This is a genomic window from Phycisphaerales bacterium, assembly GCA_020852515.1.
Taxonomy (GTDB): domain Bacteria; phylum Planctomycetota; class Phycisphaerae; order Phycisphaerales; family UBA5793; genus UBA5793.
On sequence record JADZAS010000023.1, the window covers coordinates 1 to 57671 of the forward strand.

At 64.7% G+C, this 57671-nt stretch carries 49 protein-coding genes, 1 other RNA gene and 1 pseudogene (1 of these 51 running past the window's edge); 29 read left to right on the forward strand and 22 right to left on the reverse strand.

Annotated elements, in window-relative coordinates:
* The 7 genes from IT430_15020 to IT430_15050 all read left to right on the forward strand — a co-directional run.
* Positions 1-884, forward strand: an 884-nt coding sequence (locus IT430_15020; protein ID MCC6909250.1) for an HTH domain-containing protein, incomplete at its 5' end; no start/stop codon positions are given.
* Between the two features lie 32 nt (positions 885-916).
* On the forward strand, positions 917-2833 hold the full coding sequence (locus IT430_15025) for an AAA family ATPase (GenBank protein ID MCC6909251.1): 1917 nt from the start codon (positions 917-919) through the stop codon (positions 2831-2833).
* A gap of 183 nt (positions 2834-3016) precedes the next feature.
* The gene (locus IT430_15030; protein MCC6909252.1) at positions 3017-3511 is read left to right on the forward strand and encodes a hypothetical protein; all 495 of its coding nucleotides are present in this window, start codon (positions 3017-3019) and stop codon (positions 3509-3511) included.
* Positions 3512-3570: 59 nt separating this feature from the next.
* Positions 3571-3876: a DeoR family transcriptional regulator gene (locus IT430_15035; protein ID MCC6909253.1), complete on the forward strand. Its 306-nt coding sequence runs from the start codon at positions 3571-3573 to the stop codon at positions 3874-3876.
* Positions 3877-4447: 571 nt separating this feature from the next.
* On the forward strand, positions 4448-6109 hold the full coding sequence (gene murJ / locus IT430_15040) for a murein biosynthesis integral membrane protein MurJ (GenBank protein ID MCC6909254.1): 1662 nt from the start codon (positions 4448-4450) through the stop codon (positions 6107-6109).
* Between the two features lie 33 nt (positions 6110-6142).
* Positions 6143-7015 (forward strand): SDR family NAD(P)-dependent oxidoreductase, encoded by an 873-nt coding sequence (locus IT430_15045; protein ID MCC6909255.1) that lies wholly within the window; start codon positions 6143-6145, stop codon positions 7013-7015.
* 163 nt (positions 7016-7178) lie between these two features.
* The gene (locus IT430_15050) at positions 7179-10019 is read left to right on the forward strand and encodes a pyruvate, phosphate dikinase (GenBank protein MCC6909256.1); all 2841 of its coding nucleotides are present in this window, start codon (positions 7179-7181) and stop codon (positions 10017-10019) included.
* A 9-nt stretch (positions 10020-10028) separates the two neighbouring features.
* On the opposite strand, the gene IT430_15055 is transcribed toward IT430_15050, so the two are convergent.
* Complete coding sequence (locus tag IT430_15055) at positions 10029-10877, reverse strand: hypothetical protein (GenBank protein MCC6909257.1); 849 nt, start codon at positions 10875-10877, stop codon at positions 10029-10031.
* Between the two features lie 130 nt (positions 10878-11007).
* Here IT430_15055 and IT430_15060 point away from each other — a divergent pair, with 130 nt between their 5' ends.
* The 5 genes from IT430_15060 to IT430_15080 all read left to right on the forward strand — a co-directional run bounded on the left by IT430_15060 (position 11008) and on the right by IT430_15080 (position 16894).
* Entirely contained in the window at positions 11008-11517 is a 510-nt protein-coding gene (locus IT430_15060) for a hypothetical protein (GenBank protein MCC6909258.1), read from the forward strand.
* Positions 11514-11714, forward strand: coding sequence for a sulfur carrier protein ThiS (gene thiS / locus IT430_15065; GenBank protein MCC6909259.1), 201 nt, complete (start codon positions 11514-11516; stop codon positions 11712-11714). The genes IT430_15060 and thiS overlap by 4 nt, the downstream gene beginning before the upstream one ends.
* Positions 11715-11754: 40 nt before the next feature.
* On the forward strand, positions 11755-12576 hold the full coding sequence (locus IT430_15070; GenBank protein ID MCC6909260.1) for a thiazole synthase: 822 nt from the start codon (positions 11755-11757) through the stop codon (positions 12574-12576).
* Between the two features lie 185 nt (positions 12577-12761).
* Complete coding sequence (locus IT430_15075; GenBank protein MCC6909261.1) at positions 12762-15392, forward strand: hypothetical protein; 2631 nt, start codon at positions 12762-12764, stop codon at positions 15390-15392.
* 50 nt (positions 15393-15442) lie between these two features.
* The gene (locus IT430_15080; GenBank protein ID MCC6909262.1) at positions 15443-16894 is read left to right on the forward strand and encodes a hypothetical protein; all 1452 of its coding nucleotides are present in this window, start codon (positions 15443-15445) and stop codon (positions 16892-16894) included.
* On the opposite strand, the gene IT430_15085 is transcribed toward IT430_15080, so the two are convergent.
* The 5 genes from IT430_15085 to IT430_15105 form a co-directional block, all read right to left on the reverse strand.
* Entirely contained in the window at positions 16895-17809 is a 915-nt protein-coding gene (locus tag IT430_15085) for a hypothetical protein (GenBank protein MCC6909263.1), read from the reverse strand.
* The gene (locus IT430_15090; GenBank protein ID MCC6909264.1) at positions 17800-18618 is read right to left on the reverse strand and encodes a hypothetical protein; all 819 of its coding nucleotides are present in this window, start codon (positions 18616-18618) and stop codon (positions 17800-17802) included. Before IT430_15090 ends, IT430_15085 begins: the two co-directional genes overlap by 10 nt.
* Positions 18619-18636: 18 nt before the next feature.
* Positions 18637-19446: a prepilin-type N-terminal cleavage/methylation domain-containing protein gene (locus IT430_15095; protein MCC6909265.1), complete on the reverse strand. Its 810-nt coding sequence runs from the start codon at positions 19444-19446 to the stop codon at positions 18637-18639.
* 13 nt (positions 19447-19459) lie between these two features.
* Positions 19460-20266 (reverse strand): prepilin-type N-terminal cleavage/methylation domain-containing protein, encoded by an 807-nt coding sequence (locus tag IT430_15100; protein ID MCC6909266.1) that lies wholly within the window; start codon positions 20264-20266, stop codon positions 19460-19462.
* Positions 20267-21120: 854 nt separating this feature from the next.
* A complete protein-coding gene (locus IT430_15105) occupies positions 21121-21408 on the reverse strand; it encodes a GIY-YIG nuclease family protein (protein MCC6909267.1) in 288 nt (95 codons plus the stop codon).
* 131 nt (positions 21409-21539) lie between these two features.
* Here IT430_15105 and IT430_15110 point away from each other — a divergent pair, with 131 nt between their 5' ends.
* On the forward strand, positions 21540-21779 hold the full coding sequence (locus IT430_15110) for a hypothetical protein (protein MCC6909268.1): 240 nt from the start codon (positions 21540-21542) through the stop codon (positions 21777-21779).
* 820 nt (positions 21780-22599) lie between these two features.
* Positions 22600-23661 (forward strand): annotated as a pseudogene (locus tag IT430_15115) (tyrosine-type recombinase/integrase).
* Positions 23662-23875: 214 nt separating this feature from the next.
* Here the strand turns inward: IT430_15115 and ssrA are convergent.
* Positions 23876-24228: a transfer-messenger RNA gene (gene ssrA, locus IT430_15120) on the reverse strand.
* A gap of 95 nt (positions 24229-24323) precedes the next feature.
* Between ssrA and IT430_15125 the strand changes: the two genes are divergently transcribed.
* A complete protein-coding gene (locus tag IT430_15125) occupies positions 24324-25109 on the forward strand; it encodes a 2-C-methyl-D-erythritol 4-phosphate cytidylyltransferase (protein ID MCC6909269.1) in 786 nt (261 codons plus the stop codon).
* A 1-nt stretch (position 25110) separates the two neighbouring features.
* On the opposite strand, the gene recN is transcribed toward IT430_15125, so the two are convergent.
* Positions 25111-26883 (reverse strand): DNA repair protein RecN, encoded by a 1773-nt coding sequence (gene recN / locus IT430_15130; protein ID MCC6909270.1) that lies wholly within the window; start codon positions 26881-26883, stop codon positions 25111-25113.
* A gap of 120 nt (positions 26884-27003) precedes the next feature.
* Here recN and IT430_15135 point away from each other — a divergent pair, with 120 nt between their 5' ends.
* The 4 genes from IT430_15135 to floA all read left to right on the forward strand — a co-directional run bounded on the left by IT430_15135 (position 27004) and on the right by floA (position 30882).
* The gene (locus IT430_15135; protein ID MCC6909271.1) at positions 27004-28758 is read left to right on the forward strand and encodes a hypothetical protein; all 1755 of its coding nucleotides are present in this window, start codon (positions 27004-27006) and stop codon (positions 28756-28758) included.
* Positions 28745-29344: a hypothetical protein gene (locus IT430_15140; GenBank protein ID MCC6909272.1), complete on the forward strand. Its 600-nt coding sequence runs from the start codon at positions 28745-28747 to the stop codon at positions 29342-29344. Before IT430_15135 ends, IT430_15140 begins: the two co-directional genes overlap by 14 nt.
* 64 nt (positions 29345-29408) lie before the next feature.
* Positions 29409-29867, forward strand: coding sequence for a flotillin-like FloA family protein (locus IT430_15145; protein ID MCC6909273.1), 459 nt, complete (start codon positions 29409-29411; stop codon positions 29865-29867).
* Between the two features lie 4 nt (positions 29868-29871).
* Positions 29872-30882 carry a flotillin-like protein FloA gene (gene floA, locus IT430_15150; protein MCC6909274.1) on the forward strand — a complete coding sequence of 337 codons (1011 nt, stop codon included), beginning with the start codon at positions 29872-29874 and terminating at the stop codon, positions 30880-30882.
* A gap of 5 nt (positions 30883-30887) precedes the next feature.
* On the opposite strand, the gene IT430_15155 is transcribed toward floA, so the two are convergent.
* A complete protein-coding gene (locus IT430_15155) occupies positions 30888-32585 on the reverse strand; it encodes a 4Fe-4S binding protein (GenBank protein ID MCC6909275.1) in 1698 nt (565 codons plus the stop codon).
* A 111-nt stretch (positions 32586-32696) separates the two neighbouring features.
* Between IT430_15155 and IT430_15160 the strand changes: the two genes are divergently transcribed.
* Both IT430_15160 and IT430_15165 read left to right on the forward strand, forming a co-directional pair.
* Entirely contained in the window at positions 32697-33410 is a 714-nt protein-coding gene (locus IT430_15160) for a hypothetical protein (protein MCC6909276.1), read from the forward strand.
* A 42-nt stretch (positions 33411-33452) separates the two neighbouring features.
* The gene (locus tag IT430_15165; protein ID MCC6909277.1) at positions 33453-34007 is read left to right on the forward strand and encodes an NADH-quinone oxidoreductase subunit C; all 555 of its coding nucleotides are present in this window, start codon (positions 33453-33455) and stop codon (positions 34005-34007) included.
* Here the strand turns inward: IT430_15165 and IT430_15170 are convergent, their stop codons facing one another.
* The 6 genes from IT430_15170 to IT430_15195 form a co-directional block, all read right to left on the reverse strand.
* Positions 34008-37394, reverse strand: a complete 3387-nt coding sequence (locus tag IT430_15170) for a hypothetical protein (GenBank protein ID MCC6909278.1) — start codon at positions 37392-37394, stop codon at positions 34008-34010.
* Positions 37395-37397: 3 nt separating this feature from the next.
* Complete coding sequence (locus tag IT430_15175; GenBank protein MCC6909279.1) at positions 37398-37937, reverse strand: HAD hydrolase family protein; 540 nt, start codon at positions 37935-37937, stop codon at positions 37398-37400.
* Positions 37938-37943: 6 nt separating this feature from the next.
* A complete protein-coding gene (locus IT430_15180; GenBank protein ID MCC6909280.1) occupies positions 37944-38969 on the reverse strand; it encodes a KpsF/GutQ family sugar-phosphate isomerase in 1026 nt (341 codons plus the stop codon).
* Positions 38970-39060: 91 nt separating this feature from the next.
* The gene (locus tag IT430_15185) at positions 39061-40191 is read right to left on the reverse strand and encodes a cobalamin-dependent protein (protein ID MCC6909281.1); all 1131 of its coding nucleotides are present in this window, start codon (positions 40189-40191) and stop codon (positions 39061-39063) included.
* Between the two features lie 96 nt (positions 40192-40287).
* Positions 40288-41073: an alpha/beta fold hydrolase gene (locus IT430_15190; protein MCC6909282.1), complete on the reverse strand. Its 786-nt coding sequence runs from the start codon at positions 41071-41073 to the stop codon at positions 40288-40290.
* 2 nt (positions 41074-41075) lie between these two features.
* On the reverse strand, positions 41076-42521 hold the full coding sequence (locus tag IT430_15195) for a hypothetical protein (protein ID MCC6909283.1): 1446 nt from the start codon (positions 42519-42521) through the stop codon (positions 41076-41078).
* 110 nt (positions 42522-42631) lie between these two features.
* Between IT430_15195 and IT430_15200 the strand changes: the two genes are divergently transcribed.
* The 3 genes from IT430_15200 (at position 42632) to rsmG (ending at position 45077) form a co-directional block, all read left to right on the forward strand.
* Entirely contained in the window at positions 42632-43318 is a 687-nt protein-coding gene (locus IT430_15200; GenBank protein ID MCC6909284.1) for a CPBP family intramembrane metalloprotease, read from the forward strand.
* 95 nt (positions 43319-43413) lie between these two features.
* Positions 43414-44382: a hypothetical protein gene (locus IT430_15205; GenBank protein MCC6909285.1), complete on the forward strand. Its 969-nt coding sequence runs from the start codon at positions 43414-43416 to the stop codon at positions 44380-44382.
* Positions 44379-45077, forward strand: coding sequence for a 16S rRNA (guanine(527)-N(7))-methyltransferase RsmG (rsmG, locus tag IT430_15210; protein MCC6909286.1), 699 nt, complete (start codon positions 44379-44381; stop codon positions 45075-45077). Before IT430_15205 ends, rsmG begins: the two co-directional genes overlap by 4 nt.
* A 36-nt stretch (positions 45078-45113) precedes the next feature.
* Here the strand turns inward: rsmG and IT430_15215 are convergent, their stop codons facing one another.
* The 4 genes from IT430_15215 to mgtE all read right to left on the reverse strand — a co-directional run bounded on the left by IT430_15215 (position 45114) and on the right by mgtE (position 50057).
* Positions 45114-45692, reverse strand: coding sequence for a response regulator (locus IT430_15215; protein ID MCC6909287.1), 579 nt, complete (start codon positions 45690-45692; stop codon positions 45114-45116).
* Between the two features lie 143 nt (positions 45693-45835).
* Positions 45836-46870: a lysophospholipid acyltransferase family protein gene (locus IT430_15220; protein ID MCC6909288.1), complete on the reverse strand. Its 1035-nt coding sequence runs from the start codon at positions 46868-46870 to the stop codon at positions 45836-45838.
* A gap of 97 nt (positions 46871-46967) precedes the next feature.
* Positions 46968-48314 (reverse strand): hypothetical protein, encoded by a 1347-nt coding sequence (locus IT430_15225; protein ID MCC6909289.1) that lies wholly within the window; start codon positions 48312-48314, stop codon positions 46968-46970.
* A 231-nt stretch (positions 48315-48545) separates the two neighbouring features.
* Complete coding sequence (gene mgtE / locus IT430_15230; protein ID MCC6909290.1) at positions 48546-50057, reverse strand: magnesium transporter; 1512 nt, start codon at positions 50055-50057, stop codon at positions 48546-48548.
* A gap of 126 nt (positions 50058-50183) precedes the next feature.
* Here mgtE and IT430_15235 point away from each other — a divergent pair, with 126 nt between their 5' ends.
* Positions 50184-51923, forward strand: coding sequence for an iron ABC transporter permease (locus IT430_15235; GenBank protein MCC6909291.1), 1740 nt, complete (start codon positions 50184-50186; stop codon positions 51921-51923).
* Positions 51924-51926: 3 nt separating this feature from the next.
* On the opposite strand, the gene IT430_15240 is transcribed toward IT430_15235, so the two are convergent.
* Positions 51927-52736 carry a response regulator transcription factor gene (locus IT430_15240; GenBank protein ID MCC6909292.1) on the reverse strand — a complete coding sequence of 270 codons (810 nt, stop codon included), beginning with the start codon at positions 52734-52736 and terminating at the stop codon, positions 51927-51929.
* Positions 52737-52925: 189 nt separating this feature from the next.
* On the opposite strand from IT430_15240, the gene IT430_15245 reads away from it, so the two are divergent.
* Genes IT430_15245 through IT430_15255 form a run of 3 tightly spaced genes read left to right on the forward strand, consistent with a single transcriptional unit; the run spans position 52926 to position 55905 of the window.
* Complete coding sequence (locus IT430_15245; protein ID MCC6909293.1) at positions 52926-54134, forward strand: tyrosine--tRNA ligase; 1209 nt, start codon at positions 52926-52928, stop codon at positions 54132-54134.
* Positions 54135-54157: 23 nt separating this feature from the next.
* Complete coding sequence (locus IT430_15250; protein ID MCC6909294.1) at positions 54158-54688, forward strand: methylated-DNA--[protein]-cysteine S-methyltransferase; 531 nt, start codon at positions 54158-54160, stop codon at positions 54686-54688.
* A 29-nt stretch (positions 54689-54717) separates the two neighbouring features.
* On the forward strand, positions 54718-55905 hold the full coding sequence (locus IT430_15255) for an RtcB family protein (protein ID MCC6909295.1): 1188 nt from the start codon (positions 54718-54720) through the stop codon (positions 55903-55905).
* Positions 55906-55908: 3 nt separating this feature from the next.
* Here IT430_15255 and IT430_15260 read toward each other — a convergent pair whose 3' ends face one another.
* Positions 55909-56514 (reverse strand): hypothetical protein, encoded by a 606-nt coding sequence (locus IT430_15260; protein ID MCC6909296.1) that lies wholly within the window; start codon positions 56512-56514, stop codon positions 55909-55911.
* A gap of 176 nt (positions 56515-56690) precedes the next feature.
* Here IT430_15260 and metF point away from each other — a divergent pair, with 176 nt between their 5' ends.
* Positions 56691-57581, forward strand: a complete 891-nt coding sequence (gene metF / locus IT430_15265) for a methylenetetrahydrofolate reductase [NAD(P)H] (protein MCC6909297.1) — start codon at positions 56691-56693, stop codon at positions 57579-57581.
* A gap of 74 nt (positions 57582-57655) precedes the next feature.
* On the opposite strand, the gene IT430_15270 is transcribed toward metF, so the two are convergent.
* Positions 57656-57671, reverse strand: the final stretch of a protein-coding gene (locus IT430_15270) for a DUF1579 domain-containing protein (protein MCC6909298.1). It continues 584 nt past the right edge of the window; only the last 16 of its 600 coding nucleotides appear in the window; its start codon lies beyond the right edge, outside the window; its stop codon occupies positions 57656-57658.

The window sequence follows — 57671 nt, forward strand, 5'->3', positions numbered from 1 at the left end:
ACGGCGAAAACCTGCTCGCGGACATCCGCAGGCAGCCTGCGACCGCGGACACGCCCGTGATTGTCATGACCGCCCATGGGACTGACGGCCCCGATCTGGGGGTGAAGCAGATGAAGCTCGGTGCGACCGACTTCGTCAACAAGCCCTTCGATGGCGGCAAGCTGGATACCGCTATTCGGGAAGCCGTGGCGAAACGGCAGATTCCCAATGGGCGCTCGATACCGTCGCTCGTCGAGCCGAAGCCGGCAGGACCGCCGCGCCCGTTCTCGGGCGGACTGCTTATCCTGCACGAGCAGCGCGCGGAATTATGTGGAATCCCAATTGTTGAGAATGGCTCGCGCGGGCATGCCTGGCGCATCCTGGAGATCCTTGCCGAGAAGAACGGGGCGGGAAAGTACCGATCCCTGAGCGGGCAGCAGCTGGCGACGAAACTCGGTCGCCGTGTCGGGCAGAATGCAGTGTCGCAGTGCATTCGAGCTCTGCGAAAGCGGATCGCGACGACGCTGATCGAGCAGTTGAACATCGAGTGCGGTGATCAGAATGTCATCCAGAGCGGCGGGCGCGGCTATCGGCTGAACGAGAGGATCGAGGTTCGATTCAATGCAGGCGATCGTCCAGCAACCGATCCTGGCGGCAGTGACGAATTCGGAGCCGCTGACGGCGCCATGGGCGGGAGTAGCCTTGAGTTCAATGAGCGTCAGCAGTGGATACTCGATGAGCTTCGGGCGGGAGCGGAACTCCGCCGTCGCGACATCGAGACGCGGTTCAACTGCTCGACGAAATCGGCGAAGCGAGACCTCGCCGATTTGCGGGAGCAAGGACTCATCGCGTTCGAAGCGAAACCGGTGCCGGGGTACTACCGGCTCTGCTCGGGCTCAGTTTGACCACGAACCACCGATGGAGGAGAATTAGTCGCATGAAACTGAGATCAGTTCGGGTACGGATGTTCCGGAACATCCTCGACTCCACTGAAGTGAAGATCGAGGATAGGGTCACATGTCTCGTCGGAAAGAACGAATCCGGCAAGAGTGCCTTTCTCCATGCCTTGTGGCGATTGAGGCCCGCTCGGTCGACGCCAAGGTTTTCCATCCCACAGCAGTACCCGGCGTGGCTTGAAAAACGTCATCGCAATGAGGGAATTGACCAAGACGATGTGTGCCCCATCGAGGTGACCCTCGAATGGCAGCCGGCGGATGTGAAACGGGTGGAGGACAAGTTCGGCGCTGGAGTCGTAGCGGTTGGTGCGATCCTGCGACTGTGGAAGACGTATGACAACAGGTACCGCTGGCAGAGCGGATGCAACGAACTCCAGGCGATTCGCAACTTCGTCGGAAGGCAGCAGATTCCAGACGGCGCTGTGGCCGCCTATGCCGAGCTGCAGACGTTCGAGGAATTGATGCGGGGACTCTCTGAGGACGTCGAGAGCCATGCGGAGGACGAGGAAGATCTGAAGTTGTTTACTAATGCACAGTCGGCTGTGAAGACGTTGCTTGGTGAAGACAAGAGCTTCGACGACGCAGTCTGGTCTATCGCTCAAGCGCGATTTCCGGAGTTCTTCTACTTTGCCGACTACAGCAAGCTGCCCTACACGGTAAAGATCCGGCACGTTCTTGAGTCACAGGATCTCAATGACGCCGAAACGACCGCGCGGGCCCTGCTTAGGCTCGGTGGGACGGAGAACGACTACATGCTCAATCCGGACTACGAGCATCGGAAGCGCGAGCTTGAGAATGTCGCCAATGTTCTCACGGATGACGTGAACAAGTACTGGTCGCAGAACCCAGAGCTCCGCGTTCAGCCGGACATCACGCAGATTACCGAGCATCGTAAGGATGGCCAGCATGCTGTGCTGGATGAGTTGAAACTCCGCATCTGGGACAACCGTCACTCGCTGTCGCTGCCGTTCGATGAGCACTCGGCGGGATTTCAGTGGTTTTTCTCGTTCCTCGCGGCGTTTTCCGAATACGAACACCGCGACCCGCCGGTGGTCATTCTGCTCGACGAGCCAGCGGTGGGGCTTCACGCCAAGGCCCAGGCTGACTTTCTGCGGTTCATCGAGGAGCGATTGACGAAGCGGTGCCAAGTCATCTACACCACGCATTCGCCGTTCATGGTGCAGCCGGGTAACTTGGAGCGGGTCAGGCTCGTAGAGGACGGCGGTAAGGAAATCGGTGCCGTCGTATCCAGCGAAGTGTTGACGCGCGATCGAGACACGCTTTTCCCTCTGCAAGGCGCACTTGGCTACGACCTCGTGCAACACTTGTTCGTCGCCGAGAACAACATCGTCGTGGAGGGCACGTCAGATTATGCCTATCTCAAGCTGATGTCGGACTATCTTGGCGGAAAGGGCCGGTCCAGTCTAGATCCGAAGTGGAGCATCGTGCCAGTGGGTGGAGCTGACCTGATCCCGACGTTCGTCGCGCTGCTGGGCAATCATCTCAAAGTGACGGTCTTAGTGGATTCGCGCAAGGAGGGCCATCAGAAACTTGAGCGCATGGCGAGGGACGGCTACTTGGAGAAGCAGCGCATCATCTTTATCGGCGACGTCCTCAGCCGAAAGACCGGTGACATTGAAGACCTTTTCGAAGAGGAAGAATACCTCGCGCTTTACAACAAGGCGTACGGAAAGTCGCTCAGGACGAAGGACCTGACCGGGGTTGACCCCATTGTCGGGCGCATCGCTCGGCTCGAAGGCAAAGAGCGGTTCGACCACGGGCGACCTGCGGACGTCCTGCTACGCGAGCGCGAGGCCATCCTGTCCACGCTGAGCGAGGACACGCTGAAGCGATTTGAACACCTGTTTGAGCGGATCAACGAGACACTTGGTAAGTGACGTCATGTCGAATGACAACCGGCTGCAGCGGACGTTCCGCCACGTGGCTCGCTGCTGAACGAGAGAGCGTCGAGAGCCGTGGCCTCGGCGCAGGCTCTCGGCGGACGACACCCGTACGAATCGCTGCTATGCTGCCCGATGGTGGCTCGTTAGGCCGCATACTGAGTCGAGGAGGATCAGCAAATGGACGAAACGCCGCCAGCCTCGCATGAGGCGGGAGCAGGGAGTCCTTCCTCGCACCGGGACATCCTCATGACGCTCGATCAGCTTGAATCGTCGGGGAAGCTGGATGTCTTGGCATTTCTCGGAGACCAACTGCACGCGGAACAGTCTCACTACTGGAATCGATGGGCCGCTCTCGCGGCCCTTCACGCTGCACTCTTGGTCGTAGCCGTCGAGACGTCGGGCTGGGCTCGGACCCTGACGGCGGTTTTCGGTATCGGCCTCGCCGTTGTCTGGATCGCGATCCAAGCGAGAAGCCGCGAGTACGTCAACCGTTGGAAGCCGTTCTTTCACTCTTATCGAAGGGCGCAGGGGCTTGCCTGGATCGGAGAACAAGCATCGGCGGCTGATAGTTCGAAGTGGGCCTCCACAGAGTGGGCGGGACTTGTTCCGTGGGGACTGCTTCTCCCATGGGTAATCCTCGCAGTTCTTGGCATCATCAGTATTGCGGCCTAACAATGGCATGCTGCCGATGCTGATCCGCACCGCCTGTCTTGCTGAGCGTCGCTCCCAGAATGATCTCCCGTGCGACCGGATGGGATCCTCAGCGAGCGGCGACCCTGGGGGACAGCAGCGGGGTCACTTCGGTTGTCCCCGGGGACAACGATGGTGTCCCCGGGGTCAACGAGCGACAACAGTGGATACTCGATGAGCTTCGGGCGGGAACGGACCTTCGCCGCGGCGACATCGAAAGTCGGTACAAGTGCTCCGCGAAGACGGCGAAACGCGACCTCGCCGAACTGCGGGAGCGCGGTCTGATCGAGTTCGTGGCAAAGCCGGCGCCCGGGCACTATCGTCTCTTATGCCCGGTCTCAGGCTGATTTGCGGGCGATGTCGGCCAGTTGGAGCAGATGCGGCGGCATTGACGATCCGAATGCGTCCACATACCGTTCGACCATCGAGGCGACCGGTTCAAACGAGTGCCAGTCGCCCCGATGAACCCAGAACAACGCCCGCCTCGGTCGACGAATCGATGGCGTAGACGATCCCCCCAACTCACCGCGATGATGTCGTTGACGGCCAGGGCCGCGCTCCTCCCCCCTCCGAGAAGCGCTCCCACGGACGCGATCAATGCGAGTCTGCTGCCCATTTCGTTTCTCAGGACGCCTGCCCCGACAGTCGCACTCCCTCGGGCTCGGCGCGGTTCCACTCGTGGCCGCATCTCGGGGGCGTTAGAGTACCCGATTCTTGCCTCGGCTGCCATCCGGCGGATGCGGGCCCTTGTTGAAGTTCAGCGGTGAACGCTGTCCGGTCCGGCGGGGCGGAAGCGGCGGGCGATTTCTGGATCGCCGCGCCGCGGCCGGTCGATGAAGGCCGCAGGCTGGAGGCCGACCCTTCCGAAGCGCGAACGCCCGGGACCGGCCGGCAAAGCCCGTTGGTACACTCCGCGCGGTGGCGACCCAAGATCAAGACAACGCGACCGCCCCGGCCCCTGTCCCCAAGTCCGGGGCGGCGCGGGGGCTCGTCGCGGCCACCTGGGTCGTTTCCGGCCTCACATTCCTGTCCCGCATCGCCGGGCTGGTTCGCGACGCGGCAAACTCGCGGACGTTCGGCTCCGGGCCGGACTTCGGTGCCTTCACCTTCGCGTTCCTCATTCCCAATCTGTTCCGGCGGCTGTTCGGCGAGGGCGCGCTGAGCGCTTCATTCCTGCCGCGCTACACGAACCTGCTCGATGAAGATCCCGGCAAGGCGCGGGCGTACGCCCGGCTCGTGATCGGATCGACGGCGCTGGCGCTGACGGCGATCACGGTGATCGTCGAGGTTGGTCTTGCGCTGCTCTGGCTGCAATGGCGCGATCAGCCGGACCTCTCGACGCGCGTGCTCGCGGTCGAACTGACGATGCTCACGTTCCCGTACATGCCCATGGTGTGCGTCACGGCGCTGCTGGGCGCCGTGCTGCAGGTGCACCACCGCTTCGGTCCGACCGCGGCGTCGCCGATCCTGCTCAACCTGGGCATCATCATTCCGACGATCGGCACGTGGTGGTACTCGACCACGCATCCGGAGTTCGACCGCACGCGCGGGCTCTACTTCGTCTGCGTGGCCATTCTGATCTCGGGCGTCGTGCAGATCATCTGGTCGCTGTGGGCCCTGCGCGATGCGCGGACCCAGGCGCCCCGCCCCAGCCGCGCTCAGATGGACGAGAGGCGAGCCGATCTTCGGGATACCTGGCGCTTCGCGCTGCCGATGATCCTGGGCCTGGGCGTGCTGCAGCTGAACACCTTCTTCGACGGGCTCATTGCCTCGTACCCGTTCCTCGTCGGACCGACGCTGCTCGGCTTGGATTACCCGCTCGACGGCCATTCCGCAGCCATTGTCGGGTACGCGCAGCGTCTCTACCAGTTCCCGCTGGGCGTGTTCGGCATCGCCGTCGCGACCGCGATCTATCCGGCGCTGGCGCGCACCGCACGAGCGGATGGCGAATTCGCCGAGGTCGTGCGACACGGGTTGCGGCTGACGATCTTCATCGGCCTGCCGGCCACGATCGGGTTGATGTTCGTCGCCACGCCGATGACGGCGGTCATCTATCACGGCGGGCAGTTTCCGGCGCAGGACGTGTTGCGCGTGGCGCGCGTCCTGCTGGCCTACAGCCCGGCGGTGTGCGCCTACTCGATCATTCACGTGCTGACGCGAGCGTACTTTGCCCGCGGCGATTCGATGACGCCCGTGCGCATCTCGCTGTGCATGGTCGGCTGCAATCTCACGCTCAACCTGCTGCTTATCTGGTGGCTCGGCGAGGCCGGGCTCGCCGCCTCTACCTCGATCTGCGCAATCATGCAGGTGCTGCTGCTGGTGCGCGGTGCGCGGCCGGTCGCCGATGACGCACTCATGGGCCATCTGGCTCGCATTGCGTCGGCGACGCTGGTGATGACCGTAGTGCTTGCCGCGTTGCGCACCGTCTGGCCCAGCGACTCGGGGGATTGGTGGGCGTCGCTGCGCGAACTCGCTGCGTTCACGACTGCGGGCGTTGCGGCGTATCTGCTTGCGGCCCGGCTGCTGAAGCTCGAAGAGTGGCGCTGGCTCGTGCAACGGGAGAGCGGCGTTGAGGGTTGATCCCCGCTGACGAGACTACCGTTACAATCCCCCATGAAATCGCTCAAGGATCGGGTCATCTGCATCGTCGGCGCCAGCAGCGGCATCGGCCGCGCCACCGCCGTCGAGTGCGCCCGCGCCGGCATGCAGGTGGCGGTCGCGGCCAGACGGATGGATCGCCTTGAGCAACTCAAGGACGAACTGGCTGAGCATCGCTGCGAAGCCCTGGCGCTGCGCTGTGACATCTCGTGCGAGACGGAATCAGCCGAATTGATCGATCGATGCCGTGAGCGGTTCGGACGGGTGGACGCGGTTCTGGCCAACGCGGGTTACGGCCACGAAGGCTCCATCGTGGACCTCTCGGATGAGGCGCTGCGACAGATCTTCGAAGTGAACTTCTTCGGTACGGTGCGGATCGCCCGAGCCGCCGTCGAGGCGTTCCGCCGGCAAGGCAACGGCCATCTGCTGATTACGAGCAGTTGCCTGTCGCGCTTTACGCTGCCTTATTCGGCGGCATACAGCGCGACCAAGGCCGCCCAGACGCATATGGCGCGAGCGCTTCGCCTGGAACTTGAGCACGAGGGGATCGACGTTTCGGTGATTCACCCGATCACGACACGAACAGAGTTCTTCGACACCGCCTGCGACGTCGCCGGAGTGGAGCGGCGCGGCCTTCCCAAGCACTCGCCCAGGCTGTTCATCCAGCCGCCTGAGCGCGTTGCACGGGCGATTGTCAAGTGCCTGCGCCGGCCGACGCCCGAGGTGTGGACGAGCCACATCACCCGTCTTGCAGCGGGGGTGATGGTTGCGTTTCCGTCGTTCCATGACTTTTGCGTTCGTCGCGAACTGGCGCATCGCCGCTCGTTCACGACCAGCGAGGCTGTGACCCCGCCGCCGGCCAAATCAGGGCCAAATCCCGCCTCCTGAAGGGCGTATCACGCCTGCTTCTGTTGATGGCGCCGGGCAGTTCGCTACGATAGCAGTTCATTCCGGCTGCACCGATCGCCAGCGCCGTTGCTGGATGAGCCGTGCCTTCTTCTCGCCCCGCAGCCGCTCACCGAGCCCCTTACCTTCAGCAGGTCCATTGCACATGGCCAAGAGCGCAAAACCCATGAAACGATCCACCACGCGTTCCTCCACCCGCAAGGGTTCCCGGAAAGTCAAGCACAACAAGCCCGCCGCGACGAAGATGGTCTACTTCTTCGGGCGCAAGCAAACGGACGGCAACGCGAAGATGAAGCCGCTGCTCGGCGGCAAGGGCGCCAATCTCGCCGAGATGACCTCCATCGGCCTGCCCGTTCCGCCGGGCTTCACGATTACGACGGAGACCTGCGACGCCTACTACAAGGCCGGCCAGACCTTGCCCGGCGGCCTCATGAAGCAGGTGCACGAGGGCATCGCGTTCATCGAGAAGGAAACGGGCAAAGAGTTCGGCGGGGCGCGCAATGCGCTGCTCGTTTCGGTGCGCAGCGGCGCCGCCATGTCGATGCCGGGCATGATGGACACCATTCTGAATCTCGGCCTCAACGACGAAACCGTGAAGGGCCTTGCGGCCGACACGGGCAACGAGCGCTTCGCCTACGACGCCTATCGCCGGCTCATCAACATGTTCGGCGACGTGGTCAAGGGCGTGGATCACGAGCACTTCGAGCACGCGTTCGACGCGATCAAGAAGAAGTATGACGCCAAACTCGACACCGATGTGCCAACGGAGGGCATCAAGGAACTCTGCGAGGCGTACAAGGCGGTGTACGAGCAAGGGGTGGGCAAGCCCTTCCCGCAGGACGCGGTGGAGCAGTTGACCGAGGCCATCGAAGCGGTGTTCGGGTCGTGGAACAAGCACTCCGCCATCACGTACCGCCGAAAGGAAGGCATCAGCGGGCTGCTAGGCACGGCGGTCAACGTGCAGGCGATGGTCTTTGGCAACATGGGCGAAGACAGCGGCACCGGCGTCGCCTTCTCCCGCAACCCCTCCACCGGCGAGAATGACTTCTACGGCGAGTTTCTCGTCAACGCCCAGGGCGAAGACGTCGTCGCCGGCATCCGCACGCCGCGACCCGTCGCGGAGATGAAACTCTGGCGGCCGGAGATCCACAAACAGTTGCTCGGCGTGCGCAAGCGGCTCGAAGCGCACTACCGCGAGATGCAGGACTTTGAGTTCACCGTCGAGCGCGGCAAGTTGTACATGCTGCAGACGCGCACGGGCAAACGCACCGGGTTCGCCGCGGTGCGCATCGCCGTGGAGATGGTCAAGGAGAAGTTGATCAGCAAGGAGGAGGCGATCGCTCGCGTGCCGGCGGGCGATCTCATTCAACTGATGCTTCCGAGTTTCGATCCGGCAGCCAAGAAGAGCAACCAGGCCATCGCCACCGGTCTGCCGGCGTCGCCCGGTGCGGCCGTGGGCAAACTGGCCTTCACGGCCGAAGAGGCGGCGGTGCGAACCGCCAAAGGCGAAAGCGTCATTCTCATCCGCAAGGAAACGAGCCCGGAGGACGTCGAAGGCATGCACGCGGCCGCGGGCATCCTGACGAGCACGGGAGGGATGACGAGCCACGCCGCCGTGGTGGCGCGCGGCTGGGGCAAGTGCTGCGTCGCCGGCGCGGGGGCGATCCACATCGACGCCAAGGGACGCAAGGCTGAAGTGGGCGGCCGCACGCTCGGACCCGACGACGTTATCTCGATCGACGGCTCGACGGGCGAAGTGTTCATCGGCGCCCTTCGACGCGTCGAGCCCACGCTCGAGGGCCCGCAATCGCAACTGCTCGCGTGGGCGGACAAGATCCGCCGCATGGGTGTGCGGACCAACGCCGACACGCCCGATGATGCGCGCAAAGCCCGCGAGTTCGGCGCGCAGGGCATCGGCCTGTGCCGCACCGAGCACATGTTCTTCGAGGGCGAGCGGATCAAGTCCATGCGGCAGATGATTCTCGCGGACAACCTGGCGGATCGCCAGGCCGCCCTGGCCAAGCTGCTCCCCTATCAGCGCGACGACTTCATCGGGATTTTCACCGCGATGGACGGCCTGCCCGTCACCGTCCGCCTGCTCGATCCGCCGCTGCACGAGTTCCTGCCGCACGAGGAGGCGCAGCAGCGCGAACTCGCCCGCGAGGCGCACGTCACCCTCGAACACATCCAGCGGCGCGTCGAACTTCTGCACGAAGCCAATCCGATGCTCGGGCATCGCGGCTGCCGCCTTGCCGTGACCTACCCCGAAATTCTCGTGATGCAGGTGCGGGCCATCACCGAGGCGGCGATCGACTGCATCCGTCGCGGCGTCGATGCGCGGCCGGAGATCATGATCCCGCTCGCGGGCACGCAGAAGGAACTCGAACTGCTCCGCCGCCTCACGCTCGAGACCATCGACCTCGTCTTCGCCGAGCAGCAGTACAAGAAGAAGCTGCGCATTCCCGTGGGCACGATGATCGAAGTGCCGCGCGCCGCGATCACCGCCGACGAGATCGCCACCCAGGCGGATTTCTTCAGTTTCGGCACCAACGACCTCACCCAGATGACCTTCGGCTTCAGCCGCGATGACATCAATACGTTCCTGCCCGATTACCTGAACAAGGACATCCTGCCGGTCGATCCGTTCCAGACGATCGACGCGGGCGGCGTGGGCGTGCTGGTCGAGATGGCGTGCACGAAAGGACGCGCGGTCCGGCCTGATCTGAAACTCGGCATCTGTGGCGAACACGGCGGCGATCCGCAGTCGGTCTACTTCTGCCACCGCGTCGGCCTGGACTACGTCAGTTGCTCGCCGTTCCGCGTGCCGATCGCGCGTCTGGCGGCGGCGCAGGCCGTGGTCAGGGAGCAGACGGCGGCGTCCAACAGCAAGGTCGCGAGCATTCGCGACGGCGCTAAGGGCAAGTCGAAGTCAAAGTCGAAGAAGCAGGCCAAGGCGCGCGATGGCCGCGTCGCCCGGCGCAAATAAGCGCGCCCGTCAACCATCAGTATCTTCAGCCGGCTCTGCATCAGGTGCGGAGCCGGCCCGCTTTTCCCGCTGCAGTCTGGCCTCACGAGCCTTGGTCGCCTGCTCGTAGAGACCCCACTGCATGACGAGCTGCGGCCCGACGTCGAGCGCGAGTTGGGCCCAGATCTCCTCCAGCTGCCCGGCGTTTTCCTCGGCGATGCGCCGCTCCGTCCACTCCACGCCGTTGGTCACGCTCTTGAACATCGAGTTCATGATGCGCCACTCGTAGTCGGTCTGCGGCATCTGCGAACTCAACCCCGGAATGTACTCGGGCAGGTGAAAGTACCACTTGCCGTCTTCCGCTTGACGGATGAGAATGCCCACACCGAAGGCCGGCTGCCCGTCGATGGTGAGCGCGTACGTCTCATCATCGACGTAGATGGTGCTCACCCGCGCCATCTCCCGATCCATGGTGCCGAATGGATCGGCGATGATGAGCGTCATTCGATCCCGCCACTGCTCGCCACTTCGGGAGGTTCGGCCGGAGGCGGCAAGCTTTTCGCTGCCCGCCTCGGCCGCCCTGGCGAGCAAGCCTTCGACTTCATTGGGGTACTTTTCCTGAAGCGTCTCGGAGAGTTTGTACAGACGATCGAAAAGCGGGCCGAGCCGATCGAGCAGTTCCTGCATCTTCGGGTCCTGCGCGCGAATGAGCGACGGGATCTGGCGCACGTTGCCGTCCTTGAGCATGTCCGCCAGCGACTGCACCGTTGCATCCGCTGAGGCCTGGCTGTAGGATCGCCTGCGGCAGCCGGGCAGTGCCAGGCACGCCAGCAGGCCGGCGACGACTACCAGGTAGACCAAGCTGCTTCGGGTGCGCATGTGCAATCTCACTTCCCGCCTGATCTACCGCCGCGCCGGGCTGTAGATGCACGGCCGCAGCGGAATGCCTCTGCGCGGGTCAGCCCGTCATTGAAGGATACCATCGCGACGGCCTCGCGGGCCCGTTTCCATGCCAGACGAAATCCGTCTCACCATCCAGGTCGTCGTTTCGCTGCTGATCATCTTCGGCGTGTTGTGGTGGATGTGGCGCATCCCCGGCGAAGCGATCCGTGGCTCGGTCGCGGCCGCGATGCTGGCGTTCGTCTCGGTGTGGTTTGGGGTGGCCGCGATTGTCGCCGCCGCCTGGCTCTGGTGGACAAGCGTGCCGCAGTTCTGGGCCATCACGACGGTGCTCATCTGGGCTGCGGCCATCTCGACGGGTTTATTGGCTCTGTGGACCTACCGCCACACGCCGCCCGATCAGATGCTCGCGGAAGTCCACTTGCAGCGGACGCAGGCTCGCGTGGGCGTGGCGCTGGGGCTCGTGGCGGTGACGATGTGGTACATCTACATGATCACCCGGTTTTCGGGTCTTCCGACTCAGGAGCCGGGTGAGCCGGCAGCTGGGCTCGGCGCCCATGTCGCACCGCTGCGCACTGCCGAAAACGAGGCGCTGCGTACCTACAATCCGCGGTCATGATGATTGTCGTCAATGGCGAAGAGATTGACATCGCCGGCTGCCCGACGCTGGCCGATCTGGTCGAGCACTTTGGCCTGGGCGACCGGGCGGTGGCCGTCGAACTCAACCGCGAACTGATCCCCCGCGACCGGCACGCCGAAACGCGGCTGCGCAAGGGTGACCGCATCGAACTGGTCACGCTCGTCGGCGGCGGATGACCAGGTTGCGAGGCGCCGCCCCGCCCACCGGAAAGAAACGATGTCCGAATCGCTCATCCTTGGTTCAATTGAGATCGCTTCGCGCCTGATCGTCGGCACCGGCAAATACGCCAACTACGACCTCATGCAGGCGGCGCTGGACGCCTCGGGCGCGGAGGTCATCACTGTGGCCGTGCGGCGCGAGCGGCTGCTGGATGACCGCGGGCGCTCGCTGCTCGATTTCATAGACCTCGACCGGTATGCGATCCTGCCCAACACGGCCGGGTGCTTCGACGCGGCCGATGCCGTCCGCGTCGCCCGCCTCGGCCGCGAACTGCTCAGCCAGATGAACAACCCCGGCCGGGATTGGGTCAAGCTCGAAGTGCTCGGCGACAAACAAACGCTTCTGCCCGACCCGATGGGCACGCTCGAAGCCTGCCGCGAACTCGTCAAGGACGGCTTCAAGGTGCTCTGCTACACGTCGGATGATCCGATCGCTGCGGTGCGCCTCAAGGCTGCAGGAGCCACGAGCGTGATGCCGGCGGGCTCTCCGATCGGCTCGGGGCGCGGCATTGCCAATCCCGCCGCGATCCGCATCATCCTCGAGCGACTCAAAGACGGCGACCCGGCTTACCCCGTCATCGTCGATGCCGGCGTCGGCACCGCCAGCGACGTGACGCTGGCGATGGAACTCGGCTCAGATGGCGTGCTGCTCAACACCGGCATCGCCCACGCGCGCGATCCGGTCACCATGGCGTCAGCGATGAAGCACGCCTGCCTCGCCGGCCGCGCCGCCTACCTCGCCGGCCGCATTCCCAAGAGGCTCTACGCGACCGCGAGCAGCCCGTGGGAGGGCGTCATTTCGTACATCCCGGGCGAATAACTCCGGACTTTCATATCCGGTTCACCGGCGGGAATTGTGGCCGCTGGCCGGGATATCCCGGCTTCTGCTGGCCGTTTTTTGACACTGGGGCCAGCGCAGAGGCCCAATGAGCACTGGCACAACCGTTGCATAGTGCCTTCGCAAGCGACCACTTTGAACAACCCAAGGTCGCGCGAAGGAACGCCATGAGCACCCCCACCCCCCGCCGAGCCAGCCGGTACTGCCGAACCACTTCCCCCGCCGACGCCCGACCGGTCTTCAACCCGCTCGAGCCCCGGCGGCTTCTCACGGTGATCGTTCCGCACCTGATTTTCGATCCGACCGGGGCGGCGCCGGCTCACGTGGGTTCGCTCAGCGCGCAGGGCCAGACGGCCGAGTTTTTGTTCACCGCAGGCAACTCCGGTTCTGCCGAGTTCGATCACGGCGGCTCGGGCTCGGATGCCGACCTGACGATGCGCCTCTATCGAGGCAATGAGCTCCTCGCCACTGAAGACGACGGCGATGGGAGCACCGGCCTGGCGGCAAGCGTCTCCGAGGGAGCCGAGTACCGCCTCGTCATCACGTCAAACGTCGCGTCGCCCGTCGGCTACAGCGCCTCACTCCATCTGCCGACGCCGCAGATCATCGACGCCAGCCCCAACAGCGGCGGCGACTTCGAAAGCGGCCTGCTGCGCTTCGACACCGCGACCCAATCCTGGTACTTCGCGTACACCGCGCCTTCCAGCGGCCTCATCGAGGTCGAGGCCGAGAGCGACGACGTCCGCCGCAACGGCGAGGACTTTGACACGGACCTCTTCGTCTTCGACGCCTCCGGCAACGAGATCCATCGCGATGTGAACCCGCAAGACGAGGGGCGATGGAACGCGTCGGTCGTCGGCGGCCAGACTTACACGTTCCTCGTCCGCCAGGACATCTCCGGCTTTGACGTCGGCACCTTTACGTTCAAACTCGAAGGACCTGAAGGCAACGGAGGAGGCGGAGGCGGAGGAGGCGGTGGAGGCGGTGGAGGTGGCGGCAACAACGGCAACAACCTCCCGCCGAGCCTCTCGGCGACACCCGGCATCGTCCGGCACGGCGACACGCTCACACTGCTCATCGAAAACGACGGGCACGGCGGCGGTCGGCACAGCGGCAACGAGTTCGAAGTCCGCCGCGCCTGGTTCTACCGAGATACCAACCACAGCGGATCACTCGACAGCGATGATGCCCTGCTTGGCACAGACTTCAACGACGACTTCGGGTTCCGCTGGGTCGGCGGTGTCAGTCACACATGGGGAACCGGAGACCAGGGCTTCTTTGCTGTCATCGAAGATGAGAACTTCTCCACGCGGACCCTGTCCGCCACGGTGACCATCGACAACAGCGCGGCCGCGAACCAGATCTCCATCTATGAAGAGGACGGCGACGAGATCACCCTGAGCCTCAAGGGCTCCAGCGGCACCATCAGGTATGAGACCGACGATCACGGCGGCATCGCCCGGATCATTCTCGACGGCGAGGACTTCTCCAGTGGTAAGCTGTCATCGCGCCTGCGGCGCGGCAGCAACAGCGATGGCCGCCTCTCCGTCGGCGAACTGGTCGGGGAAGACGGCCTTCCCATCGAATCGCTCAGGCTGCGCACCATCGATCTGCGCAACGTCGATTTCACCGGGCAGGGCCTGATGATCAACGGGGCCGACACGGTCATGCTCGGCAGCCTCAGTGGCGACGCCTCGATCAGCGGTTCCGTCCGCCGTCTGACGCTCGGAAGCGTCGATACTGACGGCTCATTCGACCTCGGCGACGTTACGTCGATCACCGCAGATTCGCTCAACGTCCGTGGAGGCCTGCGTATCAGGTCGGTAGGTTCGATCAATATCAAGGGTGACGGTCACTTCAGCTTCGATGCCGGTGACGACAACTCCCCCACCACCATCAACCGCATCCGCGTGCGCGGTGACGCCTCGGGTCAATGGACCTTCCGCGGCGAGACCGAAGTTCGCAACGTCATCATCGACGGCCGTGGAGAACTCGAACTCAACGATGATCGCACCGGCCGCTCGTCGGTGCGCAAGATCACCGTGCGAGGTGACGATGATTTCTCCAGCATGCACATCGAGATGGAGCACCTCCAGCGCCTCGACATCCACGGCGGGCTGCGACTGATCGATGACAGCGACATCCGCGGCCTGCTGAACATGCGAATCCGCGGGTCGTTCGAATCCGGATCGCTCAACCTGGTCGGCGAGGACAACGTCAAGATCCGCGTTGACGGCGACGTCGCGGCCGGCGCCATTCTCAACGTCGACGGCGGCTCCCTGGATGTCCGCGGCGACGTGCACGGAACCGTCAACATCGACAGCGCCCGCAAGGCCGACGTACGCGGCGATCTGGCCGGCGGAACGCTCAACTTCACCAACTCCGAGTCCACCCGGCTCCACGTCCGCGGCGACGCCCGCGAAGGGGCGACCATCTCTGCCGAGTCCTCCATGAGGGAAATCATGGTCGGCTCGCTCCTCGACTCCGCCATCTACATGGGTCTTCGCAACTGGGGCGGCGGCCTGCCGGGATCATTCGCACAGTTCGATGCGCCTGAGAGCGTGCTGGAGCGCCTGACCGTCAAGGGAATCACCAGTGGCTCGACTATCGCCGCGCCGCGTATCGAGCGGCTTGATCTGGGCCGCGTGTCCGACGCAGGTTTGACGCAGATCGGGGCTGGCTCAGTCGAAGAGGCTCGATTCAGCGCCGCAGATGGACTGCGCTACTTCCTCCGGGACGGCAGCCTGTTCGAAAGCGGGCCGGACCTGCCCTACCTGGATCTGCTGGAATTGATCTGACGCACGTGACGCCGCAGGGCAGCGGCCATTGGATGATCTAGCATCTTCCGATGGCTGCTGCCAAACTGCCCACGATCATCCAGGGCGGAATGGGGATCGGAGTATCCCACTGGCCGCTGGCCCGCGCGGTTTCGCTGCGCGGCCAACTCGGCGTCGTTTCGGGTACAGCGCTCGACGCCGTCTTTGCCCGCCGCCTGCAGAACGGCGATGTCGGCGGCCACCTCCGCCGCGCTTTGACCCAGTTTCCGATCCCCGGCGTCGCCGAGCGCGTGCTCGAACGCTACTTCATTGACGGCGGCCGCCGGCCCGGCGAGCCTTATCGAGCGACGCCGCTGCCGGCGTTGCAGCCGACGGCGCACCAACTCGAACTGCTCATCGCCGCCAACTTCGTCGAGGTCTTCCTCGCCAAGGAGGGCCACGCAGGCCTTGTCGGAATCAACTACCTCAGGAAGATCGAGCCGCCCACGCTGCCGTCCCTGTTCGGGGCGATGCTGGCGGGCGTCGATGTCGTGCTCATGGGCGCCGGCATCCCCACGACCATCCCAGGCATTCTTGATCGCCTGGCGCAAGGCCGCAGCGTTGAACTGCCCCTCGAAGTGCAGGAGGGTGAAAGCGCGCCGATGCACTTCGACCCGCGCGCCTTCTGCGAACTGCGCGGCGGCGCCATGCCACCACTTGAACGACCCGACTTCTACGCCATCGTTTCTTACGACTCGCTCGCCACGATGCTCTCGCGCAAAGCCACAGGGCGCATCAACGGGTTTGTTATCGAAGATTTCACCGCGGGCGGCCACAACGCCCGGCCGCGCGGCCGCATGCAACTCAACGAACGTGGCGAGCCGATCTTCGGTCCGCGCGACGTGGCCGACCTGGCCGTATTTCGTGAACTCGGCGTGCCCTTCTGGCTCGCGGGCACTCGGGGCCACCCGGATCGCGTGCGCGAAGCGATTGAGGCGGGTGCGCAGGGGGTGCAGGTCGGCACTGCGTTCGCCTTCTGTGCCGAGTCCGCCATGACGCCGGATGTCAAGCGCCGCGTGTACGAAGCAGTGCTGGCCGACCGTGCTGACGTGTTGACCGACCCGCTCGCATCGCCGGCGGGCCTGCCCTTCAAGATCGTCCAGCTCGACGACACGCTCTCGGACTCGTGCCTGTACGAGGCCCGCCCGCGCTATTGCGACCTTGGCTATTTCCGACATGCATATCGGCGCGAGGATGGAAGCATCGGCTGGCGCTGCCCCGCCGAACCGGTGGACGACTACGTCCATCGCGGCGGAAAGGCCGAGGACACCGTCGGCCGCAAGTGTCTGTGCAACGGCCTGATCGCCGCCATCGGCCTGCCGCAGATTCGCAATGGAGGCGATGAGGAGCCGATGCTGATCACCGCCGGCCAGGGCCTGCGCGACATCGCCCGATACATCCGACCCGACGGGCAGTGCTACACGGCAGACGAGGTCGTTGACGACCTGCTCGCCGGCGCCATTGCGGCTCGTGCAAGCGCCTGATCAATCCCAGTATGGCGTGGTTGTCTTCTCATCCGTCGCGCCGAAGAGGCCGAGCCACATGTCGCCGCCTTTTTCGAGGTCATCGACGCGGAAGAGGTTGTCGCCGTTCACTTCAAAGAGCTTTTCGCTCTCCGCGTTGAAGGTCAGCTTCTGAGAGTGGCCGTCGTTGAACATCACGTTGCCGGTCCAATCCGATGCATCGCCATGACGCTTGTTTGTCTGCGAGTCGGCATTGAACGCGCCGTCCTTGGGCCCGCGATCCGCGAGCACGACAAACTTGCCGTTCAGCGAGTCGCACCATTCAGCTGTTCGCCGCGCGCCGAGAAGTGCGAGCATGGCATAGCTCACATTGGCTCCTGGCTTGGTGATATCGGCGCTGAAGTTCGGATCCCAGAGCCAGTAATCGTTCCAGTCCTTGTCATCCATCGTGCCATACCGGTAGTCCTTCTTGACGACGACGTTCGGATTCGCCTCGTCGGGACAAACGGTGATCTCTGGCGAGTAGTAGGTATTGAAAATCATGTACGAGATCACATTGGCCGTGGAGTTACCCGACTGCGAGTTCGCGGCTGCCGTCTTTGCAGAGATCTTGTTGGGGATGGGAAACTGGCCGCCAAAGTCGTTCGCGAAAAGCACAAGACCCTTGTGCATTTGGGAGAGGCGCGTTGAGCACAGCCGCGATCGATCACGGACTGGCTGACTCGAGTAGCTCGGGTATACGAGCACCAGTAGAAGCACACCGCAGGCGATCAGGGTGAGAAGCTCAATCACAGAGAACGCACGGCGACTCGGTGTCAAGGCACGATTCATCGCATCACGCTCCTTCCGGGAGAGTTGTGGAATGCATGATTCTACAGGTGGCGCGACGATGCAGGCAATGATCGAATTCCCGGCGGCTGGCTGAATCAATCCCAATACGGCGTGGTTGTGTTCTCATCCGTCGCGCCGAAGAGGCCGAGCCACATGTCGGCGCCTTTTTCGAGGTCATCGACGCGGAAGAGGTTGTCGCCGTTTACGTTGAACGCGTTGGGGTCCCTGGACGTAAACGTAAACTTCTGCACGTGGCCGTCGTTGAAGGCGACATTGCCGACCCAATCCTTCGTGTTGCCGTGGCTCTTCATGGTGACCGATTTGGCGTTCCAGGCGCCGTTCTTTGGCCCGCGATCGCTCACTACGGCAAAGTTCGGGTCGAGCGAGTCGCGCCACTGGTTCTTCTTGCGGTCGCCGATCATGGCGAGTGTGGCGTAACTCACGTTCGCGCCGGGCTGCGAAATATCGGCGCTGAAGTTGGGGTCCCAAAGCCAGGCGTTATTCCAGTTCGGATCGTCCATCGTGCCGTAGCGGTAATCACTCTTGACGACAAGATTCGGACTCGCGTCTTCCGGGCAGGTGATGACTTCAGGCGAGTAGTAGGTGTTGAATGTCATGTAGGAGAAGAGGCTCGCGGACGAGTTACCGGTCTGCGTGGTGACCGCCGCGGTCTCGGGCGAGATGTCCATGGGGATCGGATAGGTTCCGCCGAAGTCGTTGGCGAAGAGGATGAGGCCTTTGTGGATCTGCATCGCTCGTGTGGAGCACGTCAAAGTCTTGCCGCGCCCGCCGCGCGGACGATTGCACGCGCGCAACACGATCCCCATCCCCAGAACAACCGCCAGCACCATGATCACGACGATCGCGTCGAGAAGCGAGAAGCCGCGGCGCATTGACCAGTTCCGCGTTCGCATCCTGCACACTCCTCATCATCAATCCCAGTACGGCGTGGTCGTCGTTTCATCGGTCGCGCCGAAGAGGCCGAGCCACATGTCGCCTCCCATGCTCCCGTCGTCGGCAAAAAAGAGGTTGTCGCCGTTGATGGCGAAGCTCGGTGAGTCCTTGGCCCCGAAGACCGATACCTGCACGCTCCCATCGTTCATCGCGACGCTCCCTTTCCAGGCATCGCGATTGCCGTGGTTCTGCAAGGTGAGAGATTTCGCATTCCACACCCCATCCTTCGGTCCGCGATCGCCGGCCACCGCGAAGTTCGGGTCGTTGAGGTACTTCCAGTGGTTCGTCCTGCGGTCACCGATCATTGCGAGCGTCGCGTAGCTGGCATTGGCGCCCCATTGGGTAATGTCCGCGCTGAGGCTCGGGTCCCACTTCCAGGCAGTGTTCCAGCCCTCGTCGTCCGGCGTTCCGTAACGATAGTTGGTCTTGACGACAAGGTTCGGGTTTGCATCGCTCGGGCACGTGATCGCGTCAGGCGAGCAATAGGTGTTGAAGATCAGGTAGGAAAAGAGGTTGGCGGACGAGTTGCCAGATTGCTTGCTCAGCGCAGCCGTCTCGGGCGAGATGCCCATCGGGATGGGGTAGGAGCCGCCGGAATCGTCGCTGTAGAGTGCCACCCCCACGCAGATCTGCCGGACGCGTGTCATGCAACGTACTTGAGGACTCACGCCACAAGTCGTGCCATTCACTCGCCAGAGTAACCAGAAGAGTGCTGCGCAGACGAGCACCACTACAAGAAGTTCAATGAGCGTGAAACCGCGGCGGACTGGCCTGTTCGAAGCTCGCACGGCACACTCCTCATCAATCCCAGTACGGCGTGGTCGTCGTTTCATCGGTCGCGCCGAAGAGGCCGAGCCACATGTCGCCGCCCGTCTCACCATCGTCGGCGAAGAAGAGGTTGTCGCCGTTCGCGGCGAATGGCGCCGCGTCCTTCCTTGTGAACTTCATGCCGCGCACGCTGCCGTCGTTGAACGCGACGTTGCCGGTCCAGTCATCGCGCTTGCCATGGCTGAGCAGTGTCAGGGACTTCGCATCCCAGACGCCGTCCCTGGGTCCGCGGTCGGCCGCCACGGCGAAGTTGGGATCGAGCGAGTCGCGCCACTGGTTCTTCGCACGATCGCCGATCATCGCCAGCGTGGCGTAACTCACGTTCGCGCCTGGCCGCGTGATGTCGGCGCTGAAGCTCGGGTCCCATTTCCAGGCGGGGTTCCAGTTCGGATCATCCTGCGTGCCGTAGCGGTAGTCGGTCTTCACGTCCACATTGGGATTTGGGTCGCCGGGGCAAATGACAAACTCCGGCACGGAGTACGTTTCGAACACCATATACGAAAGCAGATTGGCGGACGAGTTGCCGGATTGAGCGCCGATCGCCGCCGTCTCTGGTGAGATTTCCATGGGGAGCGGATACACGCCGCCGGAGTCGTTCGCGTAGAGGAGAAGTCCCTTGTAGAGCTGATTCGATCGAGTCTGACAGGTCAGCATGTCGTTGTGCTGGTGGTGGCTCGACGCGGGCATCAGGATTACGACGAGTAAGACGAGCACCACGAGTACAACGATGAACTCGATGAGCGTGAAACCGCGGCGGACCGGACGAGCCTCTCTGTTCACCTTGTCATTCCTCTCTTCGCCGCAGCGGCGATGGGAATCGTATCAGCAGCCCGTTCGCAGGATCATCGCCCATGGTTCCGCGATTCGCCTGCCCGGTGCGCTCCCTGACTGCGCGGCAAATCCTGGCCGCGAGCACGATACGATCGCCTGATGCGACAGCGCCTGCGCAGCACGATCAAGTGGACCGGTACGGCGGCGACCGTGGGGCTGCTGGTGGTGTGGGTGGGGAGTGCGTTCGGAGGGGCCGGCTTCGACTGTTCGCCGACACTAAATGGCGGGGTACGGTCGGGATGCCTCTACCTCGGTTGGGAGACTCCGTGGAGAGCTTGGCCGCAATCCTGGCATGGTGAAGTCTACAGGAACATGAGGGTCGGAATGTTCTGGGAGTGGTGGTTCGCGGTCTGGCAAGTAGCGCTGCCTGGTGGCATCACTTACGCTGGCGTCGCTATCCCTGTTTGGAGTATCGCAATCACCATGGGCACTCCAATCGCTTGGCTATGGATTCGCGACCGCCGCCGCGCGCCGGGGCTCTGCCTCAACTGCGGCTACGACCTGCGCGGAACGGATCATGCGGCGTGTCCGGAGTGCGGTGACCAGAAAGCGCCTCGCTGACGCTTCGGGCTCGCTTCGCGCGTGCTCGAACGATCATGCCGCTCCGTCGTAGGTCGGGACCGCTGCTCTGAGCGCGGCCCGGCGGGCTGGACGTGTTATGGAGCTTGGACGTGCGTGGCGCGCCGGCCGTCGAATTGCCGGGCCTGCGCTCTTCGGCTCGGCTCAGGATCTCGACAGAGCCTTGTCCCGACCTACGCCCGTGCGAGGACGCGTGTCGAGATGGCTCGCCATGAGCGACGCATTCATCTTGTGCGTCGCCGACTCAACTCGTGGAGTTGCTTCACGTCTCCGGCGATGAGGGCTTCCTTTTTTCCCCGGGACCATCTCTTGATTTGGATTTCGCGCTTTCGAGCGGCGCTCAATGTGGGATGTGGCTCGGAGTAGACCAGCGAGACCGGTCTCCGCTTCGCGGTGTGGGCTGAACCACGACCGCTGTTGTGGACGTCAACTCTTGAGTCGAGTTCGGCGGTGACGCCGACGTAGAGAGACTGGTCGGCGCAACGGAGAGTGTAGAGATGAAAGGCAGACACGCCGGGAGTCTAGGAAGCATTGACTCCGTTCTGGACGTAGGCCACGGCAGCCCTTCGACTCCCAGAACCTCGCTCAGGGCATTCGACTCCGCATCATTCGCGCGGAACAAGCGGAGTCGAGATGGCTCGCCATGAGCGACGCGCCGGTGCCTGCACCGCCGTGGAGTCGAATGGAGCCGGGGGGAATCGAACCCCGCGAAATCAGCTGTGGCGGTAGCCGCAATGGGCATGACGCACAGATAGACGCACAGGGCAACGCCGATCTCGCCCGCGTCGTGCGTGCGTGGCCGAATATGCCCGACAAACTGCGAGCCGTAGTCGTGGCGGCGGTGGATGCGTTGGGGTTGCTGCAAGGGGAAGTCGATGAGTGATGTTGAGCGCATCAACGCGATTCTTCCGCGTCTCCTGCGTGACCTGGCGAATCAGGTTGAGGCGGCGGGGCCGCTCGGGGGCGAGGCTTTGCGAGCGGCGCAGCCCGGAGCGGGAACGACCGACGCTTTGGGAGGGAGTGACTGCGCAGCCCCGAAGCGGTCCCGAGTCCGTAGTGAGCGAGCCTTCAGGCCGCGAGCGAACGAAGGACGGTCCGCCGATGTTGTGCGCGATGATGAAGTGGCGAGGGGTGAAGTGTCGAACGCGGCCGGGCTGACCAGCCCGGCCGCGTTCCTTTCACTTGAATACATTCAACAAGATCGTGACCATGTTGAGAGTGCGTTGGTGACAAGGTATGACATGCGGTGCTTGACCCCACGCCATGCAACGAATAGCGTTGTTTCGACTCTCGAGGGAGAGCCACATCCTGCCGGCAGGTTGCCAGCGAGCGCCCAGCCGAATATGCAGGCACCTTCCATCGCACGCAAGTGGCTGCGTGCACGAGTCCATGTGAAACGAAATGCAGCGTCCGCCCAGGCTGAAACGTCTGTGCCTGGTGATCGAGTCGGGTGCTGCACTCACACGGAACCGCTCACCGTCGAACGCGGCGAGCAGATGGCAGGAGTGAATCATGAGTCGGGAACTTGAGCAGTACCTGAGCGTAAAGCAAGTGGCGGCCCGGTTGGCTTGTTCGACTCGGACAGTCTGGCGTCGGGTCGCGGAAGGTCTTCTGTCGGAGCCGAAGCGATTCGGCGGGCTGACCCGTTGGCGTGAGGATGATGTCGTGAAATCACTGCGGCGGATGGAACGGAGCGGCGCCCAATGATCGCCAAGGTCGTGCGTCCAACTCGAATCCGCAACGGCAAGCGAGTGAAGGGCCGCATTCTCCGCGGCCGCATCAAACTCGACGGTGACGCAAAAGAGCGTTGGGTTTCGCTTGGAACCTCGGACCAGCGAGTGGCGGATAAGCGTCTGCGTGAGATCGTGGAGCGGGAAGAGCGTGAACGGGCCGGGATCGCTCCGCCTCGCGCTCTTGTCGATGCCGCGTCTCGTCCGGTGGTCGAGCACCTGGCGGAGTACATCGAGGAACTGCGCAGTCTCGGGCGGAGCCGTGATTACGTGCGCAAGCCGGAGCATCGGATCGGAGAACTCATCGCCGATTGCGGCTGGAAGTTCCTGCGTGAGGTGACGCCGGAGAGTTTTGAGGCGTGGCGTCGTGGCGCCCTGAATCGTCTGGCCGCGAAGACGTTGAATGAGTACTTGGCGGCGGCCCGATCATTCCTGGCGTGGCTGCATGATCGCGAGCGGATCGCCAGCAACCCGCTCAGCCGCGTCCGTCGCGTCGGTAAGGCTCCATCGCATGAGCGGCGGGCGTTTGCCCTGGATGAACTGCAACGGCTCCTCGACGCTTCTGGGCCGCGTCGGGTGGTGTACCTGGTTGCGGCAAAGACGGGGCTCCGGTTCAACGAGCTGCGTCGTCTGCGATGGAGCGACGTGCATCTCGACGGTTGTCAGGGGCTCGATGGTCGTGCAGCCATCTTGCTGCGAGCGGAAAGCACGAAGGCAAAGCGGCCCGACGTGTTGCCGCTGTCCGGTGATGTCGTCGAGGAACTGCGGAGCATCCGGCCGCAATCGCCGGGCGTGGATGCGCGCGTGTTCGCCAAGGGAATGCCGAGTCACCATACCTGGGCCGAAGACTTGCGACGGGCCGGGATCAAGGCGAGCGAAGTGATTGACGGGCTGGAGGTCCGTGTGTGCTTTCACTCACTGCGCCACACGTTTGCGACGATGCTCGACGGAGCGGGCGTGACGGGGCGGATGAAGATGGCGTTGACGCGGCACACGGATCCTCGGCTGTCAGAGGGCGTGTACACACACGTGCGGAGTCTTTCCCTGGCGGGAGCCGTTGACCGGCTTCCTGTGCTTCGCCGGGGCGATGACGCACAGATAGACGCACATGTTTGGGTCACGGAGAGTCGCGGGGCGTCTCGGGGTGACACTGCGGCCGATTCGGACGGGGCTTCGGAAAGTGCTGGAAATGAAGGGGTTTTTGCACGAAATGACGCGGATGGGCACGTCGTGGCAGAGGCGGTAGAATCAATGGAGCCGGGGGGAATCGAACCCCCGTCCCGTACAGTCGAACTGCCGCCTCTACGTGTGTAGTCGATGTTTTGATCTCGATCCTCGGACGACCATCGACGGCCTTCCTTTGGATCACTCCGCGATCGTTTCTCGCCCTTGTGAGTTCGCGATGGACTCTCCGGGCCAGCCTGCTGTGTTTTCGATCCACCCCGCCCGCAGGCAAGAGAGACGGATCGTGCCGCTTATGTTAAGCAGCAAGAGCGAACTGCGTGTTGGCAGTTATGGTTTTGCACATTTGATAACGCGGTCCACGTGCGCCGCGACACGCCACGACAGCCCCAACCTGTCCGGTCGAAACCAGTCGGCCCCAGTTGTCAATGAGCGATGAATGATAGCGCCAACCGCGTTCACCGTCCGCCTCAACGCGCCGTCGCGAAGCCGCCGGCGACGTCATACCCTTGCCCATGAACATCGCCGTCATCATCACCGCGGCCGGCCGCAGCGAGCGCTTCGGCGGGCGCGACAAACTCAACGAAGACCTCGGCGGCCGGGCCCTGCTCATGCGGACGGTCGAACTGTTCAACAAGCGGCCCGAAGTGGGGAGCGTGATCGTTGCCGGCCCGCCCGACAAGCTCGATGAGTTTCGATTCCGCTTCGGCGATCAGCTGGGATTCCACGGCGCGCGGATCGTGCCCGGCGGGCGCGCCGAGCGCTGGGAAACCGTAAGGAACGCGCTCCAGGAAGTGCCCGGTGACTGCACGCACGTGGCCGTCCACGACGCCGCGCGCCCCGCCACACCTGCCGATGTCATCGATCGAGTCTTCGAGGCGGCGACGATGTTCGACGCCGTCATCCCGGCCGTTCCGGTTGCGGCCACGATCAAGCGCGTCTCGAAGGAGACGAAGGAAGCAGCCCAGGCGGACCCGATCGCCGCAGCCATTCTCGGCGAGGCGGCCAAGCCGCGAAACCTCGCCCGGCAGGTTGAAGAGACGATCGACCGGCAGCGGCTGGTCGAAGTGCAGACGCCGCAGATCTTCGAGCGCGGCCTGCTCATTCGGGCCTACGAACAGAAGGACCTGAGCGGCGCGACGGATGACGCCTCCCTCGTGGAGCGGCTGGGGGAGGCGGTCTTTGTCGTGAACGGCGACCCGCGCAACATCAAGATCACCACGCCGGCGGACCTGCACCTGGTGCGCGCGGTGCTTGGCGTGCGGCCGCCGCAGGACCGGCCGGCGCACAAGCAGTTCTAGGTTACAGTTGTCGCGTGCGTTTCTGCCGTCGGGCGGCAGGCTTGTCTGGCGCGCGGCTGGCCGCATGGCGCGCCGTGGCCAGCAGTTCATCCGCCTGGTGGAGCGTGATCTCGGTTGCGGACTTGCCGGCGAGCATTTCGGCGAGTTCAGCGCGGCGGGCGGCGTCGGTGCCGAGCGTCGCCACTTCGATGTGGATCTCGTTTCTGGCCGAATGCTTGGAGATGCGCAGGTGCGTGTCGCCGAACGCGGCGATCTGCGGCAGGTGGGTGATGCAGAGCACCTGGTGGCGCTGGGCCAGAGCGCGGAGTTTGGCGCCGATGACCGAGCCGAGCCGCCCGCCGATTTTCGCGTCGATCTCATCAAACACGAGCACGCTGATGCGCTCGGCCCCGGCGAGCACCGTCTTGAGCGCGAGCATGATGCGCGACAGTTCGCCACCCGACGCGATGCGCCTCAACGGGCGCGACGGCTGGCCGGGGTTCGTGCGAATCATCATCTCGATCTGATCGGCGCCCGTCGGCCCTGGTTCGTCAAGCGGCTCGAACTGCACATCGAACTGGGCCTCGGCCATCGCCAATTCGGCCAGTTCCGCTTCGATGCGCGGCTTGAGGGCCCGCGCCGCCTTTTGCCGCGCGGCGCGCAGGGCAGCCGCAATCTCGCTCGCCCGGCCGGCCAGCTGGCTCTGACGCTTCAGGAGCGCGGCGCTGTCGAGTCCGGCGCCGCTGAGTTCACCGATTCGGCCGCGAATCTCTTCGCGATACTCCAGCACGTCATCGAGCGAGCCGCGGCCGTACTTGGCAATCAGGCGGTTGAGCGCGTTGAGGCGATCGGTGATCTCGCCGAGTTCGGCTGGATCGAGATCGAGCCTTCCCAGGTAGCGGCCCAGGACGAATGACGCGTCCTGCACGGCTGCCGCGGCGGCCTCAACCTGCCCGGCCGCCTCCTCCAGCGCCGGATCAATCTCGACAAGTTCACGCATGATGCCAACGACGGCCTGCAGTCGCGACGCCACCGATTCATCCGAGTCGTAGAGGACGTTATGGGCCAGACCGATTTGCCTCGTCAGCCGATCGACTTCCGAGAGCACGCGATGGCGGGCGGAGAGTTCGTCGTATTCGCCCGGCGTGGGTTCAACGGCGTCGATCTCGCCGGCCTGGAATTCGAGCAGGTCGAGTTGTTCGGTCCGCAGTGCGCTGCCGCGTTGGGAGTCATTCAGGCGAGTGCGGATGTCGATCAATTCGCGGTAGAGGTCGGCGTATTGCGCGAGCAGCGATTCGCTTCCGGCAAAGGCGTCGACGACCGCCAGCTGGTTCGACGGTCGCAGGAGAAAGGGCGCTTCGCCGGCCGCGCTCGATCCTCCTTCGTCGCCGATGTGCAGGTCGATGAGGCGGTCGCCGACCTCGCGCAGCATCGCCGCCGTCACGGGATGGCCGTTGATCGAGGCGCTCGAGCGACCGGAGGCGAATATCTTGCGCGTGATGAGCAGGCCTTCGGCGGCTTGTGGCGTGTCCGCGCCGGGCAAATCGGCGACACGATGGACTTCGGCGGCGAGATGGGCGTCGGGTATCTCAAATACTCCACTAACGCGGCCCTCGGCAGCGCCGGGCCTGAGCAGATCGGCCGGGCTGCGGCGGCCCAGCAGCAGTTCAAAGGCCCCTAGGATCAGCGATTTGCCTGCGCCGGTCTGGCCGGTGAAGACGTTGAGCCCGGGCGTCAGTTCGAGCCGGAGGTCTTCGATGATCGCCAGGTTGGAGATGTGCAGTTCGCGGAGCATGCGGCGGGGTCCGTCCCGGTCGAGGTCCAATCCCTTGTACGAGCACAAGAATGTACGGCCCTGCAGGGATGGCGGCAAGAGTGCGCGGAAAACCATCCGACATATACTCAGGGTGCCCAGATGAAAACACTACAAACCAAACCATCCATCACACGCGGCCGCCGGCTGTCGCTGCTCGCGAGCCTGCTGTTACTGTTCGCTCAACTGGTCGCCCAGGCTCAGGACGCTACGCCCACACCCGGCGGCGTGTCGGCCAGCCGCCAGGCCAGCAACATCGCGGTCATCACCATCCACGGCCCGATCGACGAAGTGACCACCCGCTCGATCAAGCGGCGCATCGAGATCGCGCAAAAGATGAACGCCGACGCGATCGTCTTCGACATCGACACGTGGGGAGGCCTGGCCACCGCCGCCATCGACATCAACCTGATCATCAAGGACTGCCCGATCACCAACACCATCGGGTGGGTGCACCCCAAGGCGATTTCGGCGGGCACGTTTATCGCCCTGGCGTGCAAGGAAATCGTCATCAGCCCGGGCGGCTACATGGGCGATTGCGCGCCGATCCTGCCGGGCCTGATTCCCATGCCCGCCGCCGAACGGGCCAAGGCGGAGTCGCCGCTGCTGGCGATTGTCGTCGATTCCGCCCGCCGGCGCGGCTACGACGAGCGGCTGCTCATGTCCTTCGTGGCCGTGGACATTGAACTCTGGCTCGTGGAGAACAAGGAAACGGGCGATCGGCTGTTCGTCGATCGCACCGAGTACCAGTTGCTTTTTGGCAGCGATCCCCCGCCGACCGTGCGGAGCAGCGCGTCGGGCGGAGTGCCCTCAGGCGACATGTCAAGCATCAAGGCGCCGGTTCCGTTCCTGCAGGAGATCTACCAGCAGCAGTCCGACACGCTCACGCCCGAGCAGATCGCCGATCAGGTCGAGAAGAACCAGGAGTTCCTCTCGAAGCGGCCTCAACTCTCACTGGAGGATCGAGGCAAGTACGAGCTGGTTGCCCCCGTCATTGATGACAAGACGCTTCTCGTGGCCAACGCGCACGAGGCCCGGCAATGGGGGCTCTCGCAGGCGACTGTCGCCAATGAGGCCGAGTTGAAATCCTTCGTCGGCGCCACGAGTGTCACGTGGCTTGAGCCAACCTGGTCAGAGAATCTCGTGCAGGTGCTGACGAGCATGCCGGTTCGGGCCCTCCTGCTGGTGGTGTTTCTTGTCGGGTTGATCTGGGAAATGGCGACGCCGGGCATTGGCGTGCCGATGACCATTGCCCTCGCGGCGGCGCTGCTGCTGTTCGGTGCGCCGGCGCTGACGGGCTTGGCGCAGTGGTGGGATATCGTGCTGGTCCTTGTCGGCTTCTGCCTGCTGGCCGCCGAGTTGTTCCTCATCCCCGGCTTTGGCGTCGCGGGAATCGCCGGCATCATCTGCATCGGACTTGGCTTCATCGGCACGTTCATCGCGCCCGATCCCTCCGGCTCGATCCTCCCGACTTCGGAACTGGCGCGGCAGGCGATGGTGCGCGGCGCCTCGACGCTGCTGCTGGGTTTCTTTGCCGGCGGCGTGGCAATGTGGATGGGCGTCAAACACTTCACGCGCATTCCGGGCCTGAGCCGCCTCGTGCTCAGCGAACAACTGCCGCGGAGCGATGATGCGGACTCGCTGCTGGGCGCCATGGCCATGCCGGTAGCGGGTCCCGGGGTGGGCAGCGTCGGAATGGTCGTTTCAACGCTCCGTCCGATCGGTCGCGCCCGTTTTGGCGCGACGATCTACGATGTGGTCGCCGAGCGCGGCATCATTGAGGAGGGCCGGCGCGTGCGGGTCGTATTCGCCTCGGCGTTCAAGATCCTTGTGGAGGATGCGGATGAGCCCGCTTGATGCGTTCATCAACCTGGCCCAGACGACGACGGCGCAGGCTCCCGCGGACACCGGCGGTGCGCTGGGCTGGTGGGTGGTCGGGCTGCTCATGCTGGCCGCGATCATGGTGGCGCTTGAATTGTTCGTGCCTTCCGGCGGTTTGATCAGCGTGGTGGCGGGTCTGTGCGCCATCGCCGCGGTCGTCCTCGCATTCAGGATCAGCATGACCACGGGAGGCATCGCACTGGGCCTGGTCGTCGTGCTGACGCCGACGATCCTCTGGCTGGCGATCAAGGTGTTCCCGAGCACGCCCGTGGGGCGGCACATCATCCTCACTGAAGGAACGACAGAGGAAGACATGCAGCGCCGGCTTCACGAGCGCCACGCCGAAGCCGAGGCGATCTCATCGCTCATCGGCGCTCAGGGCAAGGCTTTGACCGGTCTGCGGCCGGGCGGGACGATTCGGCTCGACGGCGAGGACATTGAAGCGTTCGCCGAGACGGGCATTATCCCGGCGGGAACCAGGGTGGTGATCACCTCCGTGAACGGGCGGCAGATCCGGGTCATGCCCGCGGACGAGGCGGGCGAGTTCACCACCCCCGCCTGAGTTGGGCGCTACTGTGAGTCGATGGGATCCGACGCGCCGGCCGACGCGGGCCGCCTGATAAGAGGTGCACGAGATCGAGGTGCCGTGGCAACTGCTCACATACCTGGCGATGGGCACTGTCCTGGTGGTGGCGACGGTTTCGCTGCTCGTGATCGGCATGTTTTTCAACCTGTGGTTCCAGGCTTTTTTGTCGGGCGCGCCGGTGTCGATGCTCCGGGTGGTTCGGATGCGGCTCCGCGGCGTGGATCCGCATGTTATCGTGCTCAATCGAATTCAGGCGGTGAAGGCGGGCGTGGAAATCTCCACCGAACAGCTCGAGTCACACCACCTGGCCGGCGGGCGAGTGCCGCTCGTGGTGCGGGGGCTGATCATGGCCCGGCGTGCGGGGCTGGAACTCGACTACGATTCGGCCTGTGATATGGACCTCGCGGGGCAGGACGTTTGCGAGGCCGTACAGAGTTCGATTCGCATAGCGGGGCTGGATACGCCGGCGCCGAGTGCCGTTGAAGAAAGGATGATCTGAACGAATGGCTAGCGCATCAGATGTGATCTTCTGGGTGGTCCTTGGCGTCGTCGTGATCTTTTCGATTGTGGTGCTGGTCATCATCGGCCAGTTCTTCAATCTGTGGTTCCAGGCGTTTCTCTCCGGCGCCAGCGTGTCGTTCATCGACCTGGTGGGAATGAAGTTCCGCAAGGTCGATCCGCGCATCATCGTGCTCAATCGCATCCAGGCGGTCAAGGCCGGGCTCAACGTCACGACCAAGGAACTCGAGACGCACTACCTCGCGGGCGGCCGCGTGCCGCTGGTCATCCGAGCGCTCATCGCGGCGGACCGGGCCAAGATCGACCTTGGATTCAACACCGCGTGCGCCATCGACCTCGCCGGCCGCGACATTTTCGACGCCGTGCAGACGTCCGTGAAGCCCAAGGTGATCGACTGCCCCGACCCCTCCCGCGGCCGCAGCACGATTGATGCAGTGGCCCAGGACGGCATCCAATTGAAGGTCAAGGCGCGCATCACCGTCCGCGCCAATCTGGCCCGCCTCGTCGGCGGTGCGCTCGAAGAAACGATCATTGCACGCGTGGGCGAAGGCATTGTCACGACCATCGGCTCGGCGAACACGCACAAGGAAGTGCTCGCCAATCCCGACAACATCAGCAAGACGGTGCTCAAGAAAGGCCTCGACTCAGGCACAGCGTTCGAGATTCTCTCGATCGACATCGCGGACGTGGACGTCGGCGACAATATCGGCGCCAAACTGCAGGCCGACCAGGCCGAGGCGGACAAGAAGCGATTCCAGGCCGAAGCAGAGAAGCGGGCCGCGATGGCTCGCGCGCAGGAGGCCGAGAACCGCGCGCTGATCGAATTGAACCGCGCCAAGGTGGTCGAGGCCGAAGCCGAGGTTCCCCGGGCGATGGCCGAGGCGTTCCGCGGAGGCAACCTGGGCATCATGGATTACTACCGCATGCGCAACATCCAGGCGGACACGCAGATGCGCTCCTCCATCGGCGGCGGGCCTGGTACCGAGAAGGGCTGAGCCCCCTACTTCGCCGGCCGCTCGTCGCGCGCGCGCTGCGCTTCATCCGTTCGCCCCTGCGATTGGAGTACGACGACCAGCGCCGCTCGCGTCTGATCGAATTCAGGATGCGCTTCAAGACAGTCCTGAAGTTGCACGACTGCTTCCTCGACCGGGCGGTAGTTGAGCATGACTCGGGCCAGATCGCGGCAGAGCACATCAGTCGCGCCGCCGAGTTCGACGCCGCGGCGCAGATGCTGCTCGCATTGCTGCCACTCGCCCTTGAGCAGGTGGACGCGGGCCCGCGTCAGCGTCAGATCGAGGTTTGCAAGCAGCCCGATCCCCCCGACCCGCCACGAGTCGGCCTTCTGAAGGTGGGCGGCGGCGAGCGCGAGTTCGCGGCTGGTCTCTGAGTCGAGTTGCAGAGCCCCTGCCCATGCCTCGTCAATGGACGCGTGGAGATGGTCGGCCAGGTGCATGCCGCGGCGGGTGTGGTACTGCACCAGCGCGCTGTGCACGGTGGTCACCGCGAGCAGCGCCGCGAGCGCCAGCCAGCCGCCACCGGCAGCGGTCATTTTGCCGCTGCGTTTCAACTGGAACCGATGAAAGCGACCATCGCGATCGCCCAGCAGCCGCCACGCCTTCCAGAAGATGAACGCAGCGCATCCGGCGATGCCGACCGCAAACAGCATGGGCACCAGCGCATACAGGCCGCGAAACGCGAAGAAAGCCGCGGCGAACACCGCCGCGCACAGCGCCTCTTCACCCCAGGTGAGATCGAAGCGGCGCTTTGCAGGGCTTTCCACGCGCGCGCGGACGGCCAGCGAAGGCGCGCCCAGGCCGAAGTAGAGCGCGTCATTGGGGCACACGCTCACGCAGTCGAGGCATTTCATGCACCCGGGATCGATAACCATGCCGTAGTCGCGCACTTCTTCGTGCACGCGCACGTTGCTTGAGCACGCGGCCGTGCAGTGGCCGCAGTGCTCGCAGGCGTCGGTAACGCGAATGCGCCCCGGCGAGAGGCGATCGAGGGGCGCAAAGAAACCGCCGTAGGGGCAGCCATAGGTGCAGAATCCCTTGGCGCCGAGGAAGTACACCGTCGCGAAGCCGCACACGAGAAGAAAGGGAATCGCCACCGCCACGGCGGCGAACGTGTGCCAGAAGTCGGACGTGGTGAGCTGCGCCTGCAGTTCCCATGGCGGCAGCTGGACGGGGGCATCCGGCGGAGGCGCGAGCCACCACCGGTATGCCGCGGGCCAGACGAACATGTACAGCGCCAGAAGCAGCGGCACCCACATGAGCAGGCGCGAACGGAACGGACGCGGCCGGATGCCCGCTCTCTTCATCAGCCAGGCGCAGGCGTCCTGGAGCATGACGAGATGACAACCCCAACCACAGAACCACCGCCCGAGCACAAGCGTGGAGAGCAGCGCGATACAAAAGAAGATGAGTCCGGCGTTGACCACGCCGCGCTTGACAAACTCCATCGACTCGGAGGGCTCGACAGGCGTCACCGTGCTGCCAGTGATAAGCCAATGCGCAACGTGCGCGATCATGAGTAACTGCACGATGGCGAGCACGATGGCGCGGCGGCGACCCATCTTCGAGCGGCGCATAGCGCTGGCCCCCGTGGGCGAGTCGCTGGCAAGCGGCAGATGGACGACCGCATCGCCGGCGCACCGGACCCGGGCTGCTTTCGAGTTGTCAGGAAGCGCTGTACTCACTGCGGCTGATTGCTGTGCCTGCCCACCGGTCCATTCTATCGGCCCTTTTCAGGTGCGCCCCCACCCCACCAGGCTCGGACCCCGGCTGACGCGTCGGCTAGCGTTCGGTCCATGCGATTGCACGTTGAAATTCCGCTCGCTACCGCTGAGCCGCTCTCCGGGCTGGTGGCCGAAGTCGTGCCGGTGGACCCGGACGCGGCCGCTGAGGCGCTTGCCAGGCGCTGGGCGGGCAATCTCCTGCAACTCACTGAGCCGATCATCGAGTCGATCGGCAGCGGCCGCATCATCGTCAACTCCGGCTCGCTCGCGGATGATCTTGTCGCGCTCGAGCCGCACAACTGGCTCGGCGGCGGGAAGGCGGCGCTGACAACCCATCTGGAGCGCATCGAGCCGGCGCTGCGAGCGTCGCCGGTGCGCCTTCTCATCGAGCCGTGCAGCCGGCACGTCATCCACGATGCGCAGGCGGCGCTGCTGTTTCTGCAGGAACAATCTGCCGCGCCGGTGGGGCTTGCCCTGAATCCGACGGCGCTCTTTGAGCCAAGCATGCTGGCGTTCCGCGAGGATCACCTTCTGCGAATCGCAGAGAGCCTGGCGCCCCGGTGCGAGATGCTGATCCTCGCCGGAATGGAACTCGACGAAGTCGATGAGCGGTTCAATCCATGCAGTCCCGAGGAGGGCGAGTTCGACCTCGTTGAGGTGTGGACGGCGTGCCGGGCGCACTTGCCCGCTGAGGCGCCCGTTGTGCTTCGGGCGAATACGCGCCGCCTGCCTGACGCCGCTTTGCTTGAGCGACTGATGGCCGCCGGAGCTGCCGGGCGCCGTTGAGTTGACACGTCCCGCTCCGTATGATCGAACGAGCCACCCGCCATGCCAAAGCCAACACTTGACCACCCGACGTTGCCCCGGCTGAAAGTCGAGTTCGCCGAATCAGGCCTCAAGGCCACGGAGTTCCGCGGCCAGACGGCGGTGATCGCCCCTCGGCGCATGCTTCACCGCGTGATGGCGTTTCTGCGCGACGACGAGCAGTGCCGCTACAACCTGCTGTCGGATGTCACTGCCGTTGATTACCTGAACTATCCCGCGCCCACTCCCGGCCGCTTTGCCGTCGTCTACGTGCTGGTCAGTACGCACTTCAATCGCCGGCTGATCGTCAAGACGCATCTCGATCCATCCGGCGACACGACGGGCAACGCGGATGATCCGGCGCTGGAGATCGATTCGGTAACCGACCTCTGGCCGGGCGCGGAGTGGCCCGAACGCGAGGTCTACGACATGTTCGGCATTCGCTTCGCGAACCATCCGGACCTGCGCCGCATTCTGCTGTGGCGCGATTACCCGGCGTTCCCGCTTCGCAAAGACTACCCGCTGCGCGGCCGCGGCGAGCGCGAGTCGTACAACGTGGTGCAGCGCGAGGACGCCTGATCAGCCTGGCCCATTGATGGGCGGCAAGGGTCCATCGACGCGGGCGCCTTCCACCGTGATGCCGTTCGTGAAGAAGTCCCACAGGATGCGCCGCGCCTGCACCGCCCCGCCGGTTGTGGCCGTTTCCATGACGACGTAGTTGTCGCCCGTGGACTCGATCGTGGCGAGCAGGGCGCTCTTGTCGTAGATGAGGCGATCGGCCCAGATGCTCCGATCCTCGCGGCGCACAAAGACGGCGCCTTCGGCCACGGCGCTGGTGAGTTCCATGCCGTCGTTGCCCGAAAGATCAAGAGCCGACACAGACTTAGAGTCCTTCGAGGCCAGTGACGCGGTGAGCACGTCGCAGTCGACGCGGACCACCGGTTCGCCGCGCGGCCGGTGGCGCATGACTACGTTGTCGACAATCGTGAGCAACCCCGGGCTGCGGCGCATCGAAAGCCGGCCGGTCCACGTAAATTCCGTCTCGCCGGGGCCGGAGAACTGCACCGCCGGCTTACCCTCCTGCAGTGCCGCTTCGCGCGGCTCGGGCGTCGACTCGCTGGCGTCAACGACGAGCATCCAGCCTTCGCCGATCGCTTCGAACGTCTCGGTTGATTCGCTGTACTCGATGACATCGCTCGAAATGGCGAGCAGCATCTCGCGCTGGGCGTGCGTGGCGTCGGTGTAGCGCTGCGCCTCCACCTGGGCCGCCCGGTCGCGGCTGCCGAGCATCGTCATCTTCTGCAGTCGGCGCACGGCCTTGCCGGGTTCGCCTGCGGTAGTTCTGGTCTCGATGGGGTCGGTGAGCTGAATCTGCATCCAGTTCCCGCTCAGCCGATCGATCTCGCGGTCGGAGGGCTCAGAAGTTGCGTTCACTCCGCCATGGAAGGTGATGAGCCCCTGCGCTTCTTCGAAGGTCAATTGATCCGTCCACTCGACGTGCACAGCGCCGACTTCGTCGCCCGCCGGTGCCTGCGGCGCCGAGGCAGGCTCGGTCGGCTCAACCTGGGGAGCGGGCGACGGAGGCGGCTGCTCACCGTTGAGGCGGCGACGAAGTTCTTCGCGCATCTGCTCCGGCGTCGTTACCGCGCGATTTCCGGCGCCGTCTTGCATCGTCGGCGCCTTGGGTTCGAAATACGTCAGCGTGCCGGCGCCGACGAACGTCGCGATGCGGCTGGCGGTCTTGCTCGAAATGTTGCTGATCTCGGCGCGCTTGCCCATGACCTTGAGCGACGGATCGCTGACGACGACGTTCTCGCCGCTGAGCACCGCCGTGTCGGTTCGCGCATCGGCCTCAAGGCGATCGGCCAACGCCGTCACGCCGCCATCGAACGACAGCACGACGGTTCCCTGCGCGAGCACTTCGCTCACGGCAAATGAAGACGAGCCGCCAAAGGCGGAAGGCAGCGCTTCCTCGGCCGCCATTGAAGGCTCGATGAGATCGGCCTGGATGTACTGAGCCGCCAGGGAGCCGCCGGCGTCAGCGACGCGTCCTTGACCGGTGACGGTCATCTGCGACGGGTAGGATGAGCCTTGGGCGTTCTCGCTGAACAGCACGAAGAGTTCGTCGCCGTTCACGTTGCCCTGGGCCGACTGGAGCCTGGCTTCTCCCGTGGCGGTGATGCTCTCGACGCGTTGCCCGTCTTGCTCGTCGGGCTTCTCCTTGAAGTCGATGCGCAACCGGTGCGAGTCGAGCGTGTAGCCGTTGGGATCGTCCACGTGCACCTGGCCATCAAAGACGGCGGCGGCGATGCGGCCGAGGCCGCTGCCTTCGTTGGCTCCCTCGAACTCGACGGTGAAGTTGTCGAACCAGTTCACCGAGAAGCCCTCGGGCAGGCCCTTCATCGAGGAGAAGTCCGTCTCCACGGGCTGGCCGGGCGGCGCGTCGTCGGGCCTGGGAATGAGACCCACCAGCGTGCCCGCGCCGAGAAGCGTTCCCGTATTGCGGCCGAGTTCGTTCTTTTCAAAGTAGTACTCGAATGGCGCCACGGAGGTGAGCCGGGCGCCGTCGGGCAGGCCCGCTTCGATCGGCTGGTCGAATCGGCAGTTCAACGTCGCCTTGGCCAGAGAACTGGAGTACTCAAGATCCGAGCCCGTCGCGTAGAACGAGCCGTAGGAGATGTGAACCGGCTCGCCGTCCAGCGTAGCGTAGAGGTCACGGGGCGAGGCGAGATGCTCTGAAGAACCGTCGGCGGGAGTGAGCCGAAGCGCGCCCTGCCCGGTGATTCGAATGTCCTCGGGGCCGGGCGTCTCCGAACTGCCCAGAAACGTCACAGACGGCTGGATCATCGCCCCCACCGTCAGAGATGCAAGATGCGCCCACCGGTCGTTTGCAGCCGCAGACGACGGTGACATCGATGCGCCGGGGGTCCGGGCGGCCCCATCCGGGAGAAAAGTCGACGAGTGGCCAAGCAGCCCGCCCTCACTGATCGAATCTGGGCCGAGGGCAAATTCCGCCAGCAGATCGCGTCCCCGGATAAGCAGCGCCTTCTCGCGTTCTCCCTGTTCGACGATGACTTCATCCGTCAGCGCCAGTTGATACCTGGTGGCGCCGTCCCACGGGTCCGGCGGACTCGGCGGCGCGGCAGTATTCTCCGCGGTGGATGCCGGCGCATTGGCCGAGGCGGGCTTCGATGCGGCGCTCGTGCTTGCGGGTTCCTGCTTCCGGTCGCGCTGGCGGTAGACGATGAGTTCGCGCTGGGCGATTTCGAGTTCTTCAATGCGGCCCAGAGTTTCGTTGAACGCCAGATCCATGCCCCGGCCGATCATGATCGCGTCGGCGGTGCGCGCCACCACGCGATCCTGCGTGCGCCCGGTGAACTGCATGGCGTCGAAGTTGAGCGAATCCGTCTCGAACTGCGCGATCGGGGGCGTAACATCGGGATTGATTTGATAGACGCCGCCGCGCTCTTCCGACTGATACACCGCGATCACCACATGACCGGTCAGCACGCCCGCCTGGGGCTGGCGGTTCTCGGCCAGCCGAAACATCCCTTCATCGGAGGTCAGGCGGATCAACTGCCGGTCGGAGCGGTAGATCCACGCCTGCGGGTTGGTGAAGCGGTTCCAGCCGGTTTCAAGGGGATCCGATTTGTCCCACCGATAGCGAAACGCGAGAAGGCCATCGTCATTGGTGAATTCGAGTTCGCCGCGGCCGGTCTGAAGCGACTGCAGCGGATCGCCCGTGGTCTGCCGAGCCTGCCCGATCCGCACGCGCGAGTCGGGATCGCGATCGGGAATGGGTGTGTTGAGCAGATCCGAGGATATCTGCGGCGAGCCGTCGGCCTGCCGGACGCGATTCCGCGCCCCCGCGAAGAGCAGCACCATCAGCACGAGCGCGCCGCACACGCCAGCCGCACCCACGAACAGGAGTTGTCGATCCGCCAGGGCGGCATGTCGCGCTCGCATGGGCTAGACCTCCTTGTGCCCGTACGGGACGTAGCGGTCCACCGCCTCATCCCATCGACCATGCGCGCCGAGCAGGTGCTCGACCGCCTCTCGCACGGCGCCGCGTCCGCCGGGCTGCCGCGTGACAAACCGCGCGACCTGCCGGACCTCGGCAACGGCATCCGCCACTGCCATAGGATAGCCGACGGCCCGCAGAAGCGGCAAATCCACGATGTCATCGCCCATGGCCGCCGCCTCGTGTGCCTTCCGGCCCGTTCTCTCCAGCACGAGACGCAACGCGTCGCTCTTGTCGCGCACCCCCTGCATGACGTGGTGGACCTTCAGTTCCGCAGCCCTTAGTGCGACAACCTGGCTCGATCGGCCCGTGATGAATGCAACCTCGCCGCCCATCATCTGCCAGACGCGGATCGCCAGACCATCGCGCACGTGAAAGGCCTTGGTTTCGCGCCCGAGATCGTCGATGATGATCGAGCCGTCGGTCATCACGCCGTCCACGTCAAGAATGAGCAGCGAAATGGCGCGGGGGTCGGGCGGCTGGCTCACGATCGATCATTCCTGGATGATCCGCTGCGCGATGAGATCCTGCACATCAACCAGACCGATCGGCCGGCCGGCGTCATCCACGACAGGAATCTCATCCGGCCGGAACTTCTGCACGAGTTCCACCGCTTCGCGCACGATCTGATCGCAGCGCAGCACGCGCGGGCGGCTGGTCATGACGGTGGCGATCGGCTGGTCGAGCGCGCCCGCTCCGTCTCGAAGCAGGAGGCGGCGGAGATCGCCGTCTGTGAACAGCCCCGCCAGAGCGCCTGAATCGTCAACGATGAGCATCGCGCCAGGTCGCCGTCCCACTTCGGCCCGCTGCAGCGCTGCGCCGACGGTGGCATCAAGGGGGATCAGCGGCAGGTTCTCGCCGACTTTGAACCGCAGCACTTCGGTGACCGGTTGGAGCAGCACGCCGAGCATGCCGCCGGGGTGCCTTCGCCGGAAGTCGGCTTCGGAGAACTGCCGCCGACGACTCACGGCCAGGGCGAGCGCATCGCCCAGCGCGAGCATCGCCGTCGTGGAGGCGGTGGGCGCCAGGTTGAGCGGGCAGGCTTCGGAAATATCGCCGAGGTTGAGATGAATCGTCGCCAGTCGGGCCAGGCGGCTGGCGGGATTGGAACTCACCGCGAGAATCGGCAGGCCCTCGGCCCGGAGCACGTGTCCGAGTTGCACGACTTCTTCGGTATTGCCCGAGTAACTCAGCGCCCAGACGGCGTCGCCATCGCGCACGCGGCCGAGATCGCCGTGCAGCGCTTCAGCCGGGTGCATGAAGTGGCTGGGCACGCCGACGCTGGACAAGGTGGCGCTGATCTTCTGGGCGATGAGGCCGCTTTTGCCCATGCCCGTGACGACCACGTGGCCGGTGCACGAATCGAGCAGATCGACCGCCGCGGAGACCTCCTCGCTGACCGAGGCCGCCGCGTGCTCGATGGCAGCGCATTCGGCCCTGAGCGCGGCGAGGATGAACTCGCGCTCATCGGCGCTGTGTGCAATGGCCTCTGAGGCCGATTTCGGCGCCGTGGTGCTCAAGACAATTCTCCGGATCGACGCGGTAAAGCGGTATTCTAGGCGACGATCGCCCCGCTACCGGCCAAACTGGAGTCCGCGCCGGGCAGGTCGTTCAGCCGCCCAGCAGGCCGTCGAGCAGTTGGGGGACGCCCTGGCCGCGGGTGGCGATGGTTTCGAAGATCGGCCGGCCCTCGGAGATGTCGAGCAGGTCGCGCACGAGGCTCGCCTCGCCGGGGAAGTCGGCTTTGTTGCATACAAACAGATCGCCGATCTCGAGCAGACCGGCCTTGTCCATCTGGATCGAATCACCCATGCCGGGCACGAGCACCACGGCGGTGCGATCGACAAACTGCCGGATCGCCACGTCATTCTGCCCGGCCCCCACCGTCTCGACCAGCAGCGTGTCGAACCCGGCGGCGCCAATGAGGCCGATGATCAGCGGCAGCGTGGCGTAGTCTTCGCCCGTGATCGCCAGCGAGCGGTAGAACACGCTTTCATCGAGGTTGTTGAAATCGACGCGCAAGCGATCGCCCAGCAGCGCGCCGTGCGTGATCGGGCTCTGAGGATCAAACGCGACCACCGCGAGGCGGCCCAGATCGCGACGGACGAATTCGCCGGCAAGCGAGGCGACCAGCGTGCTCTTTCCCGCGCCGGGCGAACCTGTGATGCCGATGACGCGGGGCGGCCGGCGCATCGCGCTCTCAGCCGGCTTCCAGCTGCCGTCGTGCGCCAGGCTCAGCGCGCGAGCCAGCGCTGCGGTGGCATGTTCATACGTCTCGGGAGCTGCGCGCCGGCGGGTCGCCCGGCGGACCGACTCGACGATGTCGGCCATGCTCGTGCCGGTGTGATGAACTTCGTTCACGCCGGCGTCGCGCATCACCTGCACATCTTCCTGGGGGATGATGCCGCCGATGTTAACGATCATGTCCGGCCGACCGACCTGGGCGCACTCATCGACAAGGCGGGGCACAAGCACGAGGTGACTGTTGCTCATCATCGACGCGGCGATGCAGTCGGCGTCTTCATCGCGCGCCGAGATCGCCAGCGAGCGCGGCGTCTGCCAGAGACCCGAGTAGATGACGTGGATGCCGCTGTCGCGCATGGCGCGGGCGATGAGTTTCACGCCGCGATCGTGCCCGTCGAGGCCCATCTTGCCCAGCAGCACGCGCGGCCGATGGTCGAGATCAGCGCAGCGGTCGGCTTTGTCAAGTGGAGCGGGGGCTTGGCCTTGCGGATGAGTCATGCACGCACCTTTGCCGCGCCTCGAGCGCCGCGATCGATCGGAAAAGCAGGGCAATCATGCCGGTTGCGCCGCGGCAAGTCAAACCTCGCGATTCGTTTACAGGCTCTTCACGAAGGCTCGCACCGCATCGGCCACCGGCCCGGGCTGCTCGGTGGGAGCCAGATGACCGGCCCGCGGAACGATCACCAGCCTCGAGTCGCGAATCGCCTCGTGCATGATTCGGGAATCTTCCGGAGGCGTGATCGAGTCCTCTTCCCCCACGATGATCAGCGTCGGCACGTCGATCTGGGCGTACGTCGGCGTCGAATCGGGTCGCGACGCCATCGCCCCCAGCGCCGCGGCGACGCCCTTCGGGTCGGATCGCGACATCACGTCGAACCACTTGTCTCTCAATTCCGGTGCAACTGAACCCGCGAACACTTTTCCGATCATGCCCTCGGCGACGATGCGACTGCCGTTGGCCCGCACCTTGTCGGCCGTTGCGTGGCGGCCCTTTGCGGCTTCGGCGGAGTCCGGCGTGCCGCGCGTGTCGGCGAGAATGAGGGCCTTGATTCGCTTGCGCGCACGGCGGAAGAACTCGAACGCGATGTAGCCGCCCATCGACAGACCCATGACGGTCACGGGTCGAGACTCGCCGAGATGATCGAGCAGCGCCACGCAATCGTCTACATAGGTGGCCATGGTCGCCTCGGCCCCTGCTTCGCTGCCTCCGAGGCCGCGCAGGTCGGGGTTGATGAGTCGCAGCTCGCCCTCGAGCCGCTCGATCATGGGCTGCCACATCTCGCCGCTGAAAGGAAAGCCATGGATCAGCAGCACCGGCGGGCCAAGATCGGGACCCGTAACTTCGTAGTGCAGTTTCAGTCCTTCGCGCGTTAAGTACATTCTCAGTTTCCCTCCAGGACTTCGTCGGCTGCCTCGCTGATCAGTTTCCACGCGCCGCGAACGTGCTGTTCGCCGGTGCGCGGCTGACCGACGCAGAACCTCAGAGCATAGCGGCCGTTCAGGCGCGTGTGCGTGAGGTGAATGCGGCCGCTGCGGTTGAGCGCGTGCAAGAGCGCCTCGCTCGGCCCGTCGCCGGCTCTGAGCCGAAAACAGACCAGGTTGAGACTCGGGGGCGCGGCAAGTTCGAATCGATCATCCGCCCGCACCCACTGTGCGAATTCGCCGGCGAGCCGGACGTGTTCGCGGATGTGGCGCCGGATGCCCTTGACGCCGAAGGTGCGAATGACGAACCACAACTTCAGAGCACGAAAGCGCCGGCCCAGCGGGATGTGCCAGTCGCGGTAGTTGATGACTTCATCCGACTCGGCCGCCCGAAGATACTCGGGCAGGATCGAGAGCGTGCGCGTGAGGCGCTGCGGCTGCCGCACGTAGAACGCGTCGAGATCGAAATTGGTCAGCATCCACTTGTGCGGATTGACGCAGAATGAATCCGCCAGCTCGAGCCCTTCGGCGATGTGTCGGAACTCAGGGCACGCCAGCGCTGTGCCCACCATGGCGCCGTCCACGTGAAACCAGATGTTTTCTTTGGCGGCGATGCGCCCGATGGCGGGCAGCGGGTCCATGGCCAGCGACGATGTCGTACCCATGGTGGCGCTGATGAAGCACGGCTCTCGGCCCGCGGTCCGGTCCTGCGCAATAAGGCGCTGCAGTTCATCCGGATTCATGGCGCCGGCAGCGTCGCTCGGCACGAGCCGCACGTTCTCGCGGCCGATCCCGGCGATCATGGCGGCTTTCTCGATGGATGAGTGCGCCTGGTCCGAGGTGTAGGCGGCGAGCGGAGCCGACTGGTTCGAGAGGCCCAGCGCGTTGCCGCGCCAGTCGAGGGCCTGCTCCCGGCCGCACAGCAGGGCGCAGAGCGAAGCGCTGGAAGCGGTGTCCTGAATGACGCCGGCCCCTTTGAAGTGTTCCGGCAACGCAAGCAGTTCCACGAGCCAGTCGAGCACGAACGTCTCAAGTTCGGTCACGGCCGGGCTGCTCGACCAGAGCATGCCGTTGACGCCAAGCCCCGCTGAAAGCAGTTCGCCGAGAATGGCCGGGTATGACGCGTTGGCCGGAAAGTACGCGAAGAAGTTCGGCGATTGCCAATGCGTGATGCCCGGCATGATGTGGTGCTCGAAATCGCTCCAGATCGACGGCCAGGCTTCGCCGCCTTCCGGGAGCGGCCGCTCCACCGCGTCGCGCACCTGCCCGGGCTCAACCGGCGAGAGCACGCGGTACTGCTCCGCGTACTCCAGATAACCGGCGATCCAATCGATAAGATCGTGACCGGCGCTGCGGAACTGTTCGGCTGTCATGCCCAGCGGCGGCGTGTTTTTGTTCTCGGCCATGGGCTGATTCTTGCAGGCCGCGTTGCCTGCGTCTCGCGCAGGTGACAATGCGGGCGCGAATGGATGGTTCGAACTTTCCCAAGGAATGATGATTCTGTTCGCGAGGCGTAATGAGTGCAAAGCAGCGAAGTCTGGCGGCACTGCTGCTGCTGGTCCCCGCGCCGACCATCGGCGTGCTGGCGGCGATCGTCTGGGCTCCGGGGCCGCGCGGCCAGGCGGTGTACAGCATTTCCAAGGCTTGGATTCTGCTCCTGCCGCTGCTCTGGCTCTGGTTTGTGGAGCGCCGGCCGATTGAGGTGACCAGCCCGGCCCGGGCAAAGGGCTTTGGAATGGCGTTCGGGCTGGGCGTGTTGATCGCCACAATCATCATCGGCGGCTACCTGGTCATCGGCACGCAGTGGATCGACGCCGCCGCCGTGCATGCGATCGCGGAGCGAAACGGTCTGACGAAGGCGTGGAAATACCTCGCGCTGGCCGGGTATTTGTGCATCATCAACTCGCTGCTCGAAGAGTATGTGTGGCGATGGTTCGTGTTTCACCACTGCGCCGTGCTTGTGCCGCGCTGGCCGGCGGTGCTGCTCTCGGCCCTGTTCTTCACCATCCATCACGTCTTCGCGCTGGGCTTCCAGTTTGACTGGCGCATTACCCTGCTCGGCTCCGTGGGCGTGTTCATCGGCGGCGTGGTCTGGTCGTGGCTCTACCTCCGCTTCGGCACCGTCTGGCCGGGCTGGGTGAGCCACCTCATCGTCGATCTGGCGGTGTTCGCCGTGGGCTGGATGATTCTCTTCCCGGCTTGAGTCGTGCGCCTGCAACTCGCGGGCGCATCCCTCCTATGCTGATGCGCCCCGGCCCCCGTCGATGACGGCGCGGCCCGGGCGAGGAGGGAACGATCATGCGGGCTGCCTGCTTTCAGCGTCTTTTCGCCGTCTTGCTCGTGCTCGGCGCGGTAATTGGCGCAAGAGCCGACGTCAATCTCCATCACGTCGTGTGCTTTGGCGACAGTCTCACGGACAACCAGAGCATTTTGCCGCGCTACACCGGCCTGCCCTCGACGCTGTACGGCCACGATCCGATGGAACTGGTCTTCGACAAGAACCGTCTGCAGGGCAACGAGCTCTCGAACTACGCGGTTGCCGGCTTCACGTCGGACAACGTTGGACTGCAAGTCGGGCTGTATCAGTTCAACATCACCTTCGGCTTTGAGAACAAGGCGACGCTGTTCCAGATGGAGATGGGCGGCAACGATATTCTCAACAACGATTCCCTGCTCTACAACAACGCGCCCGGGACGAACCGCCAGGCCGATCGCGTCATCAACACGCTGCTGCGCAACTGGCGCACCTACACCGCCGACCTGGCTTCCACTTCGCGCCCCGACGTCAAAGCCGTGCTGTGGACCATTCCTGACATCACGCTCACGCCGCGCTACTGGGAGCAATTGAGCGGCCAGCAGCAGGCGAATCTTCGGGCTCACACCGAGCGGGCCAACGCGTTCATCCGCTCGCTCGATCACTTTGACAACGTGCTGGTGCTGGACGTGTGGTCGATCCTCGCGGACTTTGTCAACAATCCGCCCCAGATCGGCCACATCACCCTCGAAGGCCCGCCCCAGCACGGCCACACGACGGACATGTTCGCCGACGAGATCCACCCCACCGCGGTCAGCAATGCACTGATCGCCAACGAACTCATCAGGACGATGAATCTGGAGTGGAACGCCGGCTTCGAGTTGTACTCCGAAAACGAGCTGCTCGACTTCGCGCTCAATGGCGGCTGGCGCATTCCCACGCCGGGCACCGCGACGCTGCTGATCATCGGCTCGATCTTCGCGGCGCGGCCGAGACGACAGCGGGCGGCATGATCCCGCCGGGTTTTGAACAGCGTCTGGCTGATCTGGGCATCGAACTCGACTCCGGCGATCTGCCGCGCCTTCAGCGATTCCTCGAGCTGCTGCTGCGGCGCAACGAGCAGTTCAACCTCACCGCGATCCGCGACGAGAACGAGGCGTGGGAAAGGCACATTCTCGACAGCCTCACGCTCATCGGGCCGCTGGCGGACAGCGGCGCCGAAACGGTTGCTGATGTGGGCAGTGGCGGCGGCCTGCCGGGCGTTCCTCTGGCCATCTGCCTGCCCGACGTGTCATTCACACTCATCGAGGCCACTGGAAAGAAGGCGGCCTTTCTGCGCGAAGCGATCGAGACGCTCGGACTGAGCAACGCGCGAGTCGTACAGGGGCGCGCGGAAACCCTCGGCCGCGACCATCACGCCTTTCGCGAACAGTTTGATGCCGTGATCGCGCGCGCGGTTGGCCCGCTTCGCGTGCTGCTCGAGTTGACGGTGCCGCTGGCCAAGATCGGCGGGTTTGTTCTCGCCGTGAAAGGCGAGAAGGCCGATGCCGAACTGTCAGACGCCAGAGCGGCACTGCACGCGCTGCACGCCGTGCATGCGCAAACGATCTCTACTCCGACTGGGCGGATTGTCGTGATCGAAAAGCAGCGCAAGACGCCGCGGCAGTATCCGCGATTGCCCGGCGAGCCAAAGCGCAAGCCGCTGTAGCACTCGTTGCGCGAGCGGCCCGAACCCCGAGACCGTTCAATACACCAGCGCGAGGACTTCTTCGATCGCGGCGATGGCCTGGCGCAGGTTGAAGGGCTTCTTGAGGAAGCCGTCAAAGCCTGACATTCGCAACTGGTGCGTCTGCCCGTCGGTGAGTTTGGCGCTCATGCCGATGATCTTGGTCATCTGCAGGTCGTCCTGCGAGCGGACCATCTTTGCCAATCCCCGGCCGTCGATGCGCTCGATGTCGATGTCGGTGAGCAGGACGTTGGGGCGGAAGCGCTCGCACTCGATGCCCGCGCCGAAACTGGCGGTCGCCGTGCGGACCTCGTAGTTGCCGTGTTCGGCGAGGAGTTTCTGAAGCGTGTCCACGATCTCCTGCTCGCCGTCAACGACGAGCACGCGGGTCTGGCCGGAGACAAGGCCCTCGAGCGGAATGCCGTGCTGCTTCATGAATCGGATGAGGCCGTTGAGCGGGATGCGCCGGTCCTTGGAGCCGGGGATCCGGTAGCCGCGCAGCTGCCCCGAGTCGAACCACTTGGACACGGTGCGAGGCGCGACATTGCAGATTTTGGCGACTTCCCCGGTCGTCAATACATCTTTCTCACGCGGCATGGCAATGGACCCTCGATGGAACCGGCATGGCCTGTCAATCCCCCCGGGAATGAACAACAGGCAACATCGGAACAATCGATACGGGGGTTTACCCCGCGCGGCGTGCACGTTGGTGATGGGCAAAATGATCGTCCAACCGCGGGCTATCGGGCCAGTGCCGATTCGCGCTCGCTCTGCTCGATAATCTGCTGCACTTCCGAATCGGTTATCCACGGCAGCGCGGCGATCTTCTCGCGGAGCGAGTCGGGCACCGGCCTGCCGGCCCGTTCGTGCGGCGGCCGCGACTTCCAGCGGCGATGCACCCAGAAGTACTGCTCGGGGGCCTGCCGCACCATCTCCTCGATCGAGCGCGTGTACCGGGCGGTGATGTAGTACAGCGGGTCGCTCTGGCACTTCCAGTCGGCAGGCTCGATGACGTCGGCCAGGTCCAGCGTGTAGCGGAACACGTCGGGCCGATCGCGCCGGGCGAAGCCGCAGATGATCGGCACGTCGTAGCGCATGGCCAGCAGTCCGATGGACTTGTACGCCGAGGCCAGCCGGCCGAAGAATGGCACAAACAGCCCTCGATCGCCCGCGTTCTGGTCGGCGATGAATGCGACGCGGCGCCCCTGCTCGATGAGTTGCGCGACCTGCTCGGTGGCGCCGAATTTGGTGAGGATCGTCATGCCGCGCTTCTCGCGGATGTCAAAGAGCCAGTCGCTGAGGCGCGGGAGATCGAGCGGGCGGGCCAGGGCCGTCATCGGAAAGCCAAACGTGGCCAGGGTGAAGCCGAGCAGTTCGAAATTGCCGCAGTGGCCCGAGAGGAAGATCGCGGGCCGGTCGGCAGTCAGTATCGGCATCGCGCGGCGGACGTCGCCCAGCCGCACATAGCGCGGCCAGGTGCTCGGCGTGACGAGCCTGGGCGTGAAGAGCAACTCGACTGCGAAGGTCTGAAGCAGGTGGCGCATAGACAGCCGGCACAACTCGCTTGATTCGCCGGCGCTCAGGTGCGGCAGGCTGGCTCGAATGTGGGCCAGTGATCGCTCCCTGCGTCGCTGGTCGCGGCGATACCACAGATCGCCGATCCCCCCCACAGCCGCCATGACGTCGTTGACCTCAAAGCACTGCATGAGCGTGCCCAAGGCGCGCACGCCCACGTACGCAGACTGATTGAGGATGTAGGACTCGTTACGCGCCACGGCTCATCTTCGTCATCGACTGCAACGGGCCGAAGAGGATATGAAAAGCCCCGCGCCGGAGCGCGGGGCTGAAAGGACATTCTGGCTGTCCGCCGGTTCAGTTCCCGTAGTAACCAATCAGCGTCAGCAGGCGATTCTGGTTGAGCACGGGAATCGAGAGCTTCTGAGCGCGATCGAGCAGGTTCTGATAGTCGTCATAGAACTGCCGCTCGCGGCGATAGCGCATGACCTCGGGCGGGGTGGCGTCCGAACGGGGCTGCAGCGGCATCGTCGGCGCGACGCCCAGCACGAGGAAGTCGATGTCGCCGGAGAACTGGTCACGGATGTTGCCGCCCCACTCCTTGATGCGGGACCGAACGATTTCCGTTTCCAGCGAACTCGTGCCGTTCTCCCCGTCGAGATCGAAATCGCCGAAGACGAAGAACTGGTATTCCTTGTTGCGGTCATAGACGGGATTGACGATGAGGTCGCCTTCGACGACGGCGCGGCCCGGCGTGGCGCGGATGATGCGGGCCGTGGAGGTCGTATCGCCGATGCGGGTGACTTCGATCGTCGCCTTGCCCTGAGGCACCTGGCCGGCGGCGTCGGGCCGCATCTCGGAGGTCGAGCCGTACACGTTGAAGGTCATGCCGAGCACAACGTGCTGCTTCTGGCCGAGGTTGATGAACACCTCGTCATTGCCCACCATGCGGACGATTTCACCGTCGGTCTGCTGGCCTTCGTCCACGCTGCTGATCGAGGTCTCTCGGAGCCGCGTCTGGAGCGAGGTGACGTTGTCCTGCAGACCGGCGATCGTCACGTCGCGGCGCTCGAGCTGCTCGGTGAGCGAAGCGATCCGCTGCTCGAGGTTGTCGCGAATTTCCTGCACGCGAGCGTCCATGTTCTGCTCGGACTGGAGCACCTGCTGCTGATAACGGTCGGCGCGAGCCTTGGTGGCGTCGATGTCGGCCTTGAGCGCTGCGACGGTCGCCTCGTAGTCCTTCTGGTTCTGCTCCCGGCGCGCGACTTCTTCGCCCAGGCGCGTGTGCGCGTTGTTCAATTCGGATTCGAGGGAATCGATCTGATCCTGAGCGTCTTTGAGTTCGGTTCGCAGGGTCGTCACCAGTCCGGTGAGGGACTCACCCTCGGCCATGCCCAGTTGCTCGAGTTGCGTGCCCAGCCGCGCAGGCGAGAGGTTCGCGTTTCCAGCGACTTTGCGCATCGTGGTCTGGATCTGATCGCGGAGGTACATGACGACGCTCTTGCCCTCGGCGGACGCTTCGCTCTTGAGCCGCGTGATGTCGTCGCGGTTGCGCTCGTCCTGGCGGATGAACTCGCGGGCAGCGGCTTCGGCGGATTCGCGCGCCTGCGCTTCTTTGTCCGCCTTGGTGTAAAAGAGCATAAGCAGCAGCAGCAGCGTGATGGTGAGCATGATGAAGATGACCAGGGCCACCAGCACCCCCATGCCGCTATTCGATCTTGACGCCATTGTCCGAGACCTCCAGGAGGCGAATTCCGTTCGATGGGCGTTCGCTCAGCTCCGTCGATGGGCCGAGAGCGCGCCTGACCCGTTCCGACACGTTCCGCGCCGGCCGCAAGCACGGCGTGCGGGTCCAACAGTGTCTCGCCCGGTCAGGCACTCGTCAAGTGGTTGGCGTCAATGATTTTCGGGCCCCCTCCGGGCGTCGCGCGCCGTTCAGCCGCCGGGCGGTGCCAGCAGCAGCCGCTGGAGCACGCTCGCCAGGCCGAGGAAGGTGAGAAAACTGACCGAATCCGTCACCATGGTCAGGAAAATCGTCGATCCCGTTGCCGGATCGAAGCCATACCGATCGAGCACCAGCGGCATCGCCGAGCCCGCCAGGCAGCCCGTCCCCACTGACGCGGTCATGGCCAGCGCTATGACGATTCCCAGTTCCCACTGCACGCTGCGCAGGCCAAGCAGCGTCATCGCCGCCACGATCAGTCCAATGCACGCACCGACGAGGAACCCGTTGAGCACGCCCACGGTGACTTCGCGCCGCACCAGCGGCCAGGCTCGCCGGCCGCGGACTTCGCCCAGCACCAGGCCGCGCAGCGTGACCGCCAGCGACTGCTGGCCGGCGTTGCCGGCCTGGTTGGCGATGACGGGCATCAAGACGGCAAGGATCGCCAGTTCGGCAATGAGGTGATCGAACTGCAGCACCACCATCGCCGCCACCATGGACGTAAAGACGTTCACGACCAGCCAGGGAAAGCGTCCGCGAAACTTCTGCCAGATGCTGCTGTAGACCGCCTCGCCCATGCCGGCGCCGACCATCTTGTACGCGTCTTCGGTGTGCTCGGCGCGGATGATGTCGAGCACGTCATCGACCGTCACGATGCCCAGCAGCCGGCCGGCGTGATCGACCACGGGCATCTCGTTGTAGTCGTAACGCTCAAACGCGGCGGCGATCTCTTCGCGGTCGGTTTCGGGGCGCAGGTAGTCCAGTTCGTCGTCGACCAGATCTTCGATCGGATCCGTAGCCGACGCGACGATCAGGCTCTTGGGCGACACCGTGCCCACGAGGTGCTGCTTCGAATCCACGCAATAGACCTGGTTAAACTCGACGTCATGCTGGCGGCGGAGCGACTCGATGGCCTGCGCCACCGTGGCGTCGCGCCGCACCTTGACAAATTCGATGGTCATCATGCCGCCGGCCGTCTCGGGATCGAATCGCAGCAGTTGCTTGAGATGCACGGCGCTGGCGGGCGGGAGCACGTCAAAGAGGCGCTCGCGCTCCTCCTCGGTCATGGCCTGGAGGATGTCGACGGCGTCGTCGGCTTCCATCCGGTCGAGGTAGCGGCAGGCGATCTCCGCACCGTAGTCGGTCATCACCTGCCGGAGCACCTCGACGGCCCAGGGCGTCTCCATCGCGGCGATGTCGGCGGCCGCCTCGTCTTCGGGCATGCGCACGACCACGTTGGCCGCGGCATCCATCTCGATCTCTTCGAGGGCGTCGGCGGCGTCGGCAGGCTCGAGGGCCTGCACCGCCGGAGCGAGCACGTCGACATTGACGAGTTCAGGCGCGGAGAGAATCCGCGCAACCGTCTGATCGAGCGGAGACTCGGCCGTCACATCCTCAAGCAGCGGCCGCGCGCTTTCAATCGGCGTCTTGGCGAGTTCGCCGGCGATCGGCGCGCGATCCACGGGCGCCTCCGGCTGGTCGTGTTGCTCCGGTCCGCTGGACATGGCACGAGTGTAGGTCGCCGAGTCGTTGCATCCGCGCGGCGCGTGAAGCGCTCGGAAATGAAGCGATGGCTCCTTGCGCTTTGTGAATCGGCCGCGCCCGTCGCCGCGGTCTACTGTTTCGACCGCATGAGACTTCGGCTGCTTGGGCAACAGGTTCTGGTTCTGGCGCTGCTGGCGGTGCTGGCGGTGTTCCTGATCTGGCCCATTGTGCTCACCGTGCGGGGCGGCTTTGTCGGCCCGGATGGCGCGTTTTCGTTGGCGCCGATCCGGCTTGTTTTTGCCGACCCGTCGCTTCGCGAGAGCCTGGCGAGCTCGGCGATGATCGCCGCAGTTACCACGGCCCTGGCGGTCGCGATGTCGCTGCCGCTGGCCGTCGTTTCGGCGCGATACGCCTTTGCGGGCAAGCGGCTCTGGAACGCGCTGGTGCTCGTGCCGCTCGTGCTGCCGCCGTTCGTGGGCGCCATCGGCATGAAGCACATCCTCGGCCGGGCCGGTTCGCTCAACGCGCTGCTGGGAACCGAACTCGACGTGCTCGGGCAGGGCAAGTTCTGGGGCGTGGTCATCGTCGAAGCGCTGCACCTCTACCCGATTGTCTACCTGAACGTGCTCTCCGCCCTGGCGAATCTGGATCCCACGCTCGACGAAGCCGGCCGCAACCTTGGCGCCGGCGGTTGGCTGCGCTTCCGGCGCATCACGCTGCCTCTCATCCGGCCGGGGATCTTTGCAGGCGCCACGATTGTCTTTGTGTGGTCATTTACCGAACTGGGCACGCCGCTCATGTTCGACATGCGCCACGTACTGCCCGTGCAGGTGTTTTACCAGTTGAAGGAGATGGAGTCGTCGGCCCAGCCTTACGCGCTCACGGTAGTCATGCTGGTCGCGGCAATGCTGCTGTACGCGCTGGGCAAAGGCGTCTTCGGCTCGCGCGGCCATGCGATGTACTCCAAGGCGTCAATCCGATCCGAAGAGCGGCCGCTGGGACCGGCGGGGACTTTGGGCGCCTGGCTGCTGTTCGCGGCGGTCATCGTTCCGGCAATGCTGCCGCACATCGGCGTGATCGCGGCGAGTTTCGCCGCACCCGGCCAGTGGTACCACTCCGTGCTCCCGCTGCAGTGGACAACGGATCACTACAGCGATGCGCTCGGCCACAGCCTGGCGATGGGCTCAATTGCCAATTCGCTCAAGTACGCGACGATTTCGATGCTGCTCACGCTGGTGATCGGCACGCTCATCGGATACCTCATCGCGCGCGGCCGGGTGTTCGGGCGCGGATTGCTTGATGCGCTGTCCATGCTGCCGCTGGCCGTGCCGGGCATGGTGCTCGCCTTCGGCTACGTGGCGATGACGTTGGCTCCGCCCTTCAGCTGGGGCCGTGAGGCGGAGGGTTGGCGAGCATGGCTGGCGCCGCTGGCCGAACGGTTCGACGTCCTTGGTCCGGAGGCCAATCCCCTGCTGCTGCTCGTGATTGCCTACGCCGTTCGCCGCCTGCCGTACATGGTGCGCTCGGTGACTGCGGGCCTCGAACAGACCGCCGTGGAACTCGAAGAGGCGGCTCGCAACCTCGGCGCCGGGCCGCTGCGGACGCTCTCGGTCATCACGCTGCCGCTGATCATGGCGAACCTGATTGCAGGCGGCCTGCTCGTGTTCAGCTTCTCGATGCTCGAAGTCTCCGACTCGCTGATCCTCGCGCAGCGCGAGGTGCACTACCCGATGACCAAGGCGATCTACACGCTCTACCAGCGTCTGGGAGACGGCGAGTACATCGCGTCGGCCATGGGCGTCTGGGGCATGCTGCTGCTCATCGTGACGCTGACGGGCGCTTCGGTGCTCATGGGCCGAAAGGCCGGTGCGCTGTTTCGCGTGTGACCGCTATTCGGCCCGTTCAGCCGTTCCCGACCAGAGCGCCATGAATTCGGCTCGCGTGCTGACGTCGAGTGCCTGGTAGATCGACTTGGTGTGGTCGTGGATGGTGTGCTCGCTGCGCTGGAGCCTGGCGGCGACTTCGCGCTTGCTCAGGCCCTGGGCGAGCATTTCGGCAACGCGCAACTGCCCAGGCGTGAGGCGCTGGCGAAGCGACGCCATGCGGGCGGGTCCCTTGCTCATGGCCTCGATGTACAGCCCTTCCGCAGCCCGCCAGGCCTGAAGGAGGGCCGCCCGACGTCCTGCGTCATCGGCCGCCACTCGCTCAGCCGACCACACGGACAGAAACAGCGTCCGTCCGGTCTCGCGCCGAGGCTCCCCCTTGTCCAGGGGGCCCCCGAAGTAGTCCAGCGATTCGACGCCGAGCCGGCGCGAGTAGGCCTCAAAGGTCCGGCGTTCGTGGTCCGATTCGTAGCGGCCGCGCGTGAGGCGACCTGCAATGGACGTTTGGACCGTCTCGGCGATCACGCTGGGAGTGATTCCCGCGTCGTCGAGCGTATGCATGAATTGGCTGTTCCAGCGGGCGGCCTCCGCGGGCTGGGTGGCGCTGACGCCAAGGTGGATGAACTCCCATCGGGATGCATCCGCCCCTTTCCCGTCCCAGAGGGAGACGACCTGGCGCGGGGCCAGGTGGGTTCGGATGATCTCCGCCGCGGCCGTCAGCCATTCCGCAGGTGCGGCGGCGTGAATTCTGGACATCGCGATGATGCAATCAGTCAGCGCGTTGAGATGATCGCGCTGGTCGGCAATGCTGACCATGTTGTGCTGTTCCTTTACCTCGACTGGAGGCGGCGCCCGGCACACGCTCGTGCGTGGTCCCCCCGTCACCGCAACGTCCAGACATAACGATAGCACCGCTGCGCGATATTTGTTACTGCTCTCCAGCAGGATGATTGCGCCAGGCGCCGCCGCGGCGATTCCACCCCCTCCAACGGATAGGATCACGCCATGCCACAACCGGATACGACGATCGACGCACTTCTGCGCGGTACGGCGGCAGTCTACACGCGCGATGAGCTCGCCGGCAGGCTCGCAAAGGCCAGCGCCGCCGGGCGTCCGCTGCGCGTGAAACTTGGCCTCGATCCGTCAAGCCCGGACATCCATCTCGGCCACACCGTGGTCCTCGGCCTGATGCGCCGATTTCAGGATCTCGGCCACATCGCGGTGCTCATCATCGGCGACTACACCGCTCGAATCGGCGACCCCACCGGCAAGTCCAAGACGAGGCCGATGCTCACCGAACTGGAGATCGACGCCAACGCCCAGACGTATCTCGAGCAGGCGACCCGTGTGCTCGACGCCGATCCGAGCCGGCTCGAAGTCCGCCGCAACAGCGAGTGGCTCTCGAAACTGACGTTTGCTGACACGATCCGCCTGGCGAGCCACATGACCGTGGCCCGCATGCTCGAGCGCGACACGTTCGACAAGCGATACAAGGCGGGTCAGCCGATCTCGGTGCACGAGTTTCTCTACCCACTCATGCAGGGTTGGGACTCGGTGTGCATCCGCGCCGACGTCGAACTCGGCGGCACCGACCAGACGTTCAACAACCTCGTCGGTCGCGACTTTCAGATCGCCAACGATCAGCCGCCGCAGATCGTGATTACCATGCCGATCCTGCGAGGGCTCGACGGGCGCGAGAAGATGAGCAAGTCGCTGGGCAATTACATCGGCGTGACGGAGAGCGCCGACGAGATGTTCGGCAAGACGATGTCGATCCCGGATGACCTCATGTCCGAGTGGTTCACGCTGTGCACCGCCGTCCCCGCCGACGAGATCGAAGCGCTGTGCGATGCGCAGCGCACGCACCCGCGCCAGGCCAAGGAGCGACTCGGCCGCGAAATCGTCAAGCGGTTCCACGGGCCCGAAGCGGCACAGCGCGCGGCGCAGGAATTCGCGTCCCGGTTTCGCGAGGGCAATCTTCCAGCCGATCTGGAGACGCACCGGCTGGCGCTCGAGTCGGCGGGCGTGCTCGACCTGATGCGCGAAGTCGGCTTTGCCGCCAGCAACAACGAGGCCCGCCGACTGGTCGCCCAGGGCGGCGTGAGCATCGACGAGCAGAAGGTCTCCGATCCGACGCTGACGGTGCCGCTCAAAGCGGACGGTATCATCCTCCGCGTGGGCAAGCGGCGCGTCTGCCGAATCGTCCGCGCATGACACCGCCATCCCGGAGGTCAGAGATGAGAGCCCACCAGTGCAGCGCTGCCACGCGCGTCATCCCTGCGGCAATCGGACAGTTGATTATCCACTTGTCCGCTGATGGGTCGCTGCGATCGCAATGGCGGCAGCTGGCGGATGAAGGCGGCCATGTCCGCAGGAAAGGCAACTCGCCATGGCTCGACCACGTCGCGGATCGCCTGCGCGGCTACTTTGCCGGCGACGCCATCCCCGACTGGTCCGACGTGCCAACACCCGAGGGCCCCGAATTCCAGCGCCGCTGCTGGGAGGCTTGCCGGAGCATTCCGCACGGGCAGGTGCGCTCGTACGCCGAACTGGCGGAGATGGCGGGTTCGCGCATGGCTTCGCGCGCCGCGGGACAGGCGATGCGCTGCAACCCGCTTTCGGTCATTGTGCCATGCCATCGCGTCGTGGCCAGCGATGGCAGGCTGCACGGCTATGCGGGCACGACCAACAGCGCCAGCGATGCGCTGGGCATCAAGCGCGGCCTGCTCTCGCTTGAGCGCAACGCCGCGCTCGCCGCGGCTTATTGATCCTCCTGGAACGAACCCGAGGCGACAGCATGCCTTTCCGGACCGAACTGTGCGGCTCCGTGCAATGGAACTCGTGGGGCCTGGACCTTGATCCCGCATCCATCGAGCAGATGCGCAACGCGTGCGAACTGCCCGTGAGCGTCTCGGCTGCGCTGATGCCCGATGCGCACGTCGGCTACGGACTGCCCATCGGCGGCGTGCTCGCTACGGATAATGCCGTGATCCCGTACGCGGTCGGTGTGGACATTGCCTGCCGCATGAAGCTGAGCGTGCTCGATCTGCCGGTGAACGCGCTGCGCGGCCAGGTGGATCGGCTCTCAAACGCTCTGACGGCGGAAACGTCGTTTGGCATGGGCGCCAGGTGGGAGAAGAAGCGCGATCATCCGGTGCTGCAGATGGACTGGTCTGTAAGCCCCGTGACGCGGCAGGCGCGCGACAAGGCGTGGTGGCAACTGGGCACCAGCGGCTCGGGCAATCACTTCGTCGAGTTCGGTCGCCTGACGCTCGACGAGCCGGACCTGGGCCTGGCCGCGGGCGAATACGTCGCACTGCTCAGTCACAGCGGCAGCCGGGGCGCCGGCTTTGCCGTGGCCAATCACTATTCGAAACTGGCGATGGAACTGCACCCGGAACTGCCCAAGGCGCTGCGACACCTGGCCTGGCTCGATCTCGACACCGATCCCGGCCGCGAGTACTGGGCGGCAATGGAACTGATGGGCGCCTACGCCTCGGCCAACCACGCGCTGATCCACGAGGGTGTGGTGCGAAACCTCGGAGCACGCGCGATCGCCGGCGTGGAGAACCACCACAACTTTGCATGGAAAGAGGAACACGGCGGTCGCGAGGTCATCGTTCACCGCAAAGGCGCCACTCCCGCCGGTACTGGCGTGCTGGGGGTCATCCCCGGCTCGATGGCCGATCCCGGCTTCATCGTGCGCGGCAAGGGAAGCGCCGCCTCGCTCAACTCCGCTTCGCACGGCGCCGGGCGCGCCATGTCCCGCTCCGAAGCGCGAAGGTCTTTCCGCTGGTCGCATGTGAAGAAGCTGCTCGCCGAGCGCGAGATCACGCTGCTCAGCGCCGGTCTCGATGAGGCGCCGATGGCGTACAAGGACATCCGGCAGGTCATGGCCCAGCAGGATGATCTCGTGGACGTTGTCGGCCGGTTCGATCCCCTTATCGTGCGCATGGCGCCCGATGGCGAGCGTGCCGAGGACTGAGCCTCATTCGATTTCGACGTTCTCGATGCGCCGCAGCACGCCGCTCGCCTCAACGGGAAAGAGCAGGCTGAGCCTTTCAGGAGTCAGGTACGCGTCGATTTCCGCCTTGGCGCCGGTGAGGTGCACGTTCTTCGACTGGGTCGCGGCAAACCCCTCGACCACCTCGCCGTCTCCCTGGGCTTCACCCTTGAGTTCGCCTCGCTTGATGGCCGCGGCGAAGCGGTCCGCATCGGCTGCTAAGTAGATGATCTCTCCCGATTCGGTGATCAGCAGCCGCGTCAGCGAATAGCGCGTTTCGCTCTCCTGCTCGCGCTGTTCGGCGATCTGCAGGATGACGGCCTCGCCCACGGCGCGAACAAAGACTGTGTCCTGCTCGATCGTGAACTTCTGCTCGCCGTCGTTCCACCGGGTGGTGCCGACGTGCGTCTTGCCCTCGCCGAGGTGGTGCACGAAGAAGATCGAATCGCCGCCGACCCACGCGCCTTCGAGCCTGGCCGCCTGCTCGGCATCAATCGGCTCGCCGAGCAGGTGCGTAGTAGTCACCGACGAACAGGCGCCCAGGGTCAGAAGCAGCAGGGCAAACAGTATTGAATTGAGCGATCGAAGCACTTGAATCTCCTCTCATGCCGTGGCATTGTTGGTGTCAAAATGGATGAAGGATGATGCAGCGCTGCTGATTGTGAGTCAAGCCGGCGTGACGCGACTGCGTTGACCAGCGCGCCCGGGCGTTTACACTCGCTTGGGTCCACGGACAAGCGCCGCGCGGGCGCGCCACTGGAGCAGGCATGCGATTCGACCAGATCCTGGCCGATCATCGACCGAGCATTTCCTTCGAGTTTTTTCCGCCCAAGTCGGATGAAGCCGCGAGGACGCTGTATTCGACGGTTTCCGGGCTCGAACCGCTCGGGCCCTCGTTCGTCTCCGTCACGTATGGCGCCGGGGGATCGACGCGCGACCGCACGCGGGAACTCGTACTCCGCCTGAGGCGCGACACGACGCTGACGACCGTGCCGCATCTCACGTGCGTGAACTCCTCGCGCCGCGAGATCGCAGAGATCCTGCAGAGTTACGTCGAGGGAGGAGTCGAAAACGTGCTGGCCTTGCGCGGCGACCTGCCGCCCGGCGCCGAGCATTTCGAGCCACCCGCGGATGGGTTCCGCTACGCCAGCGACCTCGTCGCGTTCATCCGCAAGGAGTTCCCAGCGCTGGGGATCGGCGTGGCCGGGTATCCGGAAGGGCACCCCGAGACGACCGACAAGATGCTTGATCTCGACAACCTCAAGCGCAAGGTGGACGCGGGCGCTGACGTGGTCATCACGCAGCTGTTCTTCGACAATCGCGACTTCTACGACTTTGTCGAGCGCTGCGAATTGGTCGGCATCAGCAAGCCCATCGTGGCCGGCATCATGCCGATCCAATCCATCGCCGGAGTCAAGCGCATGGCGAGCCTGAGCGGGGCGCGCCTGCCGGCCGAACTGTTGCGGGCCCTGGCCCGGGCGGGCGATGATGACGAGCGCGTAGCCAGCGTCGGCGCTCACTGGGCGGCCGACCAGTGCCGCCGCCTGCTCGACCACCAGGTACGCGGGCTGCACTTCTACACGCTCAACCGGTCCGCCGCGACGCGCCGCATCTACGAGAGCCTTGGCATCAAGCACTCACATCAGTTGCGGGCCTGAAGCGGAGCGGCGCACCACAAAAAAAGCCCGCGCTCGTCAAGCGCGGGCCTCCGGGATTCGCGGGTGAAATCGCTTCAGCGCCTGCGGGTG

Excerpts from the sequence above, each read along its gene's own strand:
- IT430_15215 (MCC6909287.1), bottom strand. The coding sequence starts at position 45,692 with ATGCCGCGTGAGAAAGATGTATTGACGACCGGGGAAGTCGCCAAAATC.
- IT430_15080 (MCC6909262.1), top strand. The coding sequence starts at position 15,443 with ATGGCTGCTGCCAAACTGCCCACGATCATCCAGGGCGGAATGGGGATC.
- IT430_15125 (MCC6909269.1), top strand. The coding sequence starts at position 24,324 with ATGAACATCGCCGTCATCATCACCGCGGCCGGCCGCAGCGAGCGCTTC.
- IT430_15240 (MCC6909292.1), bottom strand. The coding sequence starts at position 52,736 with ATGGTCAGCATTGCCGACCAGCGCGATCATCTCAACGCGCTGACTGAT.
- IT430_15075 (MCC6909261.1), top strand. The coding sequence starts at position 12,762 with ATGAGCACCCCCACCCCCCGCCGAGCCAGCCGGTACTGCCGAACCACT.
- IT430_15050 (MCC6909256.1), top strand. The coding sequence starts at position 7,179 with ATGGCCAAGAGCGCAAAACCCATGAAACGATCCACCACGCGTTCCTCC.
- IT430_15025 (MCC6909251.1), top strand. The coding sequence starts at position 917 with ATGAAACTGAGATCAGTTCGGGTACGGATGTTCCGGAACATCCTCGAC.
- IT430_15055 (MCC6909257.1), bottom strand. The coding sequence starts at position 10,877 with ATGCGCACCCGAAGCAGCTTGGTCTACCTGGTAGTCGTCGCCGGCCTG.
- IT430_15135 (MCC6909271.1), top strand. The coding sequence starts at position 27,004 with ATGAAAACACTACAAACCAAACCATCCATCACACGCGGCCGCCGGCTG.
- IT430_15250 (MCC6909294.1), top strand. The coding sequence starts at position 54,158 with ATGAGAGCCCACCAGTGCAGCGCTGCCACGCGCGTCATCCCTGCGGCA.
- rsmG (MCC6909286.1), top strand. The coding sequence starts at position 44,379 with ATGATCCCGCCGGGTTTTGAACAGCGTCTGGCTGATCTGGGCATCGAA.
- IT430_15225 (MCC6909289.1), bottom strand. The coding sequence starts at position 48,314 with ATGGGGGTGCTGGTGGCCCTGGTCATCTTCATCATGCTCACCATCACG.
- IT430_15045 (MCC6909255.1), top strand. The coding sequence starts at position 6,143 with ATGAAATCGCTCAAGGATCGGGTCATCTGCATCGTCGGCGCCAGCAGC.
- IT430_15030 (MCC6909252.1), top strand. The coding sequence starts at position 3,017 with ATGGACGAAACGCCGCCAGCCTCGCATGAGGCGGGAGCAGGGAGTCCT.
- recN (MCC6909270.1), bottom strand. The coding sequence starts at position 26,883 with ATGCTCCGCGAACTGCACATCTCCAACCTGGCGATCATCGAAGACCTC.
- mgtE (MCC6909290.1), bottom strand. The coding sequence starts at position 50,057 with ATGTCCAGCGGACCGGAGCAACACGACCAGCCGGAGGCGCCCGTGGAT.
- IT430_15140 (MCC6909272.1), top strand. The coding sequence starts at position 28,745 with ATGAGCCCGCTTGATGCGTTCATCAACCTGGCCCAGACGACGACGGCG.
- IT430_15160 (MCC6909276.1), top strand. The coding sequence starts at position 32,697 with ATGCGATTGCACGTTGAAATTCCGCTCGCTACCGCTGAGCCGCTCTCC.
- thiS (MCC6909259.1), top strand. The coding sequence starts at position 11,514 with ATGATGATTGTCGTCAATGGCGAAGAGATTGACATCGCCGGCTGCCCG.
- IT430_15185 (MCC6909281.1), bottom strand. The coding sequence starts at position 40,191 with ATGACTCATCCGCAAGGCCAAGCCCCCGCTCCACTTGACAAAGCCGAC.
- IT430_15195 (MCC6909283.1), bottom strand. The coding sequence starts at position 42,521 with ATGGCCGAGAACAAAAACACGCCGCCGCTGGGCATGACAGCCGAACAG.
- IT430_15200 (MCC6909284.1), top strand. The coding sequence starts at position 42,632 with ATGAGTGCAAAGCAGCGAAGTCTGGCGGCACTGCTGCTGCTGGTCCCC.
- IT430_15060 (MCC6909258.1), top strand. The coding sequence starts at position 11,008 with ATGCCAGACGAAATCCGTCTCACCATCCAGGTCGTCGTTTCGCTGCTG.
- IT430_15235 (MCC6909291.1), top strand. The coding sequence starts at position 50,184 with ATGAGACTTCGGCTGCTTGGGCAACAGGTTCTGGTTCTGGCGCTGCTG.
- IT430_15190 (MCC6909282.1), bottom strand. The coding sequence starts at position 41,073 with ATGTACTTAACGCGCGAAGGACTGAAACTGCACTACGAAGTTACGGGT.
- IT430_15165 (MCC6909277.1), top strand. The coding sequence starts at position 33,453 with ATGCCAAAGCCAACACTTGACCACCCGACGTTGCCCCGGCTGAAAGTC.
- IT430_15205 (MCC6909285.1), top strand. The coding sequence starts at position 43,414 with ATGCGGGCTGCCTGCTTTCAGCGTCTTTTCGCCGTCTTGCTCGTGCTC.
- IT430_15255 (MCC6909295.1), top strand. The coding sequence starts at position 54,718 with ATGCCTTTCCGGACCGAACTGTGCGGCTCCGTGCAATGGAACTCGTGG.
- IT430_15090 (MCC6909264.1), bottom strand. The coding sequence starts at position 18,618 with ATGCGAACGCGGAACTGGTCAATGCGCCGCGGCTTCTCGCTTCTCGAC.
- IT430_15070 (MCC6909260.1), top strand. The coding sequence starts at position 11,755 with ATGTCCGAATCGCTCATCCTTGGTTCAATTGAGATCGCTTCGCGCCTG.
- metF (MCC6909297.1), top strand. The coding sequence starts at position 56,691 with ATGCGATTCGACCAGATCCTGGCCGATCATCGACCGAGCATTTCCTTC.
- IT430_15110 (MCC6909268.1), top strand. The coding sequence starts at position 21,540 with ATGAGCGACGCGCCGGTGCCTGCACCGCCGTGGAGTCGAATGGAGCCG.
- IT430_15035 (MCC6909253.1), top strand. The coding sequence starts at position 3,571 with ATGATCTCCCGTGCGACCGGATGGGATCCTCAGCGAGCGGCGACCCTG.
- floA (MCC6909274.1), top strand. The coding sequence starts at position 29,872 with ATGGCTAGCGCATCAGATGTGATCTTCTGGGTGGTCCTTGGCGTCGTC.
- IT430_15245 (MCC6909293.1), top strand. The coding sequence starts at position 52,926 with ATGCCACAACCGGATACGACGATCGACGCACTTCTGCGCGGTACGGCG.
- IT430_15170 (MCC6909278.1), bottom strand. The coding sequence starts at position 37,394 with ATGCGAGCGCGACATGCCGCCCTGGCGGATCGACAACTCCTGTTCGTG.